The organism is Pseudomonas lundensis (assembly GCF_001042985.1).
In the GTDB taxonomy this organism is placed as follows: Bacteria; Pseudomonadota; Gammaproteobacteria; order Pseudomonadales; family Pseudomonadaceae; genus Aquipseudomonas; species Aquipseudomonas lundensis.
Genome location: NZ_JYKY01000029.1, coordinates 1 through 56,204, shown reverse-complemented (window position 1 = coordinate 56,204; position 56,204 = coordinate 1). Strand labels below are relative to the sequence as shown.

Here is a 56,204-nt window from a genome sequence, read left to right as displayed (position 1 = left end):
TCAGGGCACTGTCGAGTGGGACATGACCGGCCAGCATAACGTCGCCAATGCCTTGGCCACGCTGGCGGCTGCCCGCCATGTCGGGGTGGTGCCGAGCATGGCGATTGATGGCCTGAGCGCCTTCAAAAGCGTGAAGCGCCGAATGGAAAAAGTGGCCGAGGTGAAGGGCGTCACGATTTATGACGACTTCGCTCACCACCCGACCGCCATTGCCACCACGCTGGACGGGTTGCGCAAGCGTATCGGCGATGCCCCGTTGGTGGCGATCATTGAACCGCGTTCCAACTCCATGAAACTGGGTGCCCACCGGGATGGCCTGCCGCAGAGCGTGGTCCAGGCCGATCACGTGGTCTGGTATGCACCGGCCAATCTGGGCTGGGATCTGGCGGCAACGGTTGCATCGAGCCCTGTGTCGACCCGGGTCTGCGACTCGCTGGACGCCATCATCGCCGACGTCAAAACCCGCGTTAAGCCCGGCACCCACGTGGTGATCATGAGTAACGGCGGCTTTGGCGGGCTACACGGCAAGCTGGCGGACGCGCTGCAATGAGTGGCCCGGAACGCATCACCCTGGCCGTGACCGGTGCATCGGGCATGCCTTACGCATTGCGTTTGCTCGATTGCTTGGTGCGCGAAGACCGCGAGGTTCACTTCCTGATTTCCAAGGCCGCACAGTTGGTCATGGCGACTGAAACCGACGTTAACCTGCCGGCCAAGCCGCAGGCCATGCAGACGTTTCTGACCGAATACACCGGAGCGGCTGCCGGGCAGATCCGTGTGTACGGCAAGGAAGACTGGATGTCACCGGTGGCGTCGGGTTCCGGCGCGCCGGCCGCGATGGTGGTGGTGCCGTGTTCCACGGGCACGCTGTCGGCCATTGCCACGGGCGCGTGTAACAACCTGGTCGAGCGGGCGGCGGACGTGACGCTCAAAGAGCGTCGCCAGTTGATTCTGGTGCCGCGCGAAGCGCCGTACTCCAGTATTCATCTGGAAAACATGCTCAAGCTGTCGAACATGGGCGCCATCATCTTGCCCGCGTCGCCGGGTTTCTATCATCAGCCGCAGACCATCGATGATCTGGTCGATTTTATGGTCGCGCGCATTCTTAACCTGCTCAATATCCCGCAGGACATGCTCCCGCGCTGGGGCGAGCATCATGTGGGCGGCGATGAGTAAGGCGCTGCTGGGCGTGTTGATGCTCCTGCACATTGCCGGTTGCGCCAGCGTTCGCACGCTGGACGCCGCCAAGCCGGGGGCGCCGGTGGTGTATTCGGGTACGCGGCTCGATTGGTATGCGTTGCAAGGCGGGTGCTGTGCGCAAGACCGCTTTGGCGCCCAGCCCCCGCGTTATCCGGGGCTGGACCTGCCTGCCAGCGCCTTGCTGGATACGCTTTTGTTGCCGTTGTCGGTGTTGACCGTGCTGGGGGTCGGCGTCCAGGCCAACGGGGGGCTGTAACGGGTTACTTGCCCAGTTTTCTCAGTTCGTCGGACTCAATCACTCGCACGCCTTGCTGATCTTCAAGCGCCAGTCGCCACAGTGCCCGGGCCAGTTCGCAGGCTTCAATGCCGTGGTATTTGCCGGGGATCAATTTTGAAAAAAGACCTGCAATTTTCTCTGCCGGGCGTTCTTCCAGGCGTTCGCCGATGAGCAGAGATGGGCGGGCGATGGTCAACTGAGGCCAGTCCTGCGCTCGCAAGGATTGCTCCATCTCACCTTTGACCCGGTTGTAGAAAATGGATGACTCTGGGTCTGCGCCAATGGCGCTGATGACGATCAAATGCCTGGCGCCCATCTCACGCGCGCGTTTGGCGAAGGCCACGACCATGTCGTGGTCCACGGCGCGAAAGGCTTCTTCGGAACCGGCCTGTTTGATAGTGGTGCCCAGGCAGCAGAACGCGACATCGACCGGGCCGCTGAGTTGCGGCAGAAACACGGCGGGGTCGCCCACCGGGTTTTCCAGGTGCGGATGGTCGGCCAGAGGTTTGCGCGAGGGGGCGAGTACGCGTTCTACCGTCGGTTCGTTAAGCAAACGGTCGAGCAACAGTTCACCGGTCAGGCCGGTGGCACCCGCAAGCAGGATGTGCTGAGGCGTCAGGTACATGCGAATTCTCCCTTGATACATTCAGCTTAGTCACTCGCGGCGTCCATGCTGTTCCATCGGATTAATGCAACGCTTGCCGGGCTTGTTGCTCGCGCAGGCGCTGCCAGTGGTTCAAGACGCCTTTCGGTGCCCAGAGTTGAGGTGCTGAAGCATCGAAGTTATCGGCCTGTTCGCGCTCGGCAACGTATTGTTTCGCCAGGGTGAACGCCTGCTGCAGGTCGTCGGTCTGGTTCAGGGCCTGCGCGAACAGGGCATTGCCGAAGTAAGTGAAGTCGGCTTCTTCCGAACAGCCAAACGACACTTTGTCCGCTTCGGAGGCGGTCATGATCAAGGTTCTTTCATCCTTGAGCGCCGGGATGAACCCGCCCGAGTAGCAGGCAGAAATCACAATGATCTTGTCGCGATGCTTCAAAGGGGCAAGCGCGGCGGCCAAGTCGTCGGCGGGCAGGTCAGCCAGTTCAAGGCGCGGCTGGTCGAGCACCAGTTCATGGTCGTGGGTGCCGTGGCTGGTCAGGTAGATGAACACCAGGTCTTCCGGGCCCGTGCGCTCGGCCAGGGTCTTGGCGGCGCGGTGCAGGTTTTCGCGGGTGGCCATGGGGCGATCCATCAAGTGGTCGCGATGGTTGACCAGGCTGATGTTGCCGCGGCTGCCGAAACGGCTGGTGAGCATGTCGCTGACGTAATCAGCTTCACGCAGAAAGACGCTTTGCTTGCCGTCCCCCCCCAGCACCAGGCTGTACAGCTCGACGGCCGGGGTGGAGTGTGGAACCGCTTTGAGGGCCCGGTCGAGCAGCGCGCCCTGATTGAGCAGGCCCAGCTCAAGCGGATCCGGGAGCAGTTCGCCTTTTTCGTCGCGCACGCGCAGCCCATTGATCCAGTAGCCTTTCTCTACCGTGCCGTCGCTCAGGGTCAGGGTGCCATAGCCCTGATACGTGTCGTTGGCAAAGTCACCGACATAGCGGCTGCCATCGGCCATGTCGAGCTGGCCGGGACCATTGAAGCGCCACTCATTGAATTGACCGCGATAGTGGCTGCCGTCAACGCCGATGAACTCGCCCTGGCCCGTCAGGGCGCCGTCCTTGAACTCGCCGATCCACACGTCGCCGTCAGCGTTTTCGAAGCGGCCCTTGCCGTTGAGCTGGTTGTCTTTGAACTCGCCTTCGTATTGATCCCCTTCGGCGCTGTTGAAAATGCCAGTGCCTTCGAGCTGACCATTGACGAACGTGCCCGTGAATTCGTTGCCACTGGCATCGCTGCGCTTGCCTTCACCATGGGGTTTGCCCTGGGCGAACTGGCCCTGATACTCGCTGCCGTCTTCCAGTTCGAGGTGGCCGAAGCCGGAAAACTGGTCATCCTTGAAAGCGCCGCGATAGCTCATGCCGCCTTGTTTGAGGGTGCCTTCACCTTCGCGGCGACCTTGCTTGAAGCCGCCGACGTACTCGCTGTCGTGGGTGGTCAGGTTGCCTTGCCCGTTCCACAGGCCACCCTCGAATTTGCCGCGGTAGACGTCGCCATTGCTGGCATGCCATTCCCCCTGGCCCTGATACACGCCATTGCTGAATTCGCCCGCGTACCAAGTGCCGTTCGGGTAGTCGATGCGGCCCTGGCCCTGCAATAGCCCGTTGACCACTTCACCGCGATAGCGCCCGCCATCGGGCAGGCGAGCGTCCGGGGGCAACAGCGAGTCGCCGTCGCCGCAGGCCGTCAGCAGCAAAGTCAGAGCAAGGGGTACAAATGGGCGCATGGCAGGATCCGGAAAGTTAGGCCACCGAGTATGCCGCAGCAATGGAAGCCGCTCTATAGGGCGACATGAAACATCCTGAGATATTCACGCGCCGCTCTTGCCTTTAGCCAAGCCAGTGCGTGTTGAGCGTGCTTATAATGCTGCGCAAAAAAGATCGCTGGAGACGAGAGATGTTGTTACGCGGCCTGACCTGGCTGGTGCTGTTTCAATTGCTCGGCACTGCCCTCAATCATTTGTTCATCCCTGTGTTGCCCGGCCCGATCATCGGGTTGTTGCTGCTGTTGGCCTTCCTGATCGTGCGCGGCCAGGTTGGCGAGCCCTTGAGCCAGGCGGCCAGCGGTCTGTTGCGCTACCTGCCGTTGTTGCTGGTGCCGCCCGCCGTGGGGGTGATGGTCTACGCCAGTGACATCGCCGCCGATTTTTGGGCGATTGTCGGCGCGCTGGTGCTGTCGCTGCTGTTGTCGATGGCGTTCGTGGGCGTGCTGATGCAGCGCTTGCTCAAGCGTCATCAGTCTGCGGAGGAACGGCCATGACCCTGGAATGGCAAGGCGCCTGGCAAGCCGTGATCCACCATCCGCTGTTCGGCATTGGCATCACCCTGGGCGCTTACCAACTGGTGCTGGCGGCGTTCGAAAAAACCCGCTGGATTTTCCTGCAACCGGTTTTGGCCTCGATGCTGCTGGTGATCGGCGTGCTGCTCAGTTGCGGCCTGAGCTACGACGAGTACCGCAAAAGCACCGACATCCTGAGCATCCTGTTGGGCCCCGCCACGGTGGCGCTGGCCGTGCCGCTGTACCTGAATTTGCGAAGAATCCGCCAACTGTTCTGGCCCATCTTTACTACGCTGGTGATTGGGGGCGTGTTTGCGACCGGCCTGGTGGTGTTGCTGGGTTGGTGGTTCGGCACTGAGCACATGGTGCTGATGACCCTGGCGCCCAAGTCGGTGACCTCGCCGATTGCCATGCTGGTGGCTGAACAAATCGGCGGTGTCGCCGCGTTGGCGGCCGTGTTTGTGCTGATTACCGGGGTCATTGGTGCGATTGTCGGGCCGGGCCTGCTGAGCCTGTTGCAGGTTCACAGTGCCGAAGCGCGGGGCATGGCGCTGGGCATGACGGCTCACGCAGTCGGGACCTCAGTGGCCTTGCAGGAAGGCGAAGAGTGCGGCGCTTTTGCGGCGTTGGCGATGAGTTTAATGGGTGTGGGCACGGCGGTCTTTTTACCGCTGGCCGTCAGCCTTGTGGTGTAAGGACGTAGACATGACATTGCCGTTGTTTCCTCTCAAGACTGTGCTCTTTCCCGGTTGTGTACTGGATCTGCAAATTTTTGAGGCGCGATACCTCGACATGATTGCCCGCTGCATGAAGCAGGGCACCGGTTTTGGGGTGGTGTGCATTCTGGAGGGCAGTGAAGTGGGCGACGCCCCCGACGACATTGCGCCGATCGGGTGTGAAGCGCTGATCCGCGACTTTCAGCAACAGGAGAATGGCCTGTTGGGCATACGGGTCGAAGGCGGACGACGCTTTGGGGTGCTGAGTGCAGAACGCCAGCGTGACCAGTTGCTGGTAGCGGAGGTTGAGTGGCTGGACGAAATCCCCGAGCAACCGCTTGAAGAGGAAGATCAGGATTTGCTGGCGCTGCTCAAGGCGCTGGCCGAGCACCCGATGGTGGCGGCCCTGAACATGAACACCGAAGTCGAGGGGCAGCAGTCGCTGGCCAATCAACTGGCCTATTTGCTGCCTTTTGCCGAGGAGGACAAGTTACAACTGCTGCAAGTCGATGACCCGCAGCAGCGTCTGGATGGCATTCAGGTGCTGCTGGACGAAATGCAGGGCGATTCTCAGGGCGAAACCCTCAATTGATCCTCGCCCCACGCGGCGGTGTTAGTACGCGTAGCGCAGCAGCTCTTTGGACATGTGCGCCAGCATGAAAAAGCCATACAGCGCCGTGCTGGCGGGCAAAATCAGCCACCAGACTTTCTGCGGGACGGGGCTCAGCGGCATGAAGCGTTGGCACAGCGCCAGTCCAAACGCATTGACCGTGATCGCCAGTAGCGCGCCCGCCATGATGTCAGTTGGCCAGTGAGCGCCGAGGTACACCCGCGACATGGCGACCGTGATCGCCAGCAGGCAGCCCAGTAGCACCCACGTGATGCGCATGCGCTGAGGTTGCTCGCGCCCGGCCAGAATTGCCAGCGCGACAAAGAACGCAAACGCGCCGGAGCTATGGCCGCTGGGCATGCTGTAACTGGTCAGCGGATCCACCAACACGTCAGGGCGCACCCTGGCGAAGAACAGCTTGGTGAAAGTGTTGGCCAGCGCAGTGAACAGCGTCACCCCGCCGAAAAAAATCATCGCGCGCCATTGCCGGGTCAGCAGCAGGATGATGCACACCAGCGCCGCCGCCAGAAACTGGGTGCGGAAGTTGCCGATCTGCGTCACCAGCACGGCGGCCATGTCCATGGCGCTGCTGCGATGCTCTTGCACCAGTGCAGAAATGCCCTGATCCAGAGCCGTCATGTATGGGTAGCCGATGAACACCGCCAGCAGCAGCACCAGGCTCAGGGCGCCGATCAGCAAGGTTGCTTTGGATTGGCGCCGAATGCTGGCGTTGATGCTCAGCCCCAGCAACCCCGCCAGCCCGACCGCGACAATCGCCGCTTGGGGCCAGAAGCCTTCAGGTAATGGCAAGCGGATCGCGGCGCCGGTCGCCCAACCAGGCAGCAGGTACGCCACCGACCAGCCGATGCCGGCCAGCAGGCTGACCCCGATAAAGCGCGGGACGGGCATGTCGCACATCCCTGCGACCATGGGCAGCATGGGCCGTAGCGGGCCGATGAAACGCCCCACAAGCAGGCTGACGATGCCGTACTTGTGGAAGTAACTTTCGGCGCCGTTCATCCACTCGGGGTGGGTGCGCAATAAAGGCAAGCGCCGAATGTTTTGATGAAAGCGTCTGCCCAGCGCATAAGACACGACATCCCCGAGCAGTCCGCCGAGAAACCCCAGCAGCAAGGTTTCGCCCAATGACAAGGCACCGCTGCCCGCCATGACGGCGATTGCAAACAGCAGCACGGTGCCCGGCACAATAATCCCGGCAATGGCCAGGCATTCAACGCACGCCACAATAAACACCGCAAGGCCCAGCCACTGCGGGTTGGCTGTCAGCCAGCCAGTTACGCTATCGAGCCATGGGCCCATGTTTCAATTTCCTTTTGATCGTCGGTTAAATCGTTCGGGCAGTGGCAATCACGGGTGATCCAGGATCACGTAGTCCTTGCCTTCAACCTGGCCGCGTCGCAGCGGGTTACGCGTGCAATACGCAGCGTAGTCAGCGTCGACAAAGCGGTACATCAGGTGTTCATCGCGCCCGTGGGGGATGCCCAGGCGTGTGGTTTGAATCACCTGCGAGGGTTGTTGTGCGACGTCATCGACCCGTAAACGTTCGGGGTCGAAACATTTTGCATCCCATTCAGGCACTTTCAGCCCCAGCGCCTTGCACAGCAATGTTTGCCCGGCGCAGAGCTTGCGCTCGGGTCGCGGGCGGCCCTGCGTGTCGGGATTGTTGCGCTGCATGAGCGCCATGCTGTGCGGGCCGGACAGCTCGTCGACCCACGGGTAGGCCGATTTGATCAGGACGGCATTGCCCGGGCCGTGGGCGCTGAAGTTCAACGAGTCGCCGCCGCGAGCGTAGTACATATAAATGTGCCCGCCATCGAGAAACAGCGCCTTGCGCTTTTCGGTGTAACCCAGTGAGGCGTGACTGCCTTTGTCGACGCAGTAATAGGCTTCGGTTTCGATAATCCGCGCACTGAGCCACAGGTCGTTAACCCGGTGACGAATGACTTTGCCCAATAGTTCGCGGGCAACGCGTTGGGCATCACGGTCGAAAAAGGCATCCGGCAGCATCGTAGGCATCTTCAGGGCTATCACATCAGTGGCGCAAAGGGCGCAGATCATAGCAAGACCTGCTTAATCCGCGCTGAACGCTGTGTATTTGCAGTCCATTTCGACCATCCGCCTGCCACCGCTGTGCGTGAGGCGGCTTGACCGCTATAATCGGCCGCTTTCCTCTCTGCCAAGACCATTGAGACCATGACTGAGTCCGTTCTTGACTACATGACCCGTTTGGGTCGCGCTGCCCGTGAAGCTTCCCGTGTGATTGGCCGTGCCAGCACCGGGCAAAAAAACCGTGCCTTGCTGGCGGCTGCCGCTGCATTGGACGCTGCGCGACCGGAACTCACCGCCGCCAATGAGCAGGATCTGGCGGCGGGCCGGGCCAATGGTCTTGAGCCCGCCATGCTGGAGCGTCTGGCCCTGACCCCGGCGCGCATTGACGGCATGATCGTCGGTCTGCGTCAGGTGGCCAGCCTGCCGGACCCGGTCGGCGCCATTCGTGACATGAGCTACCGCCCTTCGGGAATCCAGGTGGGCAAGATGCGCGTGCCGCTGGGCGTGGTTGGCATCATCTATGAGTCGCGTCCCAACGTGACCATCGACGCCGCGAGCCTGTGCCTGAAGTCCGGCAATGCCACCATTTTGCGCGGAGGCTCCGAAGCCATTCACTCCAATCGGGCGATTGCCGCCTGTATCCAGCGAGGTCTGGCCGAGGCCGGGCTGCCGCCGGCGGTGGTGCAAGTGGTTGAAGTGACCGACCGCGCGGCTGTCGGCGCGTTGATTACCATGCCCGAATACGTGGACGTGATCGTCCCCCGTGGCGGCAAAGGCTTGATCGAACGTGTCAGCCGTGATGCGCGGGTGCCGGTGATCAAGCACCTGGACGGCATTTGCCATGTGTACGTCAGTGCTCATGCCGACCTGCCCAAGGCCCGGCGCATTGCGTTCAACGCCAAGACCTATCGCTACGGTATTTGCGGGGCGATGGAAACGTTGCTGGTGGATCAGGCCGTCGCGGCAGTTTTTTTGCCTGCCATGGCCGAGGAGTTCCGCGCCAAGGGTGTCGAGTTGCGCGGGTGTGAGCGTACTCAAGCGCTGATCGATGTGGTACCGGCCACTGAAGACGACTGGCACACCGAATACCTGGACGCGATTCTGTCGATCCGTATTGTCGACGGGCTGGACGCGGCCATTGAGCACATCAATCACTACGGCTCCCATCACACCGACTCGATTGTCACCGAACATCAGGGCGACGCCCGGCGTTTCATGGCCGAAGTGGACTCCAGTTCGGTCATGCTCAACACCCCGACCTGCTTCGCCGATGGATTTGAATACGGATTGGGTGCGGAGATTGGCATTTCTACTGATAAGCTGCACGCCCGCGGTCCGGTGGGTCTCGAAGGTCTGACCTGCGAGAAGTACATTGTGGTCGGTGACGGACAGCTGCGCGGTCAGGAGCCGGTCTGACTTGATCGACCTTGAAGCGGCAGTGGAGGCACCGATGAACGACGCGTTACCCCGGCGCATAGGTGTGTTGGGTGGAACCTTCGATCCGGTGCACATCGGGCATTTGCGCGGCGGGCTGGAAGTGGCAGAGATGATGGGGCTCGACGAGCTGCGTCTGACGCCCAATGCCAGGCCGCCTCACCGTGACACGCCGCACGTGTCTGCTCACGACCGTCTGGCGATGGTCGAGTGCGCCGTCGAAGGTGTGGCTACGCTGGTGGTGGACGCCCGGGAACTGCAACGGGACAAACCGTCCTACACCATCGACACCCTGGAACTGATGCGGGCCGAGCTGGCCGCGCAGGACCAGTTGTTTTTATTGCTGGGTTGGGACGCGTTTTGCGGCCTGCCTACATGGCACCGCTGGGAAGAGTTGCTCCAGCATTGCCATATCCTGGTGCTACAGCGCCCGGATGCCGACAGCGAACCGCCGGATGCCTTGCGCAACCTGCTGGCAGCGCGCTCGGTAAGCGACCCGCTGGCCCTGAAAGGGTCGAGCGGACAGATTGCATTCGTCTGGCAGACACCGCTCGCGGTTTCCGCCACCCAGATCCGTCAACTGCTGGCCAGCGGTAAGTCGGTACGTTTCCTGGTGCCCGACGCGGTCCTGGCCTACATCGATGCGCACGGACTGTACCGTGCGTCGAACTGAAAAGGCGTGTTTCAAGGCGCGATAACAACGTGTATTGAAACACCCGAACATACGAGCAAAACGAGTTTTATATGACCAACAAAGATGTAAGCAAAGTTAAGCGCAAAGGCACGTTCAAGAGCGCCCCTCTGCCGGAAAAAGCCCAACCGACCGAAATCCTGAAAGGCGAAGAGCTGGTCAAGGTGGCGGTGACTGCCCTGGAAGACGTCAAGGCCCAGGACATTCAAGTCATCGACGTGCGCGACAAGCACAGCATCACTGACTTCATGATCATCGCCACCGGTACTTCGAACCGTCAAATCGGTGCGATGCTGGACAAGGTCCGCGAAGCGGTCAAAGCGCTGGGCGTCAAGCCGTTGGGCGAAGAAGGCAAGGGCGACAGCGACTGGGTTCTGCTGGACATGGACGACGTGATCGTTCACATGATGACCGCCAGTGCGCGTCAGTTCTACGACCTGGAGCGTCTGTGGGCCGGTGCTGAGCAAAGCCGTGCAGGCAGCGCTGCTCACCACAGCCCGGAAAACACCCACGAGCATTTCCTCAAGCTCAACAAAGACCAAGAGTAAGGGTTAGCTGTGCGCCTGCGTTTGATCGCTGTCGGTTCGCGTATGCCTAAATGGGTGGAAGAAGGCTGGCATGAATATGCCAAGCGTCTGCCATCCGAGCTGGCCCTTGAACTGGTGGAAATACCGCTCAACACCCGCGGCAAAAATGCCGACGTGGCCCGCTTCATCCGTCAGGAAGGCGAGGCCATGCTGGCCAAAGTCGGTCCGGGTGAGCGTATTGTCACGCTGGAAGTGCATGGCAAACCCTGGAGTACCGAGCAGCTGGCGGTCGAGCTGGATCGCTGGCGCCTGGACTCGCGCACGGTGAACTTCATGGTGGGCGGCCCTGAAGGGCTGGCGCCGGAAGTCTGTGCACGGGCTGATCAGCGCTGGTCGCTGTCGCCGTTGACGTTGCCGCACCCGTTGGTAAGGATTCTGATTGGTGAGCAGTTGTATCGCGCCTGGACGGTTTTGTCCGGGCACCCTTATCACAAATAGTCAGCGTCCCGAATGTCTCAGCCAATTCGCCTCAAAGACCACGAGAAAGACGCACGCCTTGTGCGCAGCCGCGTTGTGGTCGGCGCAATTGTGGTGGTGGCGCTCATTTGTGCGCTGATTGCGCGCCTGTACTACCTGCAAGTTGTGCAGTACGAGTACCACTCGACCCTGTCTGAAAACAACCGGGTGCACGTGCAGCCCATTCCCCCGACGCGTGGCCTGATTTTCGACCGCAACGGTGTGGTGATCGCGGACAACCGGCCCAGCTTCAGCCTGAGCATGACCCGCGAACGTTCCGGTGACTGGCAGCAAGTGCTCGATGTGATCGTCGAAGTGTTGCAGCTCACGCCAGAAGACCGTGCCTTGTTTGAAAAGCGCATGCGACAGGGGCGTCGGCCATTCGAACCGGTGCCCATTCTGTTTGAGCTCACCGAAGAACAGATCGCCCGGATTGCCGTGAATCAGTTCCGCCTGCCCGGGGTTGAAGTGGTCGCGCAACTGGTGCGCCACTACCCGCAGGGCGCGCATTTTGCGCATTCGGTGGGCTATATGGGACGGATCAACGAGAAAGAGCTTAAAACCCTCGACCCCGTGAATTACAGCGGCACCCATCACATCGGTAAAACCGGCATCGAACGCTTCTATGAGGCTGAACTGCACGGTCAGGTAGGTTACGAAGAAGTCGAGACCAACGCCCGTGGCCGGGTGTTGCGTGTGCTCAAGCGCACGGACCCGATCCCCGGCAAGGACATCGTGCTCAGCCTCGACATCAAATTGCAGGAAGCCGCCGAAGAAGCGCTGGCCGGGCGCCGTGGCGCAGTGGTGGCGTTGAATCCGAATACTGGCGAAGTACTGGCGATGGTCAGTCAGCCGAGCTTCGACCCCAACCTGTTTGTCACCGGCATCAGCTTCAAGGCGTATGCCGAGTTACGCGACTCGATCGACCGCCCGCTGTTCAACCGCATTCTGCGCGGCCTTTACCCGCCGGGCTCGACCATCAAGCCCGCGGTGGCGATTGCCGGGCTCGACAGCGGCGTGATCACCGGTTCATCGCGGGTCTACGACCCCGGCTACTACATGCTGCCCAATTACGACCACAAGTACCGTAACTGGAACCGCAGCGGTGATGGCTATGTGGATTTGGACACGGCGATCATGCGTTCCAACGACACTTACTTTTATGACCTGGCTCACAAACTGGGCATTGATCGTCTGTCCTCGTACATGAACCAGTTCGGCATCGGCCAGAAAGTCTCGCTCGACATGTTCGAGGAGTCCGCAGGCTTGATGCCGTCCCGCGAGTGGAAGCGGGCGACGCGGCGGCAGGCCTGGTTTCCGGGCGAAACCCTGATTCTGGGGATTGGTCAGGGCTACATGCAGTCCACGCCGTTGCAACTGGCGCAAGCGACTGCGCTGATTGCCAGCAAAGGCAAATGGATCCGTCCGCACCTGGCCAAGACCATCGAGGGTGTGCCACCCGTTGATCCGAACCCGATGCCGGACATCGTGCTGCGCGACCCGTCCAACTGGGCCAAGGTCACCCACGGCATGCAGCAAGTGGTGCATGGCGCCCGCGGGACAGCCCGTGTGGCGGGCGTGGGGGCGCAATACCTGATCGCTGGCAAAAGTGGTACGGCGCAGGTGGTGGCGATCAAGCAGGGCGAAAAATATGACCGTTCCAAAGTTCAGGAACGCCACCGCGACCACGCGTTGTTCGTTGGTTTCGCCCCGGCCGACAACCCGCAAATTGCGGTCTCGGTCATGATTGAAAACGGTGAGGCGGGCAGCCGCGTGGCTTCGCCGGTCGTGCGCAAGGTCATGGATGCCTGGTTGCTGGATGCACAAGGCAAGCTCAAACCTGAGTACGCCAGCCCTTCAAAGGCGGAGGTTACGGCCCGTGATGAGTAATTTTGATCGCATGCTCTCCAGTGAGGATGTGATGCGTCGACGTGCCTCGCTGTTGCAGCGTTTGCACATCGATGGCCCGCTGCTGATTTTGCTGTTGACCCTGGCGGCTGGCAGTCTGTTCGTTCTGTACTCGGCCAGCGGCAAGAGCTGGGACCTGCTGAGCAAGCAGGCCACCTCGTTTGGTATCGGTCTGGTGTCAATGTTCATCATTGCCCAGCTTGAACCCCGGTTCATGGCGCGCTGGGTGCCGATTGGTTACCTGATCGGCGTGCTGCTGCTGGTGGTCGTGGACGTCATGGGCCACAACGCCATGGGGGCCACGCGCTGGATCAACATCCCGGGGGTGATCCGTTTCCAGCCTTCGGAATTCATGAAGATTCTGATGCCAGCGACCATCGCCTGGTACCTCTCCAAGCGCACCTTGCCCCCGCAGCTCAAACACGTGGCGATCAGCCTCATGCTGATTGGCGTGCCCTTTGCGCTGATTGTGCGTCAGCCCGACCTCGGTACTGCGCTGCTGGTACTGGCGGGTGGCGCGTTTGTGCTGTTCATGGGCGGGCTGCGTTGGCGCTGGATTCTCAGCGTGCTGGCGGCCACGGTGCCGGTGGCCGTCGCCATGTGGTTTTTCGTGATGCACGACTATCAAAAGCAGCGCGTGCTGACCTTCCTCGACCCTGAAAGCGATCCGCTGGGCACCGGCTGGAACATCATTCAGTCCAAGGCCGCCATTGGTTCGGGCGGTGTGTTTGGCAAAGGCTGGTTGCTGGGCACCCAGTCGCACCTGGACTTCCTGCCTGAAAGCCACACCGACTTCATTATTGCGGTGATGGGCGAAGAGTTCGGGCTGGTGGGCATTTGCGCATTGCTGCTGATTTATCTGCTGTTGATTGGTCGTGGCCTGGTGATTACGGCCCAGGCGCAGACGCTGTTCGGCAAATTGCTGGCCGGCAGCCTGACCATGACGTTTTTTGTTTATGTTTTCGTCAACATCGGTATGGTCAGTGGCCTGTTGCCGGTGGTGGGCGTGCCATTGCCGTTCATTAGCTACGGCGGAACTTCGCTCGTTACGCTGCTGTCAGCGTTTGGGGTTTTGATGTCGATCCACACGCATCGCAAGTGGATCGCGCAAGTTTGATTAAGGTGAAGAATTCAATGCAAGTAATGCGTGGCTGGGCTGCTCGATACGCGTCCTGGGTAGGCCTGTTAGGTCTGTTCGGGGCGGCGCAAGGCGCGGTGGCCGGCGACTATGAAGGCTCGCCCCAGGTGGCTGAGTTTGTCGGCGAGATGACCCGCGATTACGGGTTCGCCGGTGAACAGCTGATGGACGTTTTCCGCGAGGCTCAACGCAAGCAGAGCATCCTTGATGCCATTTCGCGTCCGGCCGAGCGCGTTAAACAGTGGAAGGAATACCGCCCGATCTTCATTTCGGATGCCCGCGTGGCGCGCGGTGTCGATTTTTGGCGTGAGCACGAAGCCGTGCTGGCCCGTGCCGAGCAGGAATATGGCGTACCGGCGCAAGTGATTGTGTCGATCATTGGCGTTGAAACCTTCTACGGCCGTAACACGGGCAGCTACCGGGTGATCGACGCGCTGTCGACCCTGGGCTTCGATTACCCGCCACGTGCTGAATTCTTCCGCAAAGAACTGCGCGAATTTCTGCTGCTGGCCCGCGAGGAACAGGTCGACCCGTTGACCCTTAAGGGCTCGTACGCCGGTGCGATGGGCTTGCCGCAATTTATGCCGAGCAGCTTCCGCGCCTATGCCGTGGACTTTGATAACGACGGCCACATTAATATTTGGAGCAACCCGGACGACGCCATCGGCAGTGTTGCCAGCTATTTCAAGCGCCATGGCTGGGTAGCGGGCGAGCCGGTGGTCATTCGGGCTGATGTGCAAGGCGATCGCGCCGACGAAGGGTTGACCCAAGGCATCGAACCGGTGAAAACGGTCGGGGAGTTGCGAGCGCTGGGGTGGTCGAGTCATGATGCGCTGCGTGACGACATGCCGGTCACCGCCTTGCGTCTCGAAGGCGAAAACGGCCCTGAATACTGGATGGGCCTGAAGAATTTTTATGCGATTACGCGTTACAACCGTAGCGTGATGTACGCCATGGCAGTGCACCAACTGTCCGACCTGCTGGTTCAAGCACGGGGCAACAAGTAATGCCGTTTCTAGCGATCCGTACACCGTTGAAAGTTGCTGCCTGCGCCGCCGTCGCGTTGCTGGTGGTGAGTTGCTCCAGCAGTCGTTCCACCGCGCCGCAGCAAAAGTCGGCCCCGGTGGTCCGCGCCACGCCCGGTTTGGACATCAACCGGGCACACAAGGACGGCGCGCCGTGGTGGGACGTAGACGTCTCGCGTATCCCCGATGCGACGCCCACCCTGCACACCGGGCCGTACAAAGCCAACCCGTATACCGTGCTGGGCAAGACCTACTTTCCGATGCAAGAGTCCAAGACGTACGTGGCGTCAGGTACGGCATCCTGGTACGGCACCAAGTTTCACGGTCAGAACACTGCCAATGGCGAGGTGTATGACCTGTACGGCATGAGCGCAGCGCACAAAACCCTGCCGCTGCCCAGCTACGTCAAAGTGACCAACCTGGACAACGGTAAAGCCGTGGTGCTGCGGGTTAACGACCGTGGCCCGTTCTATTCGGACCGCATCATTGACTTGTCCTACGCGGCGGCCAAAAAGCTCGGTTACGCCGAAACCGGTACGGCGCGGGTCAAAGTCGAAGGCATCGACCCGCAGCAGTGGTGGGCGCAGCGCGGTCGTCCTGCGCCGCTGATGCTCAATGAGCCGAAAATGGCCCAGAATGCCCCCGGACCTACCATTGCCACGGGCAAGGTCGAGCAATGGACACCGCCTGCGCAGCAACACGCCACGGATGTTGTGCCGGTGCCGCGCATGTCCAACGGGCAGGGCACGTATTTGCAGGTCGGCGCCTTTGCCAACCCGGATGCCGCAGAGTTGCTTCGTTCCAAGCTCAGTGGCATGGTCAGTGCCCCCGTATTTATTAGCTCGATTGTGCGCAATCAGCAGACCTTGCACCGTGTGCGGCTGGGGCCGATTGCCTCGGCCGGCGAAGTACAGCAAGCGCAAAACAGCGTGCGACTGGCCAATTTGGGCCAGCCAAGCGTTGTGACATCGGATCAGTAACACTGATTAACGCGTTGGGCCCCGAAGGTTCGGGCCCCAACGCAGTTGCAGCGACAAAGAACAAAAGCCCTGCGAGGGCCGTGCCTGCAACTGAATACGCGACAGCCCCTCTAAGGGCTGTCAGAACAGTTTTGCCCGCGAGGGTAAGTTTCCATCAACAATTTCGAGAGACGGATGAACATCACCACCTTTGCCAAACGCCTGTGCCTGCTTGTCCCGCTGATCATTACGCCTGCCGCCTGGGCAGCCGAAATGATGCCGTCGCCGCCACAGCTTGCCGCCAAATCCTACGTGCTGATGGATGCCAGTAGCGGCAACGTGCTGGTTGAGAACAATGGCGACCAGCGCCTGCCCCCGGCCAGCCTGACCAAACTGATGACTGCGTACATTGCGACGCTGGAAATCCGTCGTGGCCAGATTGGCGAGAACGACCCGGTAACGGTCAGCGAGAACGCCTGGCGCACCGGTGGTTCGCGCATGTTCATCAAGGTCGGCTCCCAGGTGTCGGTCAGCGATCTGCTGCACGGGATCATCATTCAGTCGGGTAACGACGCCAGCGTTGCATTGGCTGAGCACATTGCCGGCAGTGAAGACGCTTTCGCGGATCTGATGAACAAGACCGCAGCCGAGCTGGGCATGACCAATAGCCACTTCATGAACCCGACCGGTCTGCCAAACCCTGAGCACTACTCGTCGGCGCATGACATGTCGCTGCTGGCCCGCGCAATCATCCACGAAGACCCGACCCACTACGCGATCTACTCGCAGAAAGAGTTCTTCTGGAACGGCATCAAGCAGCCTAACCGCAACCTGTTGCTGTGGCGCGACAAGACCGTTGACGGCCTGAAAACCGGTCACACCGATGAAGCAGGCTACTGCATGGTGTCTTCGGCAGTGCGTGACGGCATGCGTTTGATCGCCGTGGTGTTCGGCACCAACAGCGAAGCGGCCCGTGCGGCCGAAACGCAAAAACTGCTGACCTACGGTTTCCGCTTCTTCGAAACCCAGACCTTCTACCAGAAAGGCACCGAGCTGGCTCAGGCTCCTGTCTGGAAAGGCACCACCAGTCAGGTCAAAGCCGGTCTGGCCAACGACCTGACCCTGACCCTGCCTAAAGGCCAATTGAAAAAGCTGGCCGCGAGCATGACCATGAACCCGCAACTGATGGCGCCCATCGCCAAAGGTGACGTGATCGGTAAGGTTGAAGTCAAACTCGACGATAAAGTTGTTCACAGTGCGGACTTGATCGCACTTGAGCCGGTTGAGGAAGGTGGCATTTTCCGCCGCGTGTGGGATAGCATCCGTCTATTCTTCTACGGGTTGTTCAACTGATTGCACCCACCTGTGTGACCCTGCGCTTACCCGGCGCGGGGTCATGTCTGTAGTTCCGGGCTTACGAGGCCAATACGCCATGAGCGATAACGAAGTAAAGGCGCCAAAGATCGAATTTCCTCAAACCGATTACCCGGTTAAGGTGATCAGTGACACAGGTGTGGGTAACAAGGACAAAATCCTCGTGATCGTGAGAAAACACGCAACGATCAACAACGAGCGTATTGACGAACGCCAGAGCACCAACGGCAAGTACACCACCATCCAGCTGCACATTGTGGCCACGGATCAGGACCAGCTGTACAACATCAACAGCGAACTGCGGGCCACTGGCTTCGTTCACATGGTGTTGTGATGTCGCGGGCCTTGGGTTTTCGCGAGTTGGCGTTGCTGGATTACGAGCCCACCTGGCTGGCCATGCAGCGTTTCACTGACCAACGCAAAGACCGGCCCGAGACGCAAGACGAGATCTGGCTGGTGGAGCATCCGCCAGTATTCACCCAGGGGCAGGCCGGCAAGGCCGAGCACCTGCTGCTGCCGGGTGATATCCCGGTGGTCAAATCAGATCGCGGCGGGCAAGTGACGTATCACGGGCCCGGCCAGTTGGTTGCCTACCTGATGCTGGACGTGCGGCGTCTGGGTTTTGGGGTTCGCGAACTGGTCAGCCGGATGGAGCGCTGCCTGATCGAGCTGCTCGCCAGCTATGGCGTAAGCGCCCACGCCAAGCCCGATGCGCCCGGCGTGTATGTGAATGGCGCGAAAATCGCCTCACTGGGCCTGCGGATCCGCAATGGCTGCTCTTTCCACGGCCTGGCCCTGAATGTGGATATGGACCTGGAACCGTTTCGACGGATTAACCCCTGTGGCTACGCGGGGCTGGCGATGACCCAGTTGCGCGACCATGCAGGCCCGATTGAATTTGCCGAGGTGCGTGCCCGGCTGCGCGCGCAGCTCGTCAAACACCTCGACTATGCTGAGCAGACGACCCTGACGGGCGGAATCGATTGATATGACTACTGCGCAAGACGCTGTTGAAACCCTGATCCCTACGCTGGACATCTCTGAACGTGCAGCCCGCGCCAGCGAGGCCCGTTCCAAGGTTGAGACCGGCGTCAAGCTGCGCGGTGCCGAAAAGGTGGCGCGTATCCCGGTCAAAATCATTCCGACCACCGAATTGCCGAAAAAACCTGACTGGATTCGGGTGCGCATCCCGGTTTCTCCGGAAGTCGACCGTATCAAGCAACTGCTGCGCAAACACAAATTGCACAGCGTTTGCGAAGAAGCATCCTGCCCGAACCTGGGTGAGTGCTTCTCGGGCGGTACTGCCACCTTCATGATCATGGGCGACATCTGCACCCGTCGCTGCCCGTTCTGCGACGTCGGCCATGGTCGCCCCAAGCCTCTGGACGTCAATGAGCCACAAAGCCTGGCCATCGCCATTGCTGACCTGGGCTTGAAGTACGTGGTCATCACCTCGGTGGACCGTGACGACCTGCGTGACGGCGGTGCCCAGCACTTTGCCGATTGCATCCGCGAAATCCGCAAGCTGTCACCCAACGTGCTGCTTGAAACCCTGGTGCCGGACTACCGTGGCCGCATGGACGTAGCGCTCGACATCACGGCCGCCGAGCCGCCTGACGTGTTCAACCACAACCTCGAAACCGTCCCGCGTCTGTACAAGGCGGCGCGTCCGGGTTCCGATTACCAGTGGTCGTTGACGTTGCTGCAGCGCTTCAAACAAATGATGCCGCACATCCCGACCAAATCCGGCCTGATGCTGGGCCTTGGCGAAACCGATGAAGAAGTCATCGAAGTGATGAAGCGCATGCGTGAGCACGACATCGACATGCTGACCCTTGGCCAGTACCTGCAACCGTCGCGCAGCCACTTGCCGGTTCAGCGTTTTGTGCACCCTGACACCTTCGCCTGGTTCGCCGAGGAAGGTTACAAAATGGGCTTCAAAAACGTTGCTTCCGGGCCGTTGGTTCGTTCCTCGTACCACGCGGATGAGCAGGCCAAGCTGGTCAAGAACATGCTGGTCAGTGAGTGAAACCATGAACAGCCCGTTCACCGCGCAGGTGTCTGACAAGGCCCACGGCGCGGTGCCCGCGCTGCGTGCTGGCGGGGTGATCGGCCTGATCGCCCCGGCTGGCCCCGCCGAACTCGATCTTCACCTTGCCACCCAATGGATACAGGCACGCGGTTATCAACTGCGGGTTTTTCCGGGGGTATGGGAAAAAGACGGCTACCTGGCCGGCGCTGATGCTATTCGTTTGCACGATTTGCACGACGCCTTTGCCGACGACAGCATCGACGCGATTTTGTGCATGCGCGGCGGCTATGGCAGCCCGCGTTTGCTCGATGGCATCGACTTCGAACTCCTGAAACGCCATCCGAAACCTTTTATTGGCTACAGCGACATCACGGCGCTGCATCTGGCCATCACCCGTTATGCAGGCTTCGTGACCTTTCACGGGCCGATGCTGAACGCAGACCTGCTGGGCAATAAGCAGGCGCCCACTGAATCCTCCCTGCTGGACATGATCAGTGGCCGGCAAGGCGCCGTTCTGACTCATCCCGCCGCGTTTGCGTTGACCACCGTGGCGCCGGGCGTGGCCAGCGGACGGTTGCTGGGCGGCAACCTGGCCATGATCTGCGGCACGCTTGGCACCGCATTCGAGCTGGACGCAGACGGCATCATTTTGTTCATTGAGGACGTCAACGAACCGCTGTACCGGATTGACCGTCTGCTGACCCAACTGCGGTTAGCGGGCAAGTTGGCGCGGGTTCGGGGTGTGTTGGTGGGGGATGTGGCCGGAGTGGACACTCAGGCGTTGATGCGGCTGATCGGGCAGGAGCTTGGGCCGCTAGGGGTGCCTGTACTCGCGGGATGGCGCAGCGGGCATTGCGACCCCAACCTGACCTTACCAATGGGCGCGCTGGTGCGTCTGGATGCAGATAACCAGCAGTTGGTGTTAGAGCAGGACGTCGTTTCGATCGCGCCTTGACCCTCTCCCGGCGGGAGAGGGGTGGCGCAGGCCGTTTAGTGTTGGCGCAAACTTTCCAGCAACTTATGCGAAGGGTAGCCATCCGCGGGCCAGCCCAGCGCTTGCTGCGCGCTGCGAATTGCCTTACGGGTGTTTGCCCCGATGATGCCATCAGCCTTGCCGGCGTCGTAGTTGCGGTTGCTCAGCAGGGTTTGCAGCTCGACACGTTCGCTGCGACTCAACGGGCGGTCATCCTTGGGCCAGTCCCCTTTGATGATGCCACCACCGTTGAAGCGCTCAGACAGCAGGCCCACCGCCAGCGCATACGACGAAGAGTTGTTGTAGCGCAGGATGGCCCTGAAGTTATCCAGCACTAAAAATGCCGGTCCCCGGTATCCGGCGGGCAGCAACAACGTGGCGCTCAGTTGTTCTGAACCGCTGGCGGTAACAGGCACCCGTACCCCAAGTGCTTGCCATTCGCTGACACTTTTACGAACGGTTCCGTCAGCCAGCGCGTAGTCAAACCCGCTCGGCAGGTTCACTTCAAATCCCCAAGGCTGGCCTTGCTTCCAACCGGAGCTTTGCAGGTAGTGAGCCGTGGAGGCCAGCGCGTCAGCCGAACTGTTCCAGATGTCCCGACGGCCATCGCCGTCGAAATCCACCGCGTGGGTTTCATAGGTGGTGGGGATGAACTGGGTCTGGCCCATCGCGCCTGCCCATGAACCGAGCATTTTCTCGGGCGAAATATCGCCTTCCTGGATGATCTTAAGGGCAGCGATCAGTTGGCTCTGGGCGAATTCCGGGCGACGGCCTTCATACGCCAGGGTGGCCAGGGAACGGATCACCGATTTGTTGCCTTGAAAGGTGCCGAAGTTGCTTTCCATGCCCCACACCGAGACCAGTGCCTCGCGATCAACGCCGTAGCGCTCTTCGATACGACTCAGCAGGTCGGCATTTTGCTCCAGCAATCGCTGGCCATTGCGCACGCGCAGCGGCGAAAGGGCGCCTTCGAGGTATTCCCACACCGGGCGGCTGAACTCGGGCTGGCTGCGATCAGCCTTGATGACGCCCATGTCGGGGGTGATGTCTTTGAAGGCGTTATCGAAAACCAGCGGGTTGATCCCTGCTTTCAGGGCTTGCGCACGGAAGTTGGCTTGCCATTCGCTGAAGCTTTGGGCGGGCTGGATTTCAAGGGTGTCTGCAACGGGAGCGCTGGTGGTCACCGCGGGCGCGGGAGGCGTCACAGGCAGGGGTTGAGCATCGGCTGCGGTGGGTTTCTCTGCGCAGGCGACTAAAAGGATGACGCTGGAAGCAGCAATCAGTTGGCGCATCGGCCAACGGCGTTTATGACTTAAGGGCATGCGCAGGTCCAGGTAATGCGAATCAGATGCAGACCTTAACATTCCCGCCGTCAGGCAGCCAGAAAGTAAAAAGCCTCCCGGTCTCTCGACTGGAAGGCTTCGCGGCGGTAGCTGCCTTTGCCTTTGGCGGGGCGTTCCTGGCGGCTGCGGAACAAGGGTTGGGTGACGATGGATTTGGCCTTGTTGGGGCGTTTGCTCATGGCAATGACTCTCGCTGGGTTGAACAGGCGCAAATCATCGGCCAGATTGTTTGATCTGTCCAGCGTCGTTACGTGCAGGCGTTGACCGGCTGTTTCGTGCTTTCACAGCGGCCACTCAGGCTGGTTGGTTATTCCGCTGGCAAGTTCAGACGTTGCCCACACATCAGCAGCGTCAATCGGCTGAGGCTGCTCCAGGCCGAACCTGCCGCCTGACCCTTGATCTGTGCATCGATACGTTGCGCGTCCATCAATAGCTGCGCCCAGCGCTGAGCTGAATAACGTTGCAAGGCTTTGCTCATCAGCGGTTTGCGTTTGTCCCACACCGGCGGGCGTGCCTGGCTGAACGCCTTGTCCAGCGGAATGCCTTGGCTGTATTGCAACGCAATGTTGGCCAAGACCCGCAGCTCGCGAGCCAGCGCCCAGAGGATCACGGGCGGCTCGACGCCTTCACCGCGCAAGCCTTCAAGCATGCGCAATGCATGGGCAGCCTCACCATTAAGCACCGCATCCACCAGCCCGAACACATCGAAACGCGCACTGTCGGCGACCGCGGCCTGCACGGTCTCGACCGTGATCTGGCCTTCTTCAGCCATCAGTTTGAGCTTTTCGATTTCCTGAGCGGCTGCCAGCAAGTTGCCTTCTACCCGTGCGGCGATCAATTCCACAGCATCATGGGTCGCCGCCAGGCCCGCTTGCGACAGCCGCTGGCGAATCCATTGCGGCAATTGATTGGTGTCCACCGGCCAGATCTGTACGAACTGTGTGTGCGCACCCTCCACCAGCGCCTTGCCCCATTTGGTTTTCTGCGCACTGCCATCGAGTTTTGGCAGGCTGATCAGCAGCAGGGTGTCGTCTGCGGGTCGCGAGCAATATTCGATGAGGGCTGCCGCGCCTTTGTCGCCGGGTTTGCCGGAGGGCAATCGCAGCTCCAGCAAGCGTTTTTCGGCAAACAACGACATGCTTGCGCCAGCCTGCAGCAATGAACCCCAGTCAAAACTGGCGTCAGCACTGAACACTTGGCGTTCATCAAAACCTTGTTGGCGGGCGGTGCTGCGGATGGCGTCTGAGGCTTCCTGACACAAGAGCGGGTCGTCGCCGCTGATGATGTACACGGGCGACAGGCTGCCTTGCAGGTGTTTGGCGAGTTGGGCGGGGGCGAGTTTCATAGGACTTGTGAGATGACGGGGCGCCTGAGCGCCCCGTATACCTTATTGCTCAGGAACTTCGAGGGGCGACTGCTGAGGAATCGCGTCTTGTGCCTGGCGCGCAGCTTCGATGGCCTGGGCTTCAGCCCGTGCTTTCTCGTCAGCCACTTGTTGCAGCTTGGCCAGTTGTTCCGGAGTCAACTGCTCCAGGCGCAGCACCATTTGTTGCACCAGTTCACGGCGCAGCTCGGTGCTGATCATGGACGCTTCCTGGCCAGAACCGGTGATGTTGCTGCTGTCTTGCAGGTAGACCTTGTGCACTTCGATCTTGTTGTTGAGCAACGGCAAGTTGTGCTCGCCACGGATCTCGTAGTTCAGCACTTTGGTCAATTCGTATTCGACCGAACCGCCAATGCCCGCATAGCTGGCAGCGCGCTGGCTATCTTGCTCGTTGGTGAGGATCAGGTGGTAAGGCGCAGCGGCGGTGATTTTCACGCCGCTGTTTTCCAGTACTTGTCGCAACTCACGCACGGTATCGCCGTAAGCATTACGGGCCGTGACGTCGAGTGCGGTAATCGACAGCTGATTGGTGCCGGTGCCGCGCAGCTGAAAGCCGCAGGCGCTCAGCAAGACTGCGAGGCCCATCACCAGCAAGTTGCGTTTGATCATGTGTTGCTCCCCTTGAAACCAGATGGACCGACGGAGCGGCCCGGAAGGTTTTGTTGGGCGCCCGCGCACGAGGCGGGCGCCTGTTCCAATTTAGCTGGCGACGATATTAACCAGTTTGCCCGGCACGACGATCACTTTGCGGATGGTCAGACCTTCGGTGAAACGCAGCACGTTTTCGTTGATCCGGGCCGCCGCTTCGATGTCTTCACGGCTGGCGCCGGCAGGCATTTCGATCTGGCCGCGCAGTTTACCGTTAACCTGAATCACCAGTTGCAGCGTGTCCTGAACCAACGCGCTTTCGTCCAGCGTCGGCCACGGTGCGTCGATGATGGCGCCGATGTGACCCAGCTGATTCCACAGCTCGTGGCTGATGTGCGGGGTGATCGGGGCCAGCAACAAGGCTACGGTTTCCAGACCTTCCTGCAACAGGGCGCGGTCTTGTTCGGTGGCCTGCGGCGCTTTTTCCAGCACGTTCATCACGGTCATCACTTGCGCGACGGCGGTGTTGAATTTGTGGTGCTGGCCCACGTCCTGGCTGGCTTGCTTGATGGCCTGGTGAATGGCGCGACGAATGACTTTTTGCTCGTCATTCAGCGTGCCGATGTCCAGTGCGCCCGGCAGGCCCTGGCTAACGTGCGCATGCGCCAGGCGCCAGACGCGCTTGAGGAAGCGGTGCGAGCCTTCAACGCCGGAGTCCGACCATTCGAGGCTGGCGTCAGGTGGCGACGCGAACATCATGAACAGGCGACAGGTATCGGCGCCGTATTGCTCGATCATGTATTGCGGGTCAACGCCGTTGTTTTTGGACTTGGCCATTTTTTCAGTGCCGCCAATCTCCACCGGCAGGCCGTCGCTGATCAGCTTGGCGCCAATGATTTTGGCCTTGCTGTCACGCTCCAGCTCGACGTCTGCCGGGTTGAACCAGGTCAGGGCGCCGTTGGCTTCGCGACGGTAATACGTTTCGGCAATCACCATGCCCTGGGTCAGCAGGTTCTTGAACGGCTCGTTGGAGCTGACCAAGCCCTCATCGCGCATCAGTTTGTGGAAGAAGCGCGCATACAGCAGGTGCAAGATCGCGTGTTCGATACCGCCGATGTATTGGTCAACCGGCAGCCAGTGATCGGCGGCGGATTTTTCGACCAGACCGCCTTCGTAGTGAGGCGAGGCGTAGCGCGCGTAGTACCACGATGACTCGACAAAGGTGTCCATGGTGTCGGTTTCACGCTTGGCCGGGGCGCCGCATTTCGGGCAGCTGCATTCGTAGAACTCAGGCATGCGGGCCAATGGCGAACCGGCGCCATCGGGTACGACGTCTTCAGGCAATACAACCGGCAATTGGTCTTCTGGCACCGGAACGTCGCCACAGCTGTCGCAGTGAACGATCGGGATCGGGCAACCCCAATAGCGCTGACGGCTGATGCCCCAGTCGCGCAGGCGGAACTGGGTACGCGACTGGCCCAGACCTTTGGCGCTCAGGGCTGCTTCCATTGCCGCAAAGGCTGCGTCGAAATCCAGACCGTCAAATTCGCCGGAATTGATCAGTGGGCCGTGTTCGTTGTAAGCGTCCTGCCAAGGCGCAGGGGAGGCGTCGCCCGCACTGGTGCGCACGACCGACTTGATCGGCAGGTCGTATTGGGTGGCGAATTCGAAATCGCGCTCGTCGTGAGCAGGAACGGCCATGACTGCGCCGTCGCCATAGTGCATCAACACATAGTTGGCGACCCACACCGGGAGCTTCTCGCCGGTCAGCGGGTGCAGGACGAACAGCGAGGTCGGCAGGCCCTTTTTCTCTTGGGTAGCCATGTCGGCTTCAGCCACGCTGCCGCCTTTGCATTGAGCGATAAACGCTTGCAGCTCGGGGTTGGACTGTGCCGCCTGGGTGGCCAGCGGGTGCTCGGCTGCCACGGCCACATAGGTGGCGCCCATCAGGGTGTCGGGGCGGGTGGTGAAGACCTTGAGGGTGCCCTGCTCGCCGATGGAGTCGACGTCGTAAGGGAACTGGACTTCCATGCCGCGGGATTTGCCGATCCAGTTGCGCTGCATGGTCTTGACCTGCTCAGGCCAGCCCGTCAGCTCGTCGAGGCTTTCAAGCAGCTCATCGGCATAGGCCGTGATCTTGAAGTAGTACATCGGGATTTCGCGTTTTTCGATCAACGCGCCCGAACGCCAGCCGCGGCCGTCGATCACTTGCTCGTTGGCCAGAACGGTCTGGTCCAGCGGGTCCCAGTTCACGGTCCCGTTTTTGCGGTAGATCACGCCTTTTTCGAACAGGCGCGTGAACAGCCATTGTTCCCAGCGGTAGTAGTCCGGCTTGCAGGTGGTGATTTCACGCGACCAGTCAACCGCCAGGCCCAGGCTGCGCAACTGGGTCTTCATGTATTCGATGTTTTCGTACGTCCACTTGGCCGGTGCGACGTTGTTCTTCATCGCGGCGTTTTCAGCCGGCATGCCGAAGGCATCCCACCCCATAGGTTGCAATACGTTCTTGCCGAGCATGCGCTGGTAACGGGAGATCACGTCGCCGATGGTGTAGTTACGCACGTGCCCCATGTGTAGCTTGCCGCTCGGGTACGGGAACATCGACAGGCAGTAGTAGGTTTCCTTGCCTGGATCTTCGCTGACTTCGAAGGACTTTTGGTTGTCCCAGAATGATTGGGCGGCGGCTTCTATTTCACGGGGCTGATATTGTTCGTGCATGGCTACTTGTACTGATAAAGGGTGGCCTAATCCTCTTCAACATACGGCCGGCTATTGTGTTGCCCGGTCAAGTTGGAGTAGGGGTTACAGGAAGCCCCGTAGCATACATGACCCCACTCTATCGAGGGAAACCCTGATTGCCTCGTCCTTCCGTTGGTCGCTGCACCTCACCGGTTTTGTGCACGCGACTAAGCTTGCTCAAAGGGGAGATTGATATCCTTCAATGAGGTGAGCGGATGGCAAGAACGCAACGCAAAGCGACAACGTCACAGGTGTATGAGCGTCTGATCAATCGTTTGGACGTGGCTCTCGATTCAGCGCAAACGGCAGTGCAATTACGTAACGAGCACTCAGCCGAAGTGGAATTGCGAGGTTTGAGTCATGCTGAACTGGAGTTGATTAACGCGTATTTAAACCGGAGCGAACGCGAGGTGGATAGACGTTCGCATGGCAGCAGTCATGTGCAGGAAACCCCGTCGGCAGCCAATGTCATCTGGCTGAAGGACCGGGTCAAGCAAGCCAAGGGCTAGGGCGACTTTTTACGTCGTGAGTCCGTGATACAGCGAGTGGCGCCACCTACGTGTCCCAGGGTTGATAAAGCAGGCGTTTATATCCAAGTCACTCACGTGCCTGTTGTTGCATCGGATCAACCCCCTTAGGCTTCGGGCATCTTTGGAGATGCTCGATGCCTATTCGATATTTCGTTAAACAACTGCTTCTTCCGCCCGGCATTCTATTACTGATCCTTGTGCTCGCCTGGTGGCTGCGCCGTTCGCGCCCGCGGCTGGCCGGGGCGTTGTTCGCCGTGGGGGTGGGTGGCTTCTGGTTGATGAGCCTGCCCGTGGTGGTGGAATGGAGCGCCCGCGCGCTGGAGCGTGAACCGGCACTGGCGCAAAGTGACTGGGCGACTTTGGCCACGCGTGCCGATGCGATTGTGGTGCTGGGGTCCGGGCGTGAGCGGGGCGATCCGGCGTGGGGCAGCGATCAGCCGACGGGCACCGGGCTAGAGCGTCAGCGTTATGCGGCCCGACTGGCCAAGGCTTCCGGGCTGCCGCTGGTGACCACGGGCGGCCTGCATTACGGCACGCCGCCGAGTGAGGCGCAGTTGATGGCAGACTCCTTGCGCGATGACTTCGGTGTGCAAGTGCGCTGGAAAGAAGAGCGCAGCCGCACGACGTGGGAAAACGCGCAAATGACGGCCGATCTCTTGTTGCCTCAGGGCATCAAGCGCGTGGTGGTGGTCACGCAAGCGTGGCACATGCCGCGTGCCGTCTGGAGTTTCGAAAAGGCCGGGTTTGAAGTGGTGGCAGCGCCGGTGGGCTTTTTGGGCCGAGACAACGCCCGGCCTCTGGGCGGATGGATGCCAGAATTCAAATCGATCTGGCAGTCCGGGCAGTTGCTGAACGAGGCGGTGGGGCAAGTGGCTTACCCGTTGTTTTACCGCTGAGCCGGCTCACGCGCTGGAGGATAGTAACCCTGTGCGTGTCGCAGCCTCATGCACTGGCTGCGACACGCGACGTCTCATACGGTCTTGGCAATGCGGCTGGTTATCAGGGCCCAGCCGATCAGCACCACACACAGGATGATCAACGGCCACGAACGCCATTGCAGGTACGGCGTGAGGTTGTGCATCGGCACCACTTCGCCGTAGAGAATCCCCTGTTCGAACTGCGGGATTTGCGCCGTGATCTGCCCGTAAGGGTTAATCAGCCCGGTGACGCCGTTGTTGGTTGCCCGGATCATCCAGCGGCCAGCCTCAAGCGCGCGCATCTGGGCCATCTGCAAATGCTGCAGCGGGCCAATCGAGGTGCCGAACCAGGTGTCGTTGCTGATGGTCAGCAGCACATCGCTCTTGGCCGCCAAGCTGGCAGCGAATTCCGGGTACACCACTTCGTAGCAAATGAACGGTGCGATCTGATAGCCCTTGGCTTGTAGCAGCGCTTGTTCCGCAGGCCCGCGAGCGAAGTCGGACATCGGCAGGTCGAAGAACGCAATCAGCCCGCGCAGCACATCCTGTAACGGCACGTATTCGCCAAACGGCACCAGCTTTTGTTTCAGGTAGGTGCCATCCGCCTCGCCCACGGCCGTAATGCCGTTGAAGAAGCGGGGTTCGTGACGCACTTCCTGGCGGATCGGCACACCGGTAATCAGGGCGGAATGCCGGTCGGCAGCAAAGCGGCCCATCATCGACAGGTAGCCTTCGGCGTTTTCCTTGAGTACCGGGATCGCGGTTTCAGGCCAGACGATCAGATCGACCCGCTTGGAACTGAACGTCATGTCGCGGTACAGGGCCAGTTGCGCATTCAACTGCGCCGGGTCCCATTTCATGCTTTGTTCGATATTGCCCTGAATCGCCGCCACGCTCAGCGGATCGCCCGAAGGACTGGTCCAAGCGTGGTGTTTGAGGGCGCTACCGATGATCCACGGGCCGACCAGCAGCACGGCTCCGGCGGCGATGAAAGCCTTGCGTTTGGCCCGAATCAGCCGAGGGAGGTTGCACAGCAGGGCGGCGGTGAGCGCCAGGGTGAAGGAAATCAGCCACATGCCGCCCAGCGGCGCGAGCCCGGCCAGTGGACCGTCGAGCTGGCTGTAACCGGAATAAAGCCACGGGAACCCGGTGAGGAACCAGCCGCGAAACGCTTCTTGCATGACCCACAGGGCCGCAAAGGCCAAGGCGTCTGCCAGCGGGGCTTCATTGCGGCGAATCCAGCGCGCCCATAGCCACGCGGGCAGGGCGAAGAACCAGGCAATGGCGGCAGTGAATGCCAGCATCAGCAGGCCCGCCAGCAGGACTGACGCGCCTCCGAAGTTGTGAATGCTGTAGTAGATCCAGCTGGTGCCCGCGCCAAACAGGCCGAAACCGAAGCACCAGCCCCGGCCCAGCGCCTGACGTGGCGACAGGTCGCGCAAGCCGAGGTAGAACAGGGCCAGGGCGACCAGCGCCAGCGGCCAAATGTCGTACGGTGCCAACGCCAGGGTGGTGAGTGCGCCGGCGACCACAGCCAGCAAGTTACCGGGCCAGCCGGGGGAGGTTATCCAGCGCATTTCAATCCTTGGTGTTGGAGGTTTAGCGGGCGATAGGCGTCAGGCGAATCAAGTGAATACGGCGGCTGTCTGCATTGAGGATGCGGAAGCGGTACGGGCCGATTTCAGTGGTTTCATTGCGTTTTGGCAAGTGCCCGAACGCACTCATGACCAGGCCGCCCACCGTGTCGAACTCGTCGTCGGAGAACTCGCTGTCGAAAAACTCGTTGAAGTTTTCGATCGGGGTCAGGGCCTTGATCAGGAAGTCACCGCTTGGCAGCGGCTTGATGTAGCTGTCTTCTTCGACATCGTGTTCGTCTTCGATGTCGCCGACGATCTGTTCGAGTACATCCTCAATCGTCACCAGACCGGCCACGCCGCCGTACTCGTCAATGACGATGGCCATGTGGTTATGGTTGGCACGGAACTCACGCAGCAACACGTTAAGGCGCTTGGACTCGGGAACGAATGTCGCCGGACGCAGCAGATCCTTGATGTTGTACTTGTCGCCGTTCTCTTGAAGGATCAGCGGCAGCAGGTCTTTGGCCAGCAACACGCCGAGCACGTCGTCGTGGCTTTCGCCGACCACCGGGTAGCGCGAGTGCGCCGCGTCGATGATCGCCGGGAGAAATTCACGGGGTGTCTGGGTCGCCTTGATGCTGATCATCTGCGAGCGCGGCACCATGATGTCGCGCACTTGCAGGTCAGCCACTTGAATGGCGCCTTCGACGATGGCCAGCGCTTCGCTGTCCAAGAGTTTGTTCTGGTGTGCTTCGCGCAGCAGCTCAAGCAGCTCCTGGCGGTTTTTCGGCTCATGGGCAAAGGCCTGGGTCAGCTTACCCAACCATGACTTTTGCCCGTTGCTCGATCGGTCTTCGCTCATAGCGATTTACTCGTATCCCTTGGTAGTTTCAGTGGTGTTGATCAGTTTTCGTCGTCTGCGTACGGGTCTGGGTGACCCAGTTCTGCAAGCAACGTTCGTTCCAGTGCTTCCATTTCTTCAGCTTCGTCATCGTCTATATGGTCGTAACCCAGAAGATGCAAGCAGCCGTGAATCACTAGATGGGCCCAGTGGGCCTCAAGTTCCTTGCCTTGTTCGGCGGCTTCGCGCTCAACCACAGCGACGCAGATCACCAGGTCGCCGAGTAGCGGGATATCGAGGAATTCATCGGGGACATCGGCCGGGAAGGACAGCACGTTGGTGGCGTAATCTTTGTCGCGCCACGTGTGGTTCAATTCGCGGGCTTCCGCTTCGTCCACCAGACGGATGGTCATTTCCGAGTCAGCAGTTCGCTGGCGCAAGGCCAGCTCGCACCATTGGCGGAACTGACTTTCGCTCGGTGTGACGGCCTGGGTCGCCAGTTGCAGATCAAGCTCAAGCATCGTGGCGGTAATCCTTGGCAGCTGGCAGGGCGGCCAATTTGTCGGCGGCTTCCTGCTCGTAGCGGCCATAAGCCTCCACGATGCGCTGCACCAATGGATGGCGCACGACGTCTTTGGACTGGAAATGCGTAAAGCTGATGCCCGGTACGTCCTTGAGCACTTCGATGACATGGTTGAGCCCGGATTTGGTGCCTTTAGGCAGGTCGATCTGGGTAATGTCACCGGTAATCACGGCGGTGGAGCCGAAGCCGATGCGGGTCAGGAACATCTTCATTTGCTCGACGGTGGTGTTCTGGCTCTCGTCGAGGATGATGAAGCTGTTGTTGAGCGTCCGGCCGCGCATATAGGCCAGCGGCGCGACTTCGATGATCTGGCGCTCAATGAGCTTGGCCACGTATTCAAAGCCGAGCATCTCGTACAGGGCGTCATATAAAGGACGCAGGTACGGATCGATTTTCTGCGACAGGTCGCCGGGCAGGAAGCCGAGCTTTTCGCCCGCTTCGACCGCCGGACGTACCAGCAGGATGCGACGGATCTGCTCGCGCTCCAGGGCATCCACGGCACACGCCACGGCCAGATAGGTTTTACCCGTACCTGCCGGCCCGATACCGAAGTTGATGTCGTTGCCCAGAATCTCTTTGACGTAGCGCTGCTGATTGATGCCGCGAGGGCGAATCATGCCCTTTTTGGTGCGCAACGACACGCTGGGGTCAGCCACGGGGTTGCTGGCCAGGTCTTCGACGGCAGATTCTTGCAAGAACAGGTGCACCATGTCCGGCGACAGCTCTGTGGCTTTGGTTTCGCGGTACAGGCGGCGCAGCAGGTGTTCTGCCGAGGAGGTGGTTTTAGGGTCGCCGATCAATTCGAATTGATTGCCGCGATTGCGGATTTCGATGGCCATGCGCTGTTCGATCAAACGTAAATGCTCGTCGAATAGCCCGCACAGATTGGCGAAGCGGCGAGCCTCAAAAGGCTCGAGGAGAAAACGATGTGGTTCGATGGGTGCGTTCAAAGTCGTTTTTAGCCGCCCTGAGGCAATTGAGATGGTTTGAAGGATAACGCTAGCAGGTCATGGACGAAAGGGCTTACTGATACCACGTAAAATCTGTAGTCGCTGACGCCCGCTGCGATGGTCCGCAAGGCAGGTGTCTGCCCTTTAAACATCGAGGATCTTGACGATCAGGGGTCAGCGACTGCGCGTCGGCTCAGTTCAGCAGCGAGCCCCGCAGGGAGTGGGGTTGAGCGGCATCGATATGCACGTCCGCAAACTGGCCGATCAACTGCGGGTTATCGCAGCGGAAGTTGACGATGCGGTTGTTCTCGGTGCGCCCTTGCAGTTCGCCGGGGTCTTTTTTCGAGTAATCGGTCACCAGAATCCGCTGGACGGATCCCACCATTTGTCGGCTGATCTCGAAACCTTGTTGGTTGAGGCGATGTTGCAAGGCGTTCAGGCGTTCTTTCTTGCGCTCTTCGGGCGTGTCGTCGGCAAGGTCGGCGGCGGGCGTGCCCGGGCGCTGGCTGTACACGAACGAGTAAGAAAAATCGAAACCCACGTCTTCGATCAGCTTCATGGTCTGCTCGAAGTCTTTTTCGGTCTCGCCGGGGAAGCCGACGATGAAGTCGGAGCTGATGCAGATACCCGGCACGGCGGCGCGCAGCTTGCGCAACTTGGACTTGTATTCCAGCGCCGTGTGGTTGCGTTTCATCGCCGACAGAATACGATCCGAACCCGACTGCACCGGCAAATGCAGGTGTTTGACCAGTTCCGGGACCTCAGCGTGGGCCTGAATCAGGCTGTCGGAAAACTCCAGCGGGTGCGACGTGGTGTAGCGGATACGCTCGATCCCGTCGACCGCCGCCACCACGCGGATCAGTTCCGCCAGGTCGGCCAGGCGACCGTCGTCGGTCAGGCCGCGATAACCGTTCACGTTCTGCCCGAGCAGGGTCACTTCACGCACGCCGTTTTCAGCCAGGTGAATCACTTCGCCTACCACGTCATCGAACGGACGGCTGACTTCTTCGCCGCGGGTATAAGGTACGACGCAGAACGTGCAGTACTTGCTGCACCCCTCCATTACCGAGACATAGGCGCTTGGGCCGTCGATGCGCGGTTCCGGCAAATGATCAAACTTTTCAATCTCGGGGAACGAAACGTCGACCTGTGGCAGCTTGGTCATGCGCGCCGCGTCGATCATCTCAGGCAGGCGATGCAGGGTCTGCGGACCGAACACCACGTCCACGTAAGGCGCGCGATCCCGGATCGCCGCGCCTTCCTGGCTTGCCACGCAACCGCCAACCGCAATTACCATCTCCGGGTTGGCCAGTTTCAGCTCGCGCCAGCGGCCCAGTTGCGAATAAACCCGGTCTTGGGCGCGTTCGCGGATGGAACAGGTGTTAAGCAGGATCACATCAGCGTCTTCGGCGCGCGCCGTGACTTCCAGGGCCTGATGTTCACCCAGCAGATCGACCATGCGTGAGCTGTCGTACTCATTCATCTGGCAACCGTGGGTTTCGATGTAAAGCTTCTTGGCCATGGGTGTTCATCAAGTGGTTCAAAGAACCGCGCATTATAGGGGGCATAGCCGTTGCTTCCTAGCGCTGTGCGTCAGGAGGCTATGCTATAGTTCGCGCCCTCTTTTATACCTTCAGATGTTTACCCGCCCTCCATGACCAAACGTGAAGCTCCAATCTACAAGGTGATTTTCCTCAACCAGGGACAGGTGTTCGAAATGTACGCCAAACAGATCTATCAAAGTGATCTGTGGGGCTTCCTGGAAGTAGAAGAATTCGTCTTCGGTGAGCGCACGCAAATGGTCGTTGACCCGAGCGAAGAAAAACTCAAGGCCCAGTTCGAAGGCGTTGTGCGCAGCTTTGTGCCGATGCATTCAATTGTGCGCATCGACGAAGTGGAACGCCTGGGCACGCCCAAAATCAGCGAGGCGCGGGGCGTCAGCAATGTCATGCCGTTTCCGTTTCCGATGCCGGAGAAGTAAGGCTCGCGTCTGGATAAGTCATGCAGATGGCAGCCCTGGGCTGCCGGAACTCAAGGCAATGGCGAAAACGGCGAACGGGCGTCCGTCGATTGCAGTTCCATCAGGTATTTGCGGAAGATTTGCCCCAGCACCTGGGTCGCGGTTTCGAGCTGGTCGCGGGGCATTTGTTCGGCCACTTCATCCGCGGTGTCCAGTGCGTCTTCCGCACCATTGACGGCCGCCATTTTCAGCACGATATACGCCTGAATGTTGTTGGCGGGTACGCCTTCACCTTTGTAGAACATGGTGCCGAGCTTGAACTGTGCCATGGCGTGGCCTTGGAGCGACGCTTGTTCGAAGTAGCTCAGGGCCTGGTTGAGGTCGCGCTTGGGATTATTGACGTCGTAGTAGAACTCGCCCAACTCGTATTCGGCTTCTGCATCCCCGCCTTTTGCCGCTTGCACGCACGCAGCGAGCGCCTCTTCCAGATTCTCTGGCTGAGTATTGAGGGTGCAGCGACCCATCGCCGGGATCAACAACGAGTTACCGCCTGCCTGAGCAAGCAACGGCTGTAGGAGCAACAGGCAGCCCATTGCAAGGGCGCGGCCGGTGCGGTTCATGGGAATCGACGTACCTCTGAAAGACGGGCGGGCCCGACCAAGGGATGTATAGGCGCGCATTATGAAATAAGCCGAGGCAACCTTACAAAGTCTTTACTCGTTTTTCTGCTGCGCGAACGTGATATCGGTTGATTTAAGACGATTTTGGACGAGTGGGTTAAAAGATCAGTGCATTACGGGCATAAAAAAACGACAAGGGCCACAACCCTTGTCGTTTTGGCGGATCACTTCAGGGCGGCGAATGCGCGTTCTGCGGCGTCCAGGGTCAGCTTCAACTCGGCATCGCCGTGGGCAATGGACGTGAAGCCCGCTTCGAAGGCACTGGGCGCCAGGTACACGCCGCCTTCAAGCATCAAGTGGAAGAAGCGCTTGAACAGGTCGGCATCACTGGCCATGACGTCGTCGAAGGTGACGATGTCGTCTGCGCCACTGAAGTACAGGCCGAACATGCCGCCTGCCTGGGTGGTAACGAATGGGATACCCGCCGCATCCGCCCGTTCCTGCAAGCCGTCGAGCAGGCGCGTGGTGTAGTCGGTCAACTCGGCGTGGAAGCCCGGACGGCTGATCAGGCGCAGCGTGGTCAGGCCAGCAGCCATGGCCAGCGGGTTGCCGGACAGGGTGCCTGCCTGATAGACCGGGCCCAGCGGTGCGATGCATTCCATGATTTCGCGCTTGCCGCCGAAGCAGCCAACCGGCATGCCGCCGCCGATGATTTTGCCAAACGTGCTCAAGTCCGGTGTCACGCCATAGTGCGCCTGGGCACCGCCGAGGGCGACGCGGAAGCCCGTCATCACTTCATCAAAAATCAGCACCACGCCGTGCTGGTCGCACAGGCTGCGCAGGCCTTGCAGAAAGCCCGGCGCTGGCGGCACGCAGTTCATGTTGCCGGCCACAGGCTCGACGATGATGCAGGCGACGGTGTCACCGACGTCGGCCAGCAGTTTTTCCACGGCGTTGATGTCGTTGAACGTGGTGGTCAGGGTGTGTTTGGCGAAGTCCGCCGGTACGCCGCCCGAGCTGGGTACGCCTTGTGTCAGTGCGCCGGAGCCTGCTTTAACCAGCAGGCTGTCGGAATGACCGTGGTAGCAGCCTTCAAACTTGAGAATGTTGTCGCGGCCGGTGTAGCCACGCGCCAGGCGGATGGCACTCATGGTGGCTTCGGTGCCGGAGCTGACCATGCGCACCATGTCCATCGACGGCACGATGGAGCACACCAGGTCGGCCATTTCAGTTTCCATGGCGGTCGGCGCCCCGTACGACAGGCCGTGCTCCAGTTGCGAACGCACGGCGTCCAGAACGTCCGGGTGGCTGTGGCCCAGAATCATCGGCCCCCACGAGCCCACGTAATCCACGTAGCGCTTGTCGTCTTCGTCCGTCACGTAGGCGCCTTCGGCGTGTTTGAAAAACAGCGGGGTGCCACCGACGCTCTTGAAGGCCCGCACTGGCGAATTCACGCCGCCGGGAATGTGTTTTTGAGCGTTGGCAAACAGGGTTTCGGAACGAGACATGGTGGGCTCTCTCTGAATCAGGATTCGGTAGTTAAAGTGACAACAAATCGTTGAAGGCACGGGCGCGGCGGGTAACGGCCTGCGCCGTCTCGGCGCCAAACAGCCCGTGCACCACGGCCAGCAGGTCGGCGCCATGTTCGACCAGTGGCGCGGCGTTCTCCAGGGTGATGCCGCCGATCACGCAAATCGGCACAGTGAGCTGCGCACGGGCGTGATCCAGGAGTTCCAGCGTAGCGGTCGGCGCCCCGGGCTTGGTGCTTGAATTGAAAAAACGGCCAAACGCGACGTAACTCGCGCCTTCCTGGGCGGCCTGTTGAGCCAGTTCGATCTGACTGTGGCAGGTCGAGCCGATGATCGCGTTGCGGCCCAGCAGGGCGCGGGCCGGGTTCAGCGGGCCATCGGTCTGACCCAAGTGGACGCCAACGCCCAGCCGCGCCGCCAGCTCGGCGTCATCGTTGATAATCAGCTGCGCGCCGTAACGTGCGCACAGCTCGCGCAATGCCTCGGCTTCGCGCAGGCGGCCGGCGTCATCTGCACTCTTGTCGCGGTATTGCAGCAATGTCAGACCGCCATCAAGGGCGGCCTCCACGTACGTCAGGCATTTGCCTGCCAGCAGTTGGCTGTCAGTGATTGCGTAAAGTCCACGCAGTTTCATGGTGCGAGCCCCTTGTGTTACGAGCAAAAGTCCAGCGGCAAGCGGCGCGGCACAAATTGCCCCTGACCCAATTGCTCGGCGTCACGCAAGGTGCGCCACGTGTAGTTGAGCGCGGTTTCAACCGCGCTGACCAACTGCTCGCCAATGGCCAGGCGCCCGGCGAGGGTACTGGCCAGCGTGCAGCCCGAACCGTGGTAGCTGCCAGGCAGGCGATAGCACGTGAAGGTGTGACGGCTGCCGTCGCGGCTGTACAGGCGGTTGTGCACTTCGTGTTCATCGCCGTGCCCGCCGGTAATCAGCAGGTGCTTGCAGTACGGCAGGAGTTTTTCGGCACACGCGTCGGCGCTGCCCTCCGGCAGTTCGGCCAGAATGCGGGCTTCGGGCAAGTTAGGGGTCGCAATAGTGGCCAGGGGCAGCAGGCGCTCGCGCATGGCGAACCCCACTTCGTCCTTGCCCAGCCGCCCGCCGCCGCCTGCGCGCAGCACCGGGTCGCAGACCATCGGCACGTGCGGGTGGGCCTTGAGCAGCTCGACGACGGTGTCGACCATCTCTAAAGAGCCGAGCATGCCAAGCTTGAACGCGGCCACGTTGGAGTCGCTGAGCACGGCAGCGGCTTGCGCCAGCACCCACTCACGATCCAGCACGCGGAAATCGCTGACGTTAACGGTGTTCTGCACAGTCAGGGCGGTGACCACCGGAGCGGCGTGACAACCTTGAGCCAGCAGGGCTTCGATATCTGCCTGCAAGCCGGCGCCACCACTGGGGTCATGGCCGGAGAGACAGAGGACAACAGGGCGAGAGCTGTAGATATTCATGGTGCGCGAGCTTACCACCAAACCGTTTTTGCGGGCGGCTCAGGGTGTGGCGATTTTTCTCACGTCAGTTTCGGAAAAAACTACCGTATCAGATTGTATTTTTGCAGGCTCAGTATCGCTGTAAGGCTTGATCTAGACGCTTTGCATTGAATGTTTACGTGATGTGTATTTGCCATTAGCTGCTGTGCTAGAGTGACCCTCAAACGAATAACAGGTAATGCTGGTTTACGTCGTCTCAAAGGGAAAGGAGGCCCAAAGACGCAATCGGGCAGGCCATTTTGGGGCTGTATGCGCTATTTTTTTATTTTCCTGATGGGCTGGCTGCCAGCGCTGGCCAGCGCAATCACCTTTGACGAAACCACTCAACGCCTGCCCTTGGGCCGTGAGATGCACGTCTATGAAGATGTGGCCGGGCAAGCGACCATCGCCGATATCGTGGCCCATCCTGAACGTTTGCAACCCCATAAAAAAGACACCCTGAACGCGGGTTACTCGCATTCGGTGTTCTGGCTTAAAGTCGATTTCAACTATCAGCCGCGTGACCCGCAAGCCAGTACGTCCTGGTTGCTGGAGCTGGCGTACCCGCCGCTGGACCATATCGACCTGTATCAGCAAAACGCCGACGGCGCATTCGAACTGACGCAGAGCACCGGCGACGCCCTGCCCTTTGACAGCCGCCCGGTCAAAGAAAACAACTACCTGTTCGAGCTGAATTTCTCTCCGGGCCACACCCAGACCGTGTACTTGCGTCTGGCCAGCGAAGGCTCCATTCAGGCGCCGTTGACGCTGTGGTCTGCCAAGGCCTACCTCGAAGACCAGCCCGTGCGCATCTACATCCTCGGCCTGATCTACGGCGTACTGCTCGGCATGCTGGTGTACAACCTGTTTATCTACATCAGTGTGCGTGACACCAGTTACCTCTATTACATCTTCTACATTGCCTCGTTTGGCCTGTATCAACTGTCGGTCAATGGCGCCGCAGTGCAGTATTTCTGGCCTGACAACCCGTGGTGGGCGAACGCGGCGACGCCGTTTCTGATCGGTTCGGCAGCCTTTTTCGGCTGTCAGTTCGCCCGCACCTTCCTGCATACCGCCAGCCACAGCCGCTGGCTCGACCGTGCGCTGATGCTGCTGATGGCGGTCGGCGCGCTGGTCATGGTGCTGGCGCTGACCACCAGCTACGCGATTTCGTTGCGACTGGCCACCGGGCTGGCGCTGGCCTTTATCTTCACCATCTTTGTGGCCGGGATCGTGGCGTGGTGCCGCGGCCTGCGGGTGGCGCGTTATTTCGTCATCGCCTGGACCGCCTTTTTGGTCGGTGGCCTGGTCAACACGTTGATGGTGTTGGGTTATCTGCCCAATGTATTTCTCACCATGTATGCCAGCCAGATCGGTTCGGCGATTGAAGTCGGGCTGCTGTCGCTGGCGCTGGCGGACCGCATCAATGCCATGCGCGACTTGCAAGCCCGGACCCTGCAAGAGTCCGGGCAAAAACTGGCGGCCATGAACCAGCAACTGGAGCGCACCAACCAGCTCAAGGACGAGTTCCTGGCCACCGTGACCCATGAGCTGCGCACGCCCATGAACGGTGTGATTGGCTCTCTGGAGTTGATCAAGACGCTGGACATGACGCCCGAACTTGATCAGTACACCCAGACCGCTGAAGGCTCGGCCAAAGAAATGATGGGCATGGTGAATGGCATTTTGACGTTGACCGAGCTGCAAGCCGGTCGCCTGTCGGCCCGTAGTGACCGTTTCAGTGTGGGCGAGCTGTTGCAGGGTTTGCACGACCAGTTCGGGCCAAAAGCCCGGGTCAAAGGGCTTTCCTTCACCCACGAAGTGGCCCGCACCCTTCCTGACACATGGCTGGGCGATGCCCAGAAGATCCGGCAGTGCCTGGAGTGCTTGCTGGATAACGCCATCAAGTTCACCCATCAGGGCGGGGTCATCCTGCGCGTCACGGGTAAAACCGCCGGGCCGGGTCGCTGGAACCTGGCCTTTAACGTGATCGACAGCGGCATCGGCTTTGTCCATCAGGAAGAAGCCGAGTTGTACCAGCACTTCTTCCAGGTCGACGGGTCCATGACCCGGGAATATGGCGGCTTGGGCATCGGGCTGGCGATTTGCCGGCGTTTGGTTGAACTGCTCGGCGGTCGCCTGACCCATCATTCGCAGCCGGGGCAGGGGTCGCAATTTCAGCTGTCCATCGAAATGGAGTCGCCGCTCGAAACAGCGCAAGTCGTACAAATGCCGATGCGTTTTCCCGAGCAATACGTCGTTTTGCTGGTAGAAGACAACACCGCCAACTCGGCGGTGTTACGCGCGATGCTGCTCAAATCGGGTTACCGGGTGTTGACGGCGCAAAGCGGTCAAGACGCGGTCGACACGTTGCGCCGGGAGCGCGTGGATGCGGTGTTGCTGGCGTGCCCGTTCAGTCACGTGTCCGGCTCATCCATGGGCAGCCAGCTGCTGACGCTGGCCGCATGCGCCCGCTTGCCGGTGCTGGCGTTGTTTGAGTCCCAGGCCGCTGCGCAAACGGCACGCACGCAGGTGGAGGGCATCACCGATTTCCTGATCAAACCGCTGCGTTTCGAAGACCTGCAACAGGCATTGGCACAACGGCTGTTAACCGGCGATGAGGACAAAAGCGTCGAGTTTTAGGCGCTTATGCCACTTGTGAAGGTGGCAATGCGTGCTTCACTGGCTCCATTGGCCTGATTCCCAGGAGCCCGCGCAATGAATTTGCATCAGTACGCAGAAACCCACGAAGTCACCAACCAGCCGCCCTCCCTGGACGGCGTTAACCTGTACCGCATCGACCTGCCGCTGCAAGCGTGGGGGCAGCGCTTTGGCGCCGGTTGGGCGCAGTCGCGCATCGACGAATACGGCGCCCTGGCCGGTGGGCCGTTGATGGCCGCGGGCTTTCTGGCCAACGAAAACAAACCCGTGTTTGTCAGCCATGACCGTTTTGGTCATCGGATCGATCTGGTGGAATTTCATCCCGCGTATCACGAGCTGATGCGCACGGCGATTGAACACGGCTTGCCGTCGTTGCCCTGGACGGACCCGCGCCCTGGTGCCCACGTGGCCCGGGCGTGCATGACGTACCTGCATACCCAGGCTGAAGCCGGCAGTGGTTGCCCGCTGACCATGACCTTTGCCAGCGTCCCCGCGCTGCGTTTGCAGCCGGATGTGGCGCAGATCTGGCTGCCCAAAGTGCTCGCGACCCACTACGACCCGCGCAACGTCGACATCAGCCAGAAGGCCGGTGTGACGCTGGGCATGGCCATGACCGAGAAACAGGGCGGCACCGATGTCCGCGCCAATACGACCCGTGCTTACCCGGTGGGGGCGCCGGGGCCGGGCCAGGCCTATGAGCTGCTGGGCCATAAATGGTTTTGCTCGGCACCCATGTGCGATGGCTTCCTGACGCTGGCGCAAACCGACAAGGGCCTGAGTTGCTTTTTGCTGCCGCGCCACCGCCCGGACGGCACCCGCAACGCGTTTTACATCCAGCGCCTGAAAAACAAGCTCGGCAACAGCTCCAATGCCTCCAGCGAAGTTGAATTTCGCGGGGCGCTGGCATGGATGCTGGGCGAAGAAGGGCGCGGCGTCCCGACCATCATCGAGATGGTGGCCATGACCCGGTTTGACTGCATGGTGGGTTCCAGCGCCTTGATGCGTCAGGCATTGACCCAGGCCAGCCATCATTGTGCGCACCGCACCGTGGGCGGCCGGGTGCTGGCAGAGCAGCCGTTGATGCAAAACGTGCTGGCGGACCTGGCGCTGGAAAGCGAAGCGGCGCTGGCTTTGAGTTTGCGCATGGGGCAGGCACTGGATCATCCGCACGACCCGCAGCAGGCGAAGTTCTCGCGCCTGGTGACTGCCGTGGGCAAGTACTGGATCTGCAAACGGGCGCCCGCGATGATCAATGAAGCCGCTGAGTGTATGGGCGGTGCGGGGTATGTCGAAGACAGCATCTTGCCGCGTCTGTACCGCGAAGCCCCGGTCAACTCAACGTGGGAGGGTTCGGGCAACGTGCAGTGCCTGGACGTGTTGCGCGCCTTGTCCAAAGAGCCGGGTGTGCTGGACGCGTTGTTCATGGAACTGGGGGACGGGCATGGCGACCGGCGACTGGCGCAGCACATCGCGCAGCTCAAAACCGCGTTCAAGGACACCGACGACATTCAATACCGCGCCCGGCAACTGACCGAAGACATCGCGTTGGGGTTACAGGCGACATTACTGCTCCAAGCCGGTAACAGCGACGTGAGTGACGCCTTTATCGCCAGCCGCCTGCACGGCAGCGCGCGAACCTATGGCGCTTTGCCGCGCGGCTTGAACGTCGCGGCCATCGTGGCGCGCTCAACGCCGTCCGTGGGCTGATTGGTCGGCCACCGCGACCTGTAACGGGCTGTGTTTTGCTCAGCGATGCAGGCAAGATAACGGCCTGCCCGTTCAGAAGACAGGATGCTCATCGTGACTGAAGCTTTTATTGTCGTCCCCACCGCTGAAGAGGCTGTCGACCGCCTCGCAGCCTTGCATGAGCGCGCAACCACGGCGTTAAGCCAGGCACTCAAGCGTTATCTCAAAGACCGCATCGAGCCGTCTGCGCAAGAGCGCGCCCTGTTCCGCTACCCGGAACTGCGGTTGACCTACCGCTTTCATGGCGAAGTGCCCGTTATCACCCGCGCCTATGCCAAGGTGCAACTGCCCGGCACGTACAGCGTCACCGTCACCCATCCCGCCGCGTTCCGTAATTATTTGTTGGAACAGCTGGTGCCGCTGATGCGCGACTTCACCGTTGACGTCGAGGTCGGCGTCAGCCAGCAAAACATTCCTTACCCGTACGTGGTGGAGCAGGGCGACGAACTCGCGGGCTCCGGCGTGACGGCCGCTGCGCTGGCGCGGGTATTCCCGAGCACCGACCTGTCGGCTGCCACGGATGGCATCGCGGATGGCCTGTACGACTGGGAAAACACCGACCCGCTGCCGCTGGCGCTGTTTGATGCCGCCCGCGTCGATTTCTCGCTGCGGCGGCTAGTGCATTACACCGGCAGCGACTGGCGCCATGTGCAGCCGTGGATCCTGCTGACCAACTACCACCGTTATGTCGACCAGTTCATCCTCCACGGCCTCGAACAACTGCGCGATAACCCGCGCTTTGTGCGCATGGTGCTGCCGGGTAATGTGCTGATCGAAAAATCCATGGACTACGGCGAAGCGCAAGCCATTGCGGCAGGTGTGGTGTGGCACCGCTACCAAATGCCGGCGTATCACCTGCAAGCCAGCGATGGCCATGGCGTGACGCTGGTGAACATCGGGGTTGGCCCGTCGAATGCGAAAAACATCACCGACCATTTGGCGGTGCTGCGTCCGCACTGCTGGTTGATGATCGGCCACTGCGGCGGCCTGCGTCAGTCGCAAACCATTGGCGACTACGTGCTGGCCCACGCCTACATGCGCCGCGACGGCATTCTTGATCGTGTGGTGCCGCCGAACATTCCGATCCCGGCCCTGGCCGAGGTGCAGCTGGCGCTTCAAGAAGCGGCGGCGCAGGTCACGGGCGAGCATGGCGATGAGCTGAAAAAGCGTCTGCGCACCGGCACTGTGCTGACCTACGACGACCGTAACTGGGAGTTGCGCTGGGCGCAGGAACGTCCACTGATTAACCTGTCTCGCGCCGTGGCCGTGGACATGGAAAGCGGCACCATCGCCGCGCAAGGTTATCGCTTGCGTGTACCGTATGGCACGCTGCTGTGCGTCTCGGACAAACCGCTGCACAGTGAAATCAAATTGCCCGGTTCGGCCAACGCGTTTTATGAGCGCGCGGTCAGCCAGCATTTGAAGATCGGCATTGCCGCCGTGGACTTGATGCGCAATCAGTTGCACTCGTTGCATTCGCGCAAATTGCGCAGCTTCGACGAACCGCCGTTCCGTTGATTGGTGATGGTCATTTAGCCAGGCTGCGTTGCAGAGCTTGAGAAGGGAACCCCCATTCCCTTCGCGCTGCGCCTTGCCTGGCTAAATGTGATTCAGCGACGCGGCTTGCAATGAAACGGGAACAGCCCCTAGCATTGCCCGCCCTGATCGCTAGATGTCCGGTGTGCCATGTCCCGTCCTGCTCGTCCCGCCCCACGCCGTCCGGCGTCTAAAAGCCCTCAACCCCACACCGCCAGTCGTCGCGTGGCCAAGGCACCACCTGCTGAGCCCAAGCTGTACCTGTTCAACAAACCGTTTGATGTACTGACTCAATTCAGCGACGAAGGCGGGCGGGCGACGCTCAAGGATTTTATCCCCATCCCCGGCATTTACCCGGCCGGAAGGTTGGACCGGGACAGTGAAGGGTTGCTGCTGCTGACCAATGATGGCCAGTTGCAAGCGCGGATCGCGGACCCGAAACACAAACTGCCCAAGACCTATTGGGTGCAAGTAGAAGGCGAGCCCACCCCGGAGCAATTGCAACAGCTGCGCGAGGGTGTGGTGCTCAACGACGGCAAAACGCTGCCCGCCGAGGCGCGGGCGCTTGAAGAGCCGCAGCTATGGCCGCGTAACCCGCCGGTGCGCTTTCGCAAAAGCGTGCCCACGGCCTGGCTGGAACTGGTGATTCGCGAAGGGCGTAACCGTCAGGTCAGGCGCATGACCGCCGCTGTCGGTTTACCGACGTTGCGGCTGGTGCGTGTGCGCATTGGCGACTGGAGCATCGAGGGCCTGGAGCAGGGGCAGTACAGGGAAGTGCCGGCGCGGCTATAGCGCGCCAGACTCAATCAAGCCGATCACCACGCTTTTGATGATGAACGCGGCCACACCCAGCCCCAGCACGAAAAACAGGATAAACGAGCCGAAACGCCCGGCCTTGGACTTCTTCGCCAGATCCCAGACGATAAAAGCCATGAACATGATCAGGATGCTGACCAGAATCGTCATCATCCACTCTTCAAATACGGCAGGATCCATCAGTGTTCTCCAGCGTCATCGGGGGTGAAAAGCCGGGCGAGTATACGCCAATGCCCGCGGCGGGTAGTGACCCGTAGCCGGTGGCGGCTTACGTTCGCAAGTGCGTGAGCGGCAACTCGGTGCTGTTGAGCACCTGATTGAGCACAAAGCTCGAACGCACGCTGGTCACGCCCTCGATCCGGGTCAGATGGCCCAGTAACAGCTGTTGATAGTGGTCCATGTCCGGCACCACGATTTTCAACTGATAGTCTGCGTCAACCCCGGTCACCAGGCTGCATTCCAGCACTTGGGGCAGGCTGCGGATGGCGGATTCGAAATTCTCGAAACGTTCTGGCGTATGACGGTCCATGCCGATCAGTACGTAGGCGGTCAGGCTCAACCCCAGCTTTTTACGGTCCAGCAAGGCGACCTGGCGCGAGATGTAGCCATCGTCTTCCAGTTGCTTGACCCGTCTTGAGCACGGCGAAGGCGAGAGCCCAATGCGTTCGGCCAGTTCCTGATTGGAGATGCGTGCATCACGCTGTAATTCCGCCAAAATACTCAAGTCGTATCGGTCGAGTTTGCTCACGAAGTTACCCTTTGTCATAACTATTGCGTGAAAGTATCCACCTTAAGTCAAAAATTGCGCAAGTAATGTTTTATTGAGCAATCTTCGCAATCGTGTGCCGTCTGCACAGGCCTATGCTTTACACCAGAATCACTGCCCGGACATAGAGTCCACTGCGGCCCGCCGAATCAGGCCAGCCGCGGCCGCCAACCCTACAGGGTTGCCCCGGCCCCCGGGCTACGCACTGTCCAGAAGACGGAGCGAGGTGAGCCAACACCACACGTGTTGAGCCAGGACGAAAAAATTCAAAGGGCGGCCGACGGGTCGCCCTTTTTTATGGCCAAAAATAAGTGCCGGACCTGCTAACCTGCCGCCGAACCGGTTCCCGGATTTCCAGTCTTATCGTTACGCCCCTACCTGCAGTGAGGAACATCATGAAATCGCGTCTCTGGCGTTTGGCTGTCGTCAGTTTGCTCAGTGTCGGTGTCAGCGGTCATGTGGTGGCTGATGAGCGGGGTGAAGGCCATCCTCAGCCAGGTCGGCCCGACGGCGGCGAGCATCGCCCTCACGGTCAAGGCGCGAACGCCCCCTCGCGCCCCGATTACAACCCGCTGCCCGGCGGCCATGGTCAGCCGCAAGGTGGCCAATGGCAAAGTCGTCCTCAGGGCGACGGGGCGCAACATCGCCCGTCAGCGCCCGGCAATCAATTAAGCATTCAGCCGCGACCTGACTCCGTGCAGCAGACTCAGCCACCGCGTCAGGGTCACTATCAGGATATTCCCCGGCGTCCCGGCGACTATTCCCAGTGGCAAGGTCGCCCACGGCCCGGCTACGGCCCAAACCCCGGTTTCAATAACGGGCGTCCCGATGACAACCATTGGCAGGGGCGGCCGGACGGGCATGGCAATGGTTGGGGGCCGGGCCCTCGCTATCGTCCCGGCTACAGGGTTGAGCGCTTTCCCGACCGCTATTGGCAAGTACCCTACCGTGGGCAGGACTATTTCTACTCCGGCGGTTACTGGTATCGCCCCCACGGCCCGCGCTATGTCGTGGTGCAGCCGCCCTACGGGATCCGCATAGGCTATCTGCCCGATTACGCGCGTGAAGTGTGGATCGGCAGCTCGCTGTTATTTCTCGCCGCCGGTGCGTATTACGCTTATCAACCCGCGACGCAGGACTACATCGTGGTGCAACCGCCAGCGCCCATCCCCGTGGCCGCGCCGCAACCGCTGAGCAACGGCTACGACGTGGTGGCCTATCCGGCCAATGGCCAGACACCTGCGCAAGTGGATCAGGATCGCTACGACTGTTACCGCTGGGCCGTCGACCAGAGCGGCTTTAACCCCGCCAGCGTGACCTACGCGCCTTCACCGGCGGTGGTGCAAACCTATCGTCAGGCGCAGGGCACCTGCCTGAGCAGCCGCGGTTATCAGGTCACTTACTGATCCCGGTGTTTGACTACTTCCTGCGGGTCGGCGTGCACCAGCACTTCGGCCTGTGGATAACGGCGCTCAATCGCTTCGGCGGCGCGGTCGCTGAGGTCGTGAGCCACCGAGAGCGTCAGCTCGCCGGGCAATTCAAGGTGCAATTGCACGTACCAGATATTCCCCGAAATGCGCGTGCGCAGGTCATGTGCCCCCAACACGCCCGGTACGCTGCAGGCCAGTTCCAGCATGTTCTGGCTTACGTCAGCCGGTAACTCTTCATCCATCAACACGGAAAAACTCTGGCGTGCGATCTGGATCGCGCTCCACAGGATGTATCCCGCAATCCCCAAGCCAAACCACGCGTCTAGCTGCGGCCAACCGAAGCTGGCCAGCACCAGCGCCACCAGAATGCTGCCATTGAGCAACAGGTCGGAGCGGTAATGCAGCGAGTCGGCGCGCACCGCGTTCGACCCGGTGGCCTTGACCACCCGATGCTGTAACACCAGCAGCGCCACGGTCATCACCAGCGAGAACACAATCACGCCAATGCCGATCCATGGCGCGCCAATGGGCTCGGGGTGTTTCAGGCGCTCGATGGCCTGAAACGCAATCAGCACGGCGCTTACGGCAATAAACAGCGCCTGCGCCATCCCGGCGAGGGACTCGGCCTTGCCATGGCCGTAGCGGTGGTCATCGTCGGCAGGGCGCAAGGCGTAATGCACGGCCAACAGATTGAGAAACGACGTCACGCCGTCCAGCAACGAGTCGGTCAACCCGGCCAGCATGCTGACCGAACCGCTGAGCCACCAGGCGATGGCCTTGGTCACGATCAAAAGGCTCGCCACTGCCACCGAGGCTCGGGTAGCAAGGCGTAACAGGCGCGCGTGTTCCGGGCTGCTGGTCATGAACGTTCCTTGTATCAGGCGGCGGGGGCAAGGCCGTAAAGGGCCAATTGCTGCACGCTGCCCGTGTGCTGGATCAGACGTGGATCGTCGAGTGGAAAGCTGCCGCCCAATTCACGTTCAAGGATCGTTTGCAGCTTGCTGTTATCCACCTTGCCGTCCGCACCGATGGCGTCTTGCAGTTTTTGTGGGGCGATGTGCGCGGTCTTGCCTGGCGGGAAGTAAATCGCGCCCGTGGCAAAGTCGACGCCAAAGGCGATCAGGCCCGGGATCACATAAAACAGCAAGCCCACGGCATCGAGCACCGCAATCATCGGGTCGATCTTGCCGTCGATCTGCCCGCGACGGTCCGGGAAGAAAATACTGCCGCAGGCAGTCAGTTGAGTGAACAGGGCGGCAATCACAACGCCACCTATCACGCGCGAAGACATACGCATCTCAAAACCTCATAAACGTTTGAAGGGCCGATCCCGGCATCAAGACGGTGCTTAATGCCGAACTGTTCGCCGTTATACTCGCCGCACTGTTCTGGAGCCACCATGATTTCTCTGCCGATTGATGAAGTTTTACCCGCGCTGCGCCACGCCTTGACTGAACGTCACGAAGCCGTGCTTGAAGCACCGCCCGGCGCCGGTAAAACCACCCGTGTACCTTTGGCCTTGCTCAACGAACCGTGGCTGGCGGGGCAGAAGATTGTGATGCTCGAACCCCGACGCCTCGCTGCCCGTGCCGCGGCCGAACGGCTGGCCAGCGAACTGGGTGAAAAGGTCGGCGAGACCGTCGGTTACCGCATCCGCCTCGACAGTAAAGTGGGCCCCACGACGCGCATTGAAGTGGTCACCGAAGGCATCCTCACCCGGCGTTTGCAGCAGGATCCGGCGCTGGAGGGCGTCGGCCTGCTGATCTTCGACGAGTTCCATGAGCGTAGTCTGGATGCCGATCTGGCGTTGGCCCTGAGCCTCAACGGCCGCGAGCTGTTTCGCGATGAACAGCCGCTGAAAATCTTGCTGATGTCGGCCACGCTTGAGGGCGAGCGGCTTGCCAGCGTCCTCGACGACGCCCCGATCTTACGTAGCGAAGGGCGCATGTACCCGGTCGCCATGCGCTGGGGCCGTCCGTTCGTGCCCGGTGAGTTCATCGAGCCGAGGGTGGTACAGACCGTACTGGACGCCCTCAATGATGAAACGGGCAGTCTGCTGGTGTTCCTGCCCGGTCAGGCAGAGATCCGGCGGGTTCATCAACAATTAGCACAAGCGCTGGAGTCACAGAGCGACATTCTGCTGTGCCCGCTGCACGGCGAACTGGAGCTGGCAGCGCAACGGGCGGCTATCGAGCCGGCGCCTTCGGGCCTGCGCAAAGTGGTGCTGGCCACCAATATTGCGGAAACCAGCCTCACCATCGACGGCGTGCGGGTGGTGATCGATGCGGGGCTGGCGCGTGTCCCGCGTTTCGATCCCGGCAGTGGCATGACGCGCCTCGACACCCAGCGTATTTCCCGCGCCAGCGCCACGCAGCGGGCTGGTCGCGCCGGACGACTGGAGCCCGGCGTGTGTTATCGCCTGTGGTCAGAAGATCAGCACGCGCAGTTGGCGGCGTATGGCACTGCCGAGATGATGCAGGCCGATCTGGCGGGGCTGGCGCTGCAAGTGGCGCGCTGGGGCGTCAGTGCGCAGGAGCTGGTTTGGCTGGATGCCCCGCCCGCGGCAAGTTATGCACAGGCGCTACAGTTGCTGGAGCGTTTGGGCGCCATGAACCCTGCGTCGAATCAAGGAGGCCCCCTCACGGCGCATGGCGAGGCAATGGCCGAGTTACCGGCGCACCCGCGTATCGCGCACTTGTTACTGCGCGGTCAGGAATGGGGTCTGGCAGACATGGCCTGTTACGTCGCCGCGCTGTTGGGTGAGCGGGATATTCTTCGCGGCGCGGGGGCCGATGTGCACAGCCGCCTGGCCTTGTTGGACGGTGAGGCCCGCGCAGCGCGGGGCGGGCAGGGCGGCGTACAGCGTGCCAGACAACTGGCGCGCCAGTACCGTGCGCAGTTACGCGGCAAACCGGCCCGCCCGGTGGCAGATCCCGAGCACCCGCGCTGGCTCGGCGCCTTGCTGGCCTTGGCCTATCCCGACCGCATCGCCCAGCAGCGCAAACCCGGCGGCGCCGAATACCGTCTGGCCAATGGCCGGGCCGCGTTGTTCAGCGAGGTCGATGCCCTGATGAAGCAGCCGTGGCTGGTCATCGCCGACCTCGGCAGCCGCCAGGGGCAGCGCGAAGAGCGTATCTACCTGGCGGCAGAGTTTGATCCCGCGTTGCTGGACGATGTGTTGAGTGAGCAGGTCAGCGTGATCGACCAACTGGATTGGGACGAGCGCGAAGGCGTGTTGCGCGCTGAGCGCCAACGCAAAGTGGGTGAGCTGGTGTTGAGCCGCGAACCGTTGACGGGGCTCGACGAAACCGCGCGCACACAGGCATTGGTCAATCTGGTGAGACGCAAGGGCCTGGAACTGTTGCCGTGGACGCCGGAGCTGCGTCAATGGCAAGCCCGGGTAGGCCTGTTGCGTCAGTTGGACCTTGAGGCCCAGGGCCAGAGTGACTGGCCGGATGTCAGTGATGCGGCGCTCTTGGCCAGCCTGGAAGACTGGCTGGCGCCGTACCTGACACGTGTCTCGCGGCTCAGCCATTTCGCCAGCCTCGATGTGTCCAGCATTGTGCATAACCGGCTGCCGTGGCCATTACCGCAACGGTTAGAGGAGCAGGCGCCCCATCACATCAAAGTGCCGTCTGGCTCATCGGTGCGGCTGGACTACAGCGAACACCCGCCGATATTGGCTGTGCGTCTGCAAGAGCTGTTCGGGCTGGCGGATACCCCGCGTATTGCGGGCGGGCGGCAGGTGGTGAAATTGCACCTGCTGTCGCCGGCGCGGCGGCCGGTGCAGGTGACGCAGGACTTGGCCAACTTTTGGCGCAGCACCTATGCCGAGGTCAAAAAAGACCTGAAAGGGCGTTACCCCAAACTATTCCATAAGTTGGATCCCTGGGTAGAATCGCTTAACAAAAACAAGGTTGACAAGTAGCGATTGTAAACTAACGCATAACATATAGGATTGACTGATTCATCAGGGGGGCGAATGTCCTATACCAATCCGCGTCACGAGGGTCGTCTGATTCTCATCCAAAATTTGCAGGATGCCTTCGCTATCCTGCATGTCAGTGAAATGCCACGCGGCTCTATTGAGTCAGCGCTTGAAGGGGCTGAATCCAACCTGCTTTATAGATGCGATGAAGTCGGTTCAGGGAATGACCGTGACCTGTTCAATTTCCCATTTTTGTTTAGTGCTAATGGCAACCCTTGGCACGAAGCGAACGACTACTTGCTGAGCCTCATGCGTGATAGGGCCTCTGCAAGTCGACGCACTGATGATGTTAGGCGCCGTGCCAGCAAACTGTTGGATTACCTCCTGTTCTGTGAGGATAACAATCTGGATTGGCTCGACTTTTCCGGTGCCCGTCCTCCGCTTCGCCCGACCTACAAATACTTTTATCACCTGATTAACGAAGGCCGTCGCAGTAATCAGGTCATCAATCAATATACCGCTGCTGTTTATCACTTTTATAAGTACGTTTCCGAGCATTGGCATTACCTCGACATAAAGCGTGTTGATACGATCAAGCAAGTACGGTTTATCGTGCAGAGCCCAAAAGGCGCGAAAATCATCGATGCTGAAAAGCGCAGCCAAACGCGGCGCACGCCGCCTAGTAGCTCCGTGCCATTGGGATTCGTGCGTGAAGATGGCGAGGATCTTCGACCACTTTCCAATCTTGAGTTGGGCGCGCTTTTGGAGACTATTAATGGAAATAAATGGTCAACCATTGAGCGGTTGATTCTTCTCATTTCTCTTATGACTGGAGCTCGTAAGCAAAGCGTTTTGACCATACGCTTGAGGCATTTGAAAGGATTTACAGAAGAAAAACTAGTGCCTGAAGGTGCCTATAAATTGCATGCCGGTCCGCGCACAGGAATTGATACCAAATTTGACAAAGCTCAAGTTCTGTATGTTCCAAAGCAACTTGCTGAAGAGCTGGTCACGCTTGCCCGTAGTCCAGTTATGAGAAAGCGGCGGGAAAAATTCCGTGCTCAATTAGAGGTCAGTCACCCCGGTCTTTTTATAGAAGAGGACGATATGTATTTGTTTCTCTCTGATCAGGGCAATTGTTATTACATGGCTTCAAACGATCCGCGTTACACGATTGTTAGGTCGCCACAGACTGGGCAGGTAACGGAAACAATAAAGCGGAAATTGCAAAGTACAGCATCTAGCCGATTTCCCAAAGATTTTTCATATCACTGGCTGCGAGCGACTTTCGCCTATCAACTCTACCAGCGCCTGCAGCCATTGGTTCAAGAAGGCGTTTTGAGACCAGGAGAGGATATTGATTTTATTCAAAAACGTATGCACCACGAGTCTAGGGAAACGACTGAGAATTACCTGAAGTTATTTAGGATGACTCACGAAAAAGTAATTGCTCAAGAGGTGTGGGAAGAGAGGTTGTTTAACGGTAGCTACGAAGTGTTAAAGGTAACAGTTCAAGATGAATAGCTGGCAGCGGTTCGAGCATCGTCCCAATACGCGAATTATTACACCTGGTGAGTTGTCGCAAGAATTTTCCGAGCCTGAATTTTTGCGCCTGCAATTATCCTCTAAGGTAATGAAGAAGTCGCTGGATATAGGCAGCCTTGCATATTTCATTCGAGGCAAGAATGAGCGTGCCAGTGATAGTCGAGGTGTACCTGTTGTTACCTCATCGTTTGTTGAGGGACGCCGCGAAATGATTTTGAGGCTGATGGAGTCTTGGGTCGGTATGCGTGATCATTCAGTCTTGAATTATTTCATTCGTACTGAATACCTAGTCAACTGGCTCAACGAAAGCGGCTATAAAGAGATTTTTGCAAGTGAGGTTCACGCTCAACAGGCGTATCGGGATTTTACTAAGCATTTGAATCATTGCATACACATGCAGCAGATGAAGCCTGTAACTGCATATAATTATCAAATTTCCGCAATTTCTGTAGTTGAGAATCTATATCCTGAAAGTAGCCACAAAATTCTATCGGGCGCTATCAGAATAAACCCTGGAAAAGGCTCGCCAGCACCAAGTGCTGATCACGTTGAGTTGTATAAGGATGTTTTTTTGGCAATTGCTCGGCAATGTGCCGATTTTGTAATTAATAATAAAAAATATCCATGTGTGATCAATGTTAGGGATTATGAGGTTGTTGTTTATCCATCAACCTGCGGTACAGTTGGGCCGTTTAAGGAAGGGCCGCCTGTTTACAATGCGGCAGAGCATCGTATATCAACTCTCGAGGAGTACATGGATGCTGCAGCCAGGCTTGGTCGACATGGCGTTGCAAAAAGAGATGCAAATAGGACTCTAGCTAAGGCTGAGCAGAATCTGGTTGTGGCAAACGGAGATGCACGTAATTGGCATCGGTTTGAGTTGGCTGGCCTTGCTGCGAAAGCCTATGCTGGGCTTTTCTTGCTGATTACAGGTGCTTCGCCGACCGAGTTTGGTCAGTTTTATTATGAGGACGCCCTAGAGGTTATAAAATCTCCGCTCAAGAAAGAGCTTTCTGCAGTCAAGTTTCGCGCAGGTGGAAAATCAAATTTTTATAATATTGGGCGGGAGAATGGTCTTCCGCTGCTAAAGGAGTACCTCAAGCTCCGCGAGTGGATTTTGAATGGCGAGCGACATGATCGATTGTTTTTCTCTTGGTCTAAAAATAGAAATAGTGGGGGTGTAACAGGTTTTGGCGAGCTTCCGGTTTCGGATGCCATGGGAAAGTTCTATAAGTCTATCCGTGGAGTCTTTCTTGGCCCGAATTTGCCGAGTCTTTCTCCGCGTAAAATGCGCAAGCACAAAAGCAACGAGTTGCACTTTGCTCGCATGTCGCCGTCCACGGTAGCGGCATCCTTAAATCACAGTGAGGAGGTTAATTTATCGACTTATGCAGTGGGGACGCCTGAACAGCAGCAAGTCGAGTTCGGTCAGTTCTGGGAGTCCATGCGGCATGCCGCCTATGTCCTTCGTGAGCGCAGTCAGAAGGCCGCAGAAATTATGATCGCAACAGCGGCAGGCCACTGCGACGGTTTCAACCAGCCGGCAGCGATAGCCGGTGCTGAAGCCCTTGTGAAGCCGAACTGCCGTACGCAATACGGCTGCTTGTACTGCGAGCATTATGTATGTCACAGCGATGAAGAAGACCTACACAAACTCCTGAGTTTGCAGTACGTGGTTAATGCTGTGCGCACAGTCGCTCCCGATTTTGCTCATGCTGAAACTCTTTTTAAAGAGTTGTCTATCCGAATCGAGTTTATCATCGACGCACTTAGTGAGCGCTCCGGTTCAGTGAAGCAAACAGCCGAAAAGGTTAAAGCTAAAGTTTTTGAGTACGGCGAGTTAACTGCGTTTTGGGAGGCACGTTTGAGTCGTTATAAAAAAATTGGGGTGGTATTTTGAGCGCTGTTGTTCTGTCGATAGGCAGTTTATATTCCAGTGGTCAGTTTCCTGCTACTAGTGAGCCAGATAATGCGGCGCAAATGTATGGCAAGCCTGCGCTAGATTTCGTTCTTTGCCGAGATGAGCACGGCAATGCAACGGCGGTATACGGTGAGCCTGTATGGGACTTTAATCCGTACAGGCTTAGTGCCAAGAAAATACGTAGAATACGCTTTGATACTATTTTCGACGATAGAAGCAATGAGCAGGAGGCACTGATCGAAGAAGTTAAGCATTTGTTGTATTGCCTGATTTATTTTGGTACTGGTGGGCGGCTCGGCACGCTCAGCGCGTCCACACTGTCAAATTATTTTGGCGTGTTGCGCATCGCTATGCAATTCTGCTTCGTGCAGGGGCAAAAGCCAATGGTTGGTGTGCTGTCCTTGCGCCAACTATTTACCGTTCCTGTGTATCTGGCGGCATTCATTCGCGAACGAAATGTTACTGGCAGTTTATGTGGGATTTTGAATCAGCTAGTTCATGTTGGGCAAGAGCGGCTTGGATACGTTGTTCTAAACCCTAATAGGTTCGATCTAAAAAGACCAAAGTCCAATCAACACCCTATAATTCCGACGCGAATATATTTAAATTTAATTAATATTGTCGGCGATCTGCTTGATCAAATTTACCAGGGTGTCGATTCTATCGAGTCATTTGTTTCGTCCTTCTCTGACGAGCATTATGGGATCAATATTAATACTCAGAAGTCTCGTGGGTTGGGCGGAAGAGCGAACTACCGATCCGATATGCAGCAAGCACTCAGAGAGCACGGTTTGGTCGAAGTTTTTGTCAATGATTTCATTTGCTCCCATAGAGCTAGCCTGCAACGTGTTCTGCTACAAATGCAGTATGTGGTAAAAACAGTTATTCATCTCTATACCGGTATGCGTGACCAAGAAGTTTTACGTATGAAGTATAACTGTTTGCGTGAAGAGGTCGTCATGGCGCCAGTCATTGATGACCATAATGTTGTACGCGATCGGCCGCAAACAGTTTGTGTGCTCTCGACTACTACGAAGTTTACAGGTTATAGGAAGCATGAGGCATGGTTCGCCTCAAGCGAAGTCGTCAAGGCTGTTGAAGTTGCCCAAGCTATTTGTCGTGGCCTCGCCAAGCTCTATAAACTCGAACCGAATGATGATTGTCTGCTTTTCCTTAATCCGTCAATTTTAAAATATAAGAAGGCTAATAATATTTCCGTTTCAGACTTTTATTCTTCGAGAAGGGAGCAGCTGAATATCCTTAGTACTTTGAAAATTCAAGTCGAGGATTTGCAAGAGTTGGCTCAGAGCGACCCTTCTCGTGACTTTTACAATGAACCAGATTTTGCAGTAGGCCAGCCCTGGCCGCTGACTAGCCATCAATTCCGGCGTTCTTTAGCGTTTTATGGAAGCAGTAGTGGCTTTCTTTCGCTGCCGACTCTACGAGCGCAGTTCAAGCATATGACCATTCAGATGGCGCGCTATTATGCGAATGGCTTCGATAACCTGCGTACCATTTTTGGCTACTATGACGAAAAGAAAAAAGACTTTGTGCTACCAAATAATCACTTTGCTTTTGATTTCCAAATGGCCATGCCGATGTCGGTGGCCAATCAGTTGATTGCAGATATGCTGTTCAAAGAAGAGCCGCTGTTTGGCGGCACTGGCTCGTACATGGAGAGGCAGAAAGAGCGTGTTAAAGCTGGCGAGATAAAGATTGAAGATATTCGTTCCGACACAGAACTTCGGGTGAAAAATGGTGAAATTAGCTACCGGCCAACGCTGCTCGGCGGTTGCACCAAGGTGGGCCGCTGTGATTCCTTCATGCTGGGTGACTATACCGAATGTTTGTCCTGCGAGGGTGCGATCATCAAGCCCGCCAAGTTAAGTGCGGCCATTGAGGATGCTAAAAACGAATTGTCAAACTACGCAGAAGATTCAGGCGAATATCAAATTGTGACGGGTGATATTGAGCGCCTAATGGCTTTCAAGGCTCGCCAAATCGACACGGTGGAGCTTTAGTCATGAAGCCTAGTGAAGGATTAAGAAAGGGAGTTGGTGCCTGTGAGGAAGCGTTGCAACGCCTACTCGATGGGAAGCCTTTTGTACCCGAGCATGTAGGGCTAGACCTATCCAAACTTACCGCGAGCATCGTCAGCCTTGAGGCTGGATTTGACCGTGGTTATCTGAAGAAGTCTCGCAGAGCACATTTTCCCATACTCGCAAAGATCGAGGCTTGTCGTGCTGAGGCTAACAAGGGCTCCGGCTCATCAAATGGTAAAAATATTAAGCGTTTGGAAGATAAAGTTGACCTTTTAGAAAAAGAGCTAGGGATGCTCCGATCAACTTGCTGCGCGGCGGCCGCAAGTCGTAATTTGCACGGCACGCAGCGCTATTTGCTCAAAACGACCTGATGCAGTGTTCATCGAGGGCGTTTTTCGCCCGGTTTTCCATGTTA

The 56,204-nt window shown here is 59.2% G+C and carries 54 protein-coding genes (1 of these 54 running past the window's edge); 32 read left to right on the top strand and 22 right to left on the bottom strand.

From position 1 onward, the window contains the following. The 3 genes in view from mpl to TU74_RS19400 are tightly spaced (each overlapping or abutting the next) and all read left to right on the top strand, a layout consistent with a single transcriptional unit that may run on beyond the window. Positions 1-550, top strand: partial view of a UDP-N-acetylmuramate:L-alanyl-gamma-D-glutamyl-meso-diaminopimelate ligase gene (gene mpl / locus TU74_RS19410; protein WP_048377386.1) — the 3' end only. The gene continues 800 nt to the left of window position 1, outside the view; the window shows 550 of its 1,350 coding nt (coding positions 801-1,350); the start codon falls outside the window, past its left edge; its stop codon occupies positions 548-550. After that, positions 547-1,176: a flavin prenyltransferase UbiX gene (gene ubiX / locus TU74_RS19405; protein WP_048377385.1), complete on the top strand. Its 630-nt coding sequence runs from the start codon at positions 547-549 to the stop codon at positions 1,174-1,176. The genes mpl and ubiX overlap by 4 nt, the downstream gene beginning before the upstream one ends. Further along, complete coding sequence (locus tag TU74_RS19400) at positions 1,169-1,456, top strand: YceK/YidQ family lipoprotein (RefSeq protein WP_048377384.1); 288 nt, start codon at positions 1,169-1,171, stop codon at positions 1,454-1,456. The genes ubiX and TU74_RS19400 overlap by 8 nt, the downstream gene beginning before the upstream one ends. A 4-nt stretch (positions 1,457-1,460) precedes the next feature. Here the strand turns inward: TU74_RS19400 and TU74_RS19395 are convergent, their stop codons facing one another. Beyond that, positions 1,461-2,102, bottom strand: a complete 642-nt coding sequence (locus TU74_RS19395) for an oxidoreductase (RefSeq protein WP_047273489.1) — start codon at positions 2,100-2,102, stop codon at positions 1,461-1,463. 61 nt (positions 2,103-2,163) lie between these two features. Continuing rightward, entirely contained in the window at positions 2,164-3,846 is a 1,683-nt protein-coding gene (locus TU74_RS19390; protein WP_048377383.1) for a C13 family peptidase, read from the bottom strand. Positions 3,847-4,016: 170 nt separating this feature from the next. On the opposite strand from TU74_RS19390, the gene TU74_RS19385 reads away from it, so the two are divergent. Genes TU74_RS19385 through TU74_RS19375 form a run of 3 tightly spaced genes read left to right on the top strand, consistent with a single transcriptional unit; the run spans position 4,017 to position 5,705 of the window. Then, positions 4,017-4,379, top strand: a complete 363-nt coding sequence (locus TU74_RS19385; protein WP_047273491.1) for a CidA/LrgA family protein — start codon at positions 4,017-4,019, stop codon at positions 4,377-4,379. Continuing rightward, positions 4,376-5,092 carry an LrgB family protein gene (locus tag TU74_RS19380; RefSeq protein ID WP_047273492.1) on the top strand — a complete coding sequence of 239 codons (717 nt, stop codon included), beginning with the start codon at positions 4,376-4,378 and terminating at the stop codon, positions 5,090-5,092. The genes TU74_RS19385 and TU74_RS19380 overlap by 4 nt, the downstream gene beginning before the upstream one ends. 10 nt (positions 5,093-5,102) lie before the next feature. Continuing rightward, a complete protein-coding gene (locus tag TU74_RS19375; protein ID WP_047279131.1) occupies positions 5,103-5,705 on the top strand; it encodes an LON peptidase substrate-binding domain-containing protein in 603 nt (200 codons plus the stop codon). A 21-nt stretch (positions 5,706-5,726) separates the two neighbouring features. On the opposite strand, the gene TU74_RS19370 is transcribed toward TU74_RS19375, so the two are convergent. Together TU74_RS19370 and TU74_RS19365 are read right to left on the bottom strand one after the other, a co-directional pair. Further along, a complete protein-coding gene (locus TU74_RS19370; protein ID WP_047273494.1) occupies positions 5,727-7,043 on the bottom strand; it encodes a bifunctional DedA family/phosphatase PAP2 family protein in 1,317 nt (438 codons plus the stop codon). 48 nt (positions 7,044-7,091) lie between these two features. Next, positions 7,092-7,760, bottom strand: a complete 669-nt coding sequence (locus TU74_RS19365; protein WP_082149901.1) for a DNA-3-methyladenine glycosylase — start codon at positions 7,758-7,760, stop codon at positions 7,092-7,094. Positions 7,761-7,937: 177 nt separating this feature from the next. On the opposite strand from TU74_RS19365, the gene TU74_RS19360 reads away from it, so the two are divergent. From TU74_RS19360 to TU74_RS19300, 13 genes are all read left to right on the top strand, one after another. Then, entirely contained in the window at positions 7,938-9,209 is a 1,272-nt protein-coding gene (locus tag TU74_RS19360; RefSeq protein WP_048377381.1) for a glutamate-5-semialdehyde dehydrogenase, read from the top strand. A gap of 34 nt (positions 9,210-9,243) precedes the next feature. Next, the gene (nadD, locus tag TU74_RS19355; protein ID WP_047274255.1) at positions 9,244-9,900 is read left to right on the top strand and encodes a nicotinate-nucleotide adenylyltransferase; all 657 of its coding nucleotides are present in this window, start codon (positions 9,244-9,246) and stop codon (positions 9,898-9,900) included. A gap of 71 nt (positions 9,901-9,971) precedes the next feature. Next, complete coding sequence (gene rsfS / locus TU74_RS19350) at positions 9,972-10,466, top strand: ribosome silencing factor (RefSeq protein WP_047279125.1); 495 nt, start codon at positions 9,972-9,974, stop codon at positions 10,464-10,466. A 9-nt stretch (positions 10,467-10,475) separates the two neighbouring features. Continuing rightward, the gene (gene rlmH / locus TU74_RS19345; RefSeq protein WP_003444191.1) at positions 10,476-10,943 is read left to right on the top strand and encodes a 23S rRNA (pseudouridine(1915)-N(3))-methyltransferase RlmH; all 468 of its coding nucleotides are present in this window, start codon (positions 10,476-10,478) and stop codon (positions 10,941-10,943) included. A 12-nt stretch (positions 10,944-10,955) separates the two neighbouring features. Continuing rightward, complete coding sequence (gene mrdA, locus TU74_RS19340; RefSeq protein ID WP_047279123.1) at positions 10,956-12,851, top strand: penicillin-binding protein 2; 1,896 nt, start codon at positions 10,956-10,958, stop codon at positions 12,849-12,851. Positions 12,852-12,882: 31 nt separating this feature from the next. Beyond that, positions 12,883-13,986 (top strand): rod shape-determining protein RodA, encoded by a 1,104-nt coding sequence (gene rodA / locus TU74_RS19335; RefSeq protein WP_047274257.1) that lies wholly within the window; start codon positions 12,883-12,885, stop codon positions 13,984-13,986. Between the two features lie 5 nt (positions 13,987-13,991). Continuing rightward, positions 13,992-15,014: a lytic murein transglycosylase B gene (gene mltB / locus TU74_RS19330; RefSeq protein ID WP_371264262.1), complete on the top strand. Its 1,023-nt coding sequence runs from the start codon at positions 13,992-13,994 to the stop codon at positions 15,012-15,014. After that, positions 15,014-16,012 (top strand): septal ring lytic transglycosylase RlpA family protein, encoded by a 999-nt coding sequence (locus tag TU74_RS19325; protein WP_048377380.1) that lies wholly within the window; start codon positions 15,014-15,016, stop codon positions 16,010-16,012. Before mltB ends, TU74_RS19325 begins: the two co-directional genes overlap by 1 nt. Positions 16,013-16,186: 174 nt before the next feature. Then, positions 16,187-17,344, top strand: a complete 1,158-nt coding sequence (locus tag TU74_RS19320) for a D-alanyl-D-alanine carboxypeptidase family protein (protein ID WP_047295711.1) — start codon at positions 16,187-16,189, stop codon at positions 17,342-17,344. 79 nt (positions 17,345-17,423) lie between these two features. After that, on the top strand, positions 17,424-17,699 hold the full coding sequence (locus tag TU74_RS19315) for a DUF493 domain-containing protein (protein WP_047295708.1): 276 nt from the start codon (positions 17,424-17,426) through the stop codon (positions 17,697-17,699). Further along, complete coding sequence (gene lipB / locus TU74_RS19310; protein WP_047273503.1) at positions 17,699-18,352, top strand: lipoyl(octanoyl) transferase LipB; 654 nt, start codon at positions 17,699-17,701, stop codon at positions 18,350-18,352. The genes TU74_RS19315 and lipB overlap by 1 nt, the downstream gene beginning before the upstream one ends. A gap of 1 nt (position 18,353) precedes the next feature. Beyond that, positions 18,354-19,394, top strand: coding sequence for a lipoyl synthase (gene lipA / locus TU74_RS19305; protein ID WP_047279119.1), 1,041 nt, complete (start codon positions 18,354-18,356; stop codon positions 19,392-19,394). Between the two features lie 4 nt (positions 19,395-19,398). Continuing rightward, the gene (locus TU74_RS19300) at positions 19,399-20,352 is read left to right on the top strand and encodes a S66 peptidase family protein (protein WP_048377379.1); all 954 of its coding nucleotides are present in this window, start codon (positions 19,399-19,401) and stop codon (positions 20,350-20,352) included. A gap of 35 nt (positions 20,353-20,387) precedes the next feature. Here the strand turns inward: TU74_RS19300 and TU74_RS19295 are convergent, their stop codons facing one another. The 5 genes from TU74_RS19295 to leuS all read right to left on the bottom strand — a co-directional run bounded on the left by TU74_RS19295 (position 20,388) and on the right by leuS (position 26,403). After that, positions 20,388-21,692 carry a lytic murein transglycosylase gene (locus TU74_RS19295; RefSeq protein WP_048377378.1) on the bottom strand — a complete coding sequence of 435 codons (1,305 nt, stop codon included), beginning with the start codon at positions 21,690-21,692 and terminating at the stop codon, positions 20,388-20,390. Positions 21,693-21,742: 50 nt separating this feature from the next. Beyond that, positions 21,743-21,892, bottom strand: coding sequence for an alternative ribosome rescue factor ArfA (gene arfA, locus TU74_RS19290; RefSeq protein ID WP_047273507.1), 150 nt, complete (start codon positions 21,890-21,892; stop codon positions 21,743-21,745). 128 nt (positions 21,893-22,020) lie between these two features. Continuing rightward, positions 22,021-23,058, bottom strand: a complete 1,038-nt coding sequence (holA, locus tag TU74_RS19285; RefSeq protein WP_048377377.1) for a DNA polymerase III subunit delta — start codon at positions 23,056-23,058, stop codon at positions 22,021-22,023. A gap of 42 nt (positions 23,059-23,100) precedes the next feature. Then, positions 23,101-23,706, bottom strand: a complete 606-nt coding sequence (locus tag TU74_RS19280) for an LPS-assembly lipoprotein LptE (RefSeq protein ID WP_048377376.1) — start codon at positions 23,704-23,706, stop codon at positions 23,101-23,103. Positions 23,707-23,796: 90 nt separating this feature from the next. Then, positions 23,797-26,403: a leucine--tRNA ligase gene (gene leuS, locus TU74_RS19275; protein ID WP_048377375.1), complete on the bottom strand. Its 2,607-nt coding sequence runs from the start codon at positions 26,401-26,403 to the stop codon at positions 23,797-23,799. 236 nt (positions 26,404-26,639) lie between these two features. On the opposite strand from leuS, the gene TU74_RS19270 reads away from it, so the two are divergent. Both TU74_RS19270 and TU74_RS19265 read left to right on the top strand, forming a co-directional pair. Beyond that, entirely contained in the window at positions 26,640-26,933 is a 294-nt protein-coding gene (locus tag TU74_RS19270) for a hypothetical protein (protein WP_047295692.1), read from the top strand. A gap of 155 nt (positions 26,934-27,088) precedes the next feature. Continuing rightward, positions 27,089-27,850 (top strand): YdcF family protein, encoded by a 762-nt coding sequence (locus TU74_RS19265; protein WP_048377374.1) that lies wholly within the window; start codon positions 27,089-27,091, stop codon positions 27,848-27,850. 74 nt (positions 27,851-27,924) lie between these two features. Here the strand turns inward: TU74_RS19265 and lnt are convergent, their stop codons facing one another. From lnt to miaB, 5 genes are all read right to left on the bottom strand, one after another. Next, on the bottom strand, positions 27,925-29,448 hold the full coding sequence (gene lnt / locus TU74_RS19260; protein ID WP_047273513.1) for an apolipoprotein N-acyltransferase: 1,524 nt from the start codon (positions 29,446-29,448) through the stop codon (positions 27,925-27,927). A gap of 22 nt (positions 29,449-29,470) precedes the next feature. Then, complete coding sequence (locus tag TU74_RS19255) at positions 29,471-30,310, bottom strand: HlyC/CorC family transporter (RefSeq protein ID WP_048377373.1); 840 nt, start codon at positions 30,308-30,310, stop codon at positions 29,471-29,473. 41 nt (positions 30,311-30,351) lie between these two features. Further along, positions 30,352-30,810, bottom strand: a complete 459-nt coding sequence (gene ybeY / locus TU74_RS19250; RefSeq protein ID WP_048377372.1) for an rRNA maturation RNase YbeY — start codon at positions 30,808-30,810, stop codon at positions 30,352-30,354. After that, positions 30,803-31,822, bottom strand: coding sequence for a PhoH family protein (locus TU74_RS19245; protein WP_047281359.1), 1,020 nt, complete (start codon positions 31,820-31,822; stop codon positions 30,803-30,805). The genes ybeY and TU74_RS19245 overlap by 8 nt, the downstream gene beginning before the upstream one ends. Before the next feature lie 193 nt (positions 31,823-32,015). After that, positions 32,016-33,344, bottom strand: coding sequence for a tRNA (N6-isopentenyl adenosine(37)-C2)-methylthiotransferase MiaB (miaB, locus tag TU74_RS19240; RefSeq protein ID WP_047273517.1), 1,329 nt, complete (start codon positions 33,342-33,344; stop codon positions 32,016-32,018). Positions 33,345-33,476: 132 nt separating this feature from the next. Between miaB and TU74_RS19235 the strand changes: the two genes are divergently transcribed. After that, a complete protein-coding gene (locus TU74_RS19235) occupies positions 33,477-33,803 on the top strand; it encodes a DUF1820 family protein (RefSeq protein WP_019411970.1) in 327 nt (108 codons plus the stop codon). Positions 33,804-33,853: 50 nt separating this feature from the next. Here the strand turns inward: TU74_RS19235 and TU74_RS19230 are convergent, their stop codons facing one another. The 4 genes from TU74_RS19230 to TU74_RS19215 all read right to left on the bottom strand — a co-directional run bounded on the left by TU74_RS19230 (position 33,854) and on the right by TU74_RS19215 (position 37,380). Continuing rightward, the gene (locus tag TU74_RS19230; protein WP_047273518.1) at positions 33,854-34,402 is read right to left on the bottom strand and encodes a tetratricopeptide repeat protein; all 549 of its coding nucleotides are present in this window, start codon (positions 34,400-34,402) and stop codon (positions 33,854-33,856) included. Positions 34,403-34,626: 224 nt separating this feature from the next. Beyond that, positions 34,627-35,910 carry a glutamate-1-semialdehyde 2,1-aminomutase gene (gene hemL / locus TU74_RS19225; protein ID WP_048377371.1) on the bottom strand — a complete coding sequence of 428 codons (1,284 nt, stop codon included), beginning with the start codon at positions 35,908-35,910 and terminating at the stop codon, positions 34,627-34,629. 31 nt (positions 35,911-35,941) lie between these two features. Further along, the gene (thiE, locus tag TU74_RS19220) at positions 35,942-36,565 is read right to left on the bottom strand and encodes a thiamine phosphate synthase (RefSeq protein ID WP_048377370.1); all 624 of its coding nucleotides are present in this window, start codon (positions 36,563-36,565) and stop codon (positions 35,942-35,944) included. Between the two features lie 17 nt (positions 36,566-36,582). Further along, positions 36,583-37,380 carry a hydroxymethylpyrimidine/phosphomethylpyrimidine kinase gene (locus TU74_RS19215; protein WP_047295685.1) on the bottom strand — a complete coding sequence of 266 codons (798 nt, stop codon included), beginning with the start codon at positions 37,378-37,380 and terminating at the stop codon, positions 36,583-36,585. A gap of 288 nt (positions 37,381-37,668) precedes the next feature. Here TU74_RS19215 and TU74_RS19210 point away from each other — a divergent pair, with 288 nt between their 5' ends. The 4 genes from TU74_RS19210 (at position 37,669) to TU74_RS19195 (ending at position 44,133) form a co-directional block, all read left to right on the top strand. After that, on the top strand, positions 37,669-40,041 hold the full coding sequence (locus TU74_RS19210) for a hybrid sensor histidine kinase/response regulator (protein ID WP_048377369.1): 2,373 nt from the start codon (positions 37,669-37,671) through the stop codon (positions 40,039-40,041). A 75-nt stretch (positions 40,042-40,116) separates the two neighbouring features. Next, positions 40,117-41,766: an acyl-CoA dehydrogenase family protein gene (locus tag TU74_RS19205; protein ID WP_047273523.1), complete on the top strand. Its 1,650-nt coding sequence runs from the start codon at positions 40,117-40,119 to the stop codon at positions 41,764-41,766. Between the two features lie 84 nt (positions 41,767-41,850). Then, positions 41,851-43,323, top strand: a complete 1,473-nt coding sequence (gene amn / locus TU74_RS19200) for an AMP nucleosidase (RefSeq protein ID WP_162199724.1) — start codon at positions 41,851-41,853, stop codon at positions 43,321-43,323. Positions 43,324-43,566: 243 nt separating this feature from the next. Beyond that, positions 43,567-44,133 (top strand): pseudouridine synthase, encoded by a 567-nt coding sequence (locus TU74_RS19195; protein ID WP_162199726.1) that lies wholly within the window; start codon positions 43,567-43,569, stop codon positions 44,131-44,133. On the opposite strand, the gene TU74_RS19190 is transcribed toward TU74_RS19195, so the two are convergent. Beyond that, a complete protein-coding gene (locus TU74_RS19190) occupies positions 44,128-44,337 on the bottom strand; it encodes a DUF2788 domain-containing protein (RefSeq protein ID WP_047273525.1) in 210 nt (69 codons plus the stop codon). The genes TU74_RS19195 and TU74_RS19190 overlap by 6 nt on opposite strands. Positions 44,338-44,425: 88 nt before the next feature. Next, a complete protein-coding gene (locus tag TU74_RS19185; protein WP_047274261.1) occupies positions 44,426-44,905 on the bottom strand; it encodes an Lrp/AsnC family transcriptional regulator in 480 nt (159 codons plus the stop codon). A 413-nt stretch (positions 44,906-45,318) separates the two neighbouring features. Between TU74_RS19185 and TU74_RS19180 the strand changes: the two genes are divergently transcribed. After that, complete coding sequence (locus TU74_RS19180) at positions 45,319-46,329, top strand: DUF6515 family protein (protein WP_048377368.1); 1,011 nt, start codon at positions 45,319-45,321, stop codon at positions 46,327-46,329. On the opposite strand, the gene TU74_RS19175 is transcribed toward TU74_RS19180, so the two are convergent. Continuing rightward, positions 46,323-47,216 (bottom strand): cation diffusion facilitator family transporter, encoded by an 894-nt coding sequence (locus TU74_RS19175; RefSeq protein WP_048377367.1) that lies wholly within the window; start codon positions 47,214-47,216, stop codon positions 46,323-46,325. The two genes, TU74_RS19180 and TU74_RS19175, sit on opposite strands and share 7 nt — an antisense overlap. A 14-nt stretch (positions 47,217-47,230) precedes the next feature. Further along, positions 47,231-47,650, bottom strand: coding sequence for a hypothetical protein (locus TU74_RS19170; RefSeq protein WP_047295677.1), 420 nt, complete (start codon positions 47,648-47,650; stop codon positions 47,231-47,233). Positions 47,651-47,752: 102 nt separating this feature from the next. Here TU74_RS19170 and hrpB point away from each other — a divergent pair, with 102 nt between their 5' ends. The 5 genes from hrpB to TU74_RS19145 are packed head-to-tail and all read left to right on the top strand — an operon-like array spanning position 47,753 to position 56,160. Beyond that, positions 47,753-50,281 (top strand): ATP-dependent helicase HrpB, encoded by a 2,529-nt coding sequence (gene hrpB / locus TU74_RS19165; protein ID WP_048377366.1) that lies wholly within the window; start codon positions 47,753-47,755, stop codon positions 50,279-50,281. 54 nt (positions 50,282-50,335) lie between these two features. Beyond that, complete coding sequence (locus tag TU74_RS19160) at positions 50,336-51,805, top strand: site-specific integrase (protein WP_048377365.1); 1,470 nt, start codon at positions 50,336-50,338, stop codon at positions 51,803-51,805. Further along, on the top strand, positions 51,798-53,726 hold the full coding sequence (locus tag TU74_RS19155; protein WP_053070044.1) for a hypothetical protein: 1,929 nt from the start codon (positions 51,798-51,800) through the stop codon (positions 53,724-53,726). The genes TU74_RS19160 and TU74_RS19155 overlap by 8 nt, the downstream gene beginning before the upstream one ends. Continuing rightward, entirely contained in the window at positions 53,723-55,768 is a 2,046-nt protein-coding gene (locus TU74_RS19150; RefSeq protein ID WP_048377364.1) for a hypothetical protein, read from the top strand. Before TU74_RS19155 ends, TU74_RS19150 begins: the two co-directional genes overlap by 4 nt. A 2-nt stretch (positions 55,769-55,770) precedes the next feature. Beyond that, positions 55,771-56,160 (top strand): hypothetical protein, encoded by a 390-nt coding sequence (locus TU74_RS19145; RefSeq protein ID WP_048377363.1) that lies wholly within the window; start codon positions 55,771-55,773, stop codon positions 56,158-56,160. Positions 56,161-56,204: the final 44 nt, after the last annotated feature.

Excerpts from the sequence above, each read along its gene's own strand:
- hemL (WP_048377371.1), bottom strand. The coding sequence starts at position 35,910 with ATGTCTCGTTCCGAAACCCTGTTTGCCAACGCTCAAAAACACATTCCC.
- TU74_RS19370 (WP_047273494.1), bottom strand. The coding sequence starts at position 7,043 with ATGGGCCCATGGCTCGATAGCGTAACTGGCTGGCTGACAGCCAACCCG.
- TU74_RS19375 (WP_047279131.1), top strand. The coding sequence starts at position 5,103 with ATGACATTGCCGTTGTTTCCTCTCAAGACTGTGCTCTTTCCCGGTTGT.
- TU74_RS19215 (WP_047295685.1), bottom strand. The coding sequence starts at position 37,380 with ATGAATATCTACAGCTCTCGCCCTGTTGTCCTCTGTCTCTCCGGCCAT.
- mrdA (WP_047279123.1), top strand. The coding sequence starts at position 10,956 with ATGTCTCAGCCAATTCGCCTCAAAGACCACGAGAAAGACGCACGCCTT.
- TU74_RS19230 (WP_047273518.1), bottom strand. The coding sequence starts at position 34,402 with ATGAACCGCACCGGCCGCGCCCTTGCAATGGGCTGCCTGTTGCTCCTA.
- TU74_RS19395 (WP_047273489.1), bottom strand. The coding sequence starts at position 2,102 with ATGTACCTGACGCCTCAGCACATCCTGCTTGCGGGTGCCACCGGCCTG.
- TU74_RS19320 (WP_047295711.1), top strand. The coding sequence starts at position 16,187 with ATGAACATCACCACCTTTGCCAAACGCCTGTGCCTGCTTGTCCCGCTG.
- lipA (WP_047279119.1), top strand. The coding sequence starts at position 18,354 with ATGACTACTGCGCAAGACGCTGTTGAAACCCTGATCCCTACGCTGGAC.
- TU74_RS19295 (WP_048377378.1), bottom strand. The coding sequence starts at position 21,692 with ATGCCCTTAAGTCATAAACGCCGTTGGCCGATGCGCCAACTGATTGCT.
- rsfS (WP_047279125.1), top strand. The coding sequence starts at position 9,972 with ATGACCAACAAAGATGTAAGCAAAGTTAAGCGCAAAGGCACGTTCAAG.
- TU74_RS19300 (WP_048377379.1), top strand. The coding sequence starts at position 19,399 with ATGAACAGCCCGTTCACCGCGCAGGTGTCTGACAAGGCCCACGGCGCG.
- TU74_RS19265 (WP_048377374.1), top strand. The coding sequence starts at position 27,089 with ATGCCTATTCGATATTTCGTTAAACAACTGCTTCTTCCGCCCGGCATT.
- TU74_RS19210 (WP_048377369.1), top strand. The coding sequence starts at position 37,669 with ATGCGCTATTTTTTTATTTTCCTGATGGGCTGGCTGCCAGCGCTGGCC.
- amn (WP_162199724.1), top strand. The coding sequence starts at position 41,851 with ATGCTCATCGTGACTGAAGCTTTTATTGTCGTCCCCACCGCTGAAGAG.
- TU74_RS19170 (WP_047295677.1), bottom strand. The coding sequence starts at position 47,650 with ATGCGTATGTCTTCGCGCGTGATAGGTGGCGTTGTGATTGCCGCCCTG.
- arfA (WP_047273507.1), bottom strand. The coding sequence starts at position 21,892 with ATGAGCAAACGCCCCAACAAGGCCAAATCCATCGTCACCCAACCCTTG.
- ybeY (WP_048377372.1), bottom strand. The coding sequence starts at position 30,810 with ATGCTTGAGCTTGATCTGCAACTGGCGACCCAGGCCGTCACACCGAGC.
- ubiX (WP_048377385.1), top strand. The coding sequence starts at position 547 with ATGAGTGGCCCGGAACGCATCACCCTGGCCGTGACCGGTGCATCGGGC.
- TU74_RS19255 (WP_048377373.1), bottom strand. The coding sequence starts at position 30,310 with ATGAGCGAAGACCGATCGAGCAACGGGCAAAAGTCATGGTTGGGTAAG.
- TU74_RS19365 (WP_082149901.1), bottom strand. The coding sequence starts at position 7,760 with ATGCCTACGATGCTGCCGGATGCCTTTTTCGACCGTGATGCCCAACGC.
- TU74_RS19155 (WP_053070044.1), top strand. The coding sequence starts at position 51,798 with ATGAATAGCTGGCAGCGGTTCGAGCATCGTCCCAATACGCGAATTATT.
- TU74_RS19360 (WP_048377381.1), top strand. The coding sequence starts at position 7,938 with ATGACTGAGTCCGTTCTTGACTACATGACCCGTTTGGGTCGCGCTGCC.
- nadD (WP_047274255.1), top strand. The coding sequence starts at position 9,244 with ATGAACGACGCGTTACCCCGGCGCATAGGTGTGTTGGGTGGAACCTTC.
- TU74_RS19175 (WP_048377367.1), bottom strand. The coding sequence starts at position 47,216 with ATGACCAGCAGCCCGGAACACGCGCGCCTGTTACGCCTTGCTACCCGA.
- TU74_RS19385 (WP_047273491.1), top strand. The coding sequence starts at position 4,017 with ATGTTGTTACGCGGCCTGACCTGGCTGGTGCTGTTTCAATTGCTCGGC.
- thiE (WP_048377370.1), bottom strand. The coding sequence starts at position 36,565 with ATGAAACTGCGTGGACTTTACGCAATCACTGACAGCCAACTGCTGGCA.
- lipB (WP_047273503.1), top strand. The coding sequence starts at position 17,699 with ATGTCGCGGGCCTTGGGTTTTCGCGAGTTGGCGTTGCTGGATTACGAG.
- TU74_RS19270 (WP_047295692.1), top strand. The coding sequence starts at position 26,640 with ATGGCAAGAACGCAACGCAAAGCGACAACGTCACAGGTGTATGAGCGT.
- miaB (WP_047273517.1), bottom strand. The coding sequence starts at position 33,344 with ATGGCCAAGAAGCTTTACATCGAAACCCACGGTTGCCAGATGAATGAG.
- TU74_RS19380 (WP_047273492.1), top strand. The coding sequence starts at position 4,376 with ATGACCCTGGAATGGCAAGGCGCCTGGCAAGCCGTGATCCACCATCCG.
- TU74_RS19160 (WP_048377365.1), top strand. The coding sequence starts at position 50,336 with ATGTCCTATACCAATCCGCGTCACGAGGGTCGTCTGATTCTCATCCAA.
- TU74_RS19390 (WP_048377383.1), bottom strand. The coding sequence starts at position 3,846 with ATGCGCCCATTTGTACCCCTTGCTCTGACTTTGCTGCTGACGGCCTGC.
- TU74_RS19400 (WP_048377384.1), top strand. The coding sequence starts at position 1,169 with ATGAGTAAGGCGCTGCTGGGCGTGTTGATGCTCCTGCACATTGCCGGT.
- rodA (WP_047274257.1), top strand. The coding sequence starts at position 12,883 with ATGCGTCGACGTGCCTCGCTGTTGCAGCGTTTGCACATCGATGGCCCG.
- lnt (WP_047273513.1), bottom strand. The coding sequence starts at position 29,448 with ATGCGCTGGATAACCTCCCCCGGCTGGCCCGGTAACTTGCTGGCTGTG.
- TU74_RS19180 (WP_048377368.1), top strand. The coding sequence starts at position 45,319 with ATGAAATCGCGTCTCTGGCGTTTGGCTGTCGTCAGTTTGCTCAGTGTC.
- TU74_RS19280 (WP_048377376.1), bottom strand. The coding sequence starts at position 23,706 with ATGATCAAACGCAACTTGCTGGTGATGGGCCTCGCAGTCTTGCTGAGC.
- TU74_RS19145 (WP_048377363.1), top strand. The coding sequence starts at position 55,771 with ATGAAGCCTAGTGAAGGATTAAGAAAGGGAGTTGGTGCCTGTGAGGAA.
- TU74_RS19315 (WP_047295708.1), top strand. The coding sequence starts at position 17,424 with ATGAGCGATAACGAAGTAAAGGCGCCAAAGATCGAATTTCCTCAAACC.
- TU74_RS19325 (WP_048377380.1), top strand. The coding sequence starts at position 15,014 with ATGCCGTTTCTAGCGATCCGTACACCGTTGAAAGTTGCTGCCTGCGCC.
- leuS (WP_048377375.1), bottom strand. The coding sequence starts at position 26,403 with ATGCACGAACAATATCAGCCCCGTGAAATAGAAGCCGCCGCCCAATCA.
- holA (WP_048377377.1), bottom strand. The coding sequence starts at position 23,058 with ATGAAACTCGCCCCCGCCCAACTCGCCAAACACCTGCAAGGCAGCCTG.
- hrpB (WP_048377366.1), top strand. The coding sequence starts at position 47,753 with ATGATTTCTCTGCCGATTGATGAAGTTTTACCCGCGCTGCGCCACGCC.
- TU74_RS19190 (WP_047273525.1), bottom strand. The coding sequence starts at position 44,337 with ATGGATCCTGCCGTATTTGAAGAGTGGATGATGACGATTCTGGTCAGC.
- TU74_RS19235 (WP_019411970.1), top strand. The coding sequence starts at position 33,477 with ATGACCAAACGTGAAGCTCCAATCTACAAGGTGATTTTCCTCAACCAG.
- TU74_RS19205 (WP_047273523.1), top strand. The coding sequence starts at position 40,117 with ATGAATTTGCATCAGTACGCAGAAACCCACGAAGTCACCAACCAGCCG.